The sequence below is a fragment of the Parabacteroides sp. AT13 genome (assembly GCF_002272965.1).
GTDB lineage: Bacteria > Bacteroidota > Bacteroidia > Bacteroidales > Tannerellaceae > Parabacteroides > Parabacteroides distasonis.
Genome location: NZ_NQMH01000001.1, coordinates 40,001 through 96,636 on the forward strand (window position 1 = coordinate 40,001; position 56,636 = coordinate 96,636).

Consider the following 56,636-nt stretch of genomic DNA (forward strand, 5'->3'; position numbering starts at 1 on the left):
AAGGGCCGTGCTGATTTGACGTCATCCCCGCCTTCCTCGCAGCTTACGCTGGCAGTCCCACCAGAGTCCTCAGCTTTACCTGTTAGTAACTAGTGGCAAGGGTTGCGCTCGTTATGGCACTTAAGCCGACACCTCACGGCACGAGCTGACGACAACCATGCAGCACCTCGCAAACGGCTATTGCTAGAAAAGGTGTTTCCACCTCGGTCCGAATGCGTTCAAACCCGGGTAAGGTTCCTCGCGTATCATCGAATTAAACCACATGTTCCTCCGCTTGTGCGGGCCCCCGTCAATTCCTTTGAGTTTCACCGTTGCCGGCGTACTCCCCAGGTGGATCACTTAACGCTTTCGCTGTGCCGCTTACAGTGTATCGCAAACAGCTAGTGATCATCGTTTACTGCGTGGACTACCAGGGTATCTAATCCTGTTTGATCCCCACGCTTTCGTGCATCAGCGTCAGTAATGGCTTGGCAGGCTGCCTTCGCAATCGGGGTTCTGCGTGATATCTATGCATTTCACCGCTACACCACGCATTCCGCCTGCCTCAAACATACTCAAGCCCCCCAGTTTCAACGGCAATTCTATGGTTGAGCCACAGACTTTCACCGCTGACTTAAAAGGCCGCCTACGCACCCTTTAAACCCAATAAATCCGGATAACGCTCGGATCCTCCGTATTACCGCGGCTGCTGGCACGGAGTTAGCCGATCCTTATTCATAAGGTACATACAAAACGGGACACGTCCCGCACTTTATTCCCTTATAAAAGAGGTTTACGATCCATAGAACCTTCATCCCTCACGCGACTTGGCTGGTTCAGGCTTACGCCCATTGACCAATATTCCTCACTGCTGCCTCCCGTAGGAGTTTGGTCCGTGTCTCAGTACCAATGTGGGGGACCTTCCTCTCAGAACCCCTATCCATCGTCGGTTTGGTGGGCCGTTACCCCGCCAACTGCCTAATGGAACGCATGCCTATCTATCAGCGATGAATCTTTAGCAAATATCCCCATGCGGGGCCCCTGCTTCATGCGGTATTAGTCCGACTTTCGCCGGGTTATCCCCCTCTGATAGGCAAGTTGCATACGCGTTACTCACCCGTGCGCCGGTCGCCGGCGGGTATCGCTACCCCCGCTGCCCCTCGACTTGCATGTGTTAAGCCTGTCGCTAGCGTTCATCCTGAGCCAGGATCAAACTCTTCGTTGTTTAAATTGTTTCTTAATATCCTCGCTCCGGAATCCGTTTATCGTAGTCCAAAGTCATACTTCTATTGACGGTATTAATCCGGAGAATCTCTTCTCCAATACTTGTACTACTTGTTGAATTATGTAAATCTATCAAAGAACTCTTTTGTCGCTTTCGTTTTGCGAACGTGGATGCAAAGATAAGTGTTTTTCTTTTAAACTTCCAAATTATTTCAGAACTTTTTTCAAGAAAAATTTGTTTCATTATTTCGGTATCGCCGTTCTCTCTCGAATGCGGGTGCAAAAGTAACGCTATAAAACATAACCTCCAAACATTTTCGGCATTATTTTTCAAGTTTTTTCTCATGGCTCAACAATCCTTACGTTTAATGTACGCACACGATAAAGGCACATATATTTATCTGTACTGATGTTGACAATATCTGGATGGGCATGGAAATAGGTTTCAAGTTTCAAGGTTTCACGAACCCCTTTTCCTCACACACGCACAAGTACATATAATACAGTTCCTCATGATCGCTCCGTCCGCCTCGGGTAAAAACATCATGTCGTGGCTACGCAAGTTCTTCGAGGCTATCCATCCCGCATAACAAACATAAAGGGATTTATTTGAAACCTATATAATGTACGTATCGTGTGTGTGAAGAAAAAGGTTTCATGAAACCTTGAAACTTGAAACCTGCCTATAGTCATTTTTTAATTCGATACACGCATAAGCAAAGAAGAGCCATACGATAGACTTAATTCCTTCAAGCCAATGACTTAAATCAAAGAACGCAAAGAGCTAAGTCATCAAGCGCAAAGACTCAACTTCTCATCCCCCAAGTTCCAAGTCCTTTATGCACCTTAATCCACAACTAATTAAAAAATCTGATAACAGAACACGAATGTCCGCTCTCATCAGTCCGACACATTGAAGCGTATTCCCACAGGATCATCATATTGTTTTTGCAGCTTATAAAGCTCGTCTCGCATGCGTTTCATCACTGCCTCGTAACTGGGCTTACCGTAAAGGTTATTCATCTCGTGGGGATCTTCTTGGAGGTCGTAAAGCTCCCATACGTCGATGTCGTTGTAGAAATGGATCAATTTATAACGATCGTCACGTACGCCGTAATGACGCTTCACGGAATGCTCGGCGGGATACTCGTAGTAATGATAGTAAAGGGAGTTACGCCAGTTCTCCGGCCGCTCGCCTTTCAGCAAGGGAAGCAAGGACTCGCCTTGGATGTCGGCTGGGATGGGGGCTCCGGCCAGTTCCAAAAAAGTGGGGGCGTAATCAATATTCTGCACGAGCTGCGGGATATCACCCTTCTTGCCACCCGGCAGACGCATCAGCAACGGGGTGCGGAAGGATTCCTCATACATGAAGCGCTTGTCGAACCAGCCATGCTCGCCCATGTAGAAGCCTTGGTCGGAGGTGTAGACGATCAACGTGTTATCCAGCAAATCGTTCTTCTCCAGATAATCGAGCACGATACCGATGTTCCGATCCACGGAATGGATCACCCGAAGGTAATCGTGCATATAACGCTGGTATTTCCACTCGGCCAGCTCCTTACCCGTGCGTTTCTTCGCCTTGAAGTCTTGGATGATCGGATCGTAATAGGCGTCCCAAGCGGCTTTCTGGTCCGGATTCATGCGGTTATAAAGCTCACGGCCGTACTTCTCCAGATCGGCGTTGGAGGAATGGATCTCGTTCTCCTTATCGGCCATTTTCAAGTCGTATACGATATCCATATCCTTGATGATGCTCATCTCCTGCTCCGAGGCGGCGATGCGGCCGGCGTAATCGTCGTAGAAGTTCTCGGGCAGCGGGAAGGTCACATCATCGTAAAGACGCAGGTCGCAGGTATCGGGCATCCAAGTACGGTGCGGGGCCTTATGGTGCAGCAGGAGGCAGAAAGGCTTGCTCTTGTCTCGTTTATTGTCCAGCCAATCAAGAGCCAGATCGGTCGTGATGTTCGTGGCGTACCCTTCGATCTGACGCTTCTCGCCGTTATCGATGAAGATGGGGTTATAGTAATCGCCTTGGCCTACGAGGATGTTCCAGTAATCGAAACCGGTGGGATCGGAGGTGAGGTGCCATTTACCGATCATGGCGGTTTGGTAGCCAGCTTTACGCAATAGCTTCGGGAAGGTCTGCTGCGAGCCGTCGAAGGTATGGGCGTTATCGATGAAGCCGTTCTTGTGGCTGTGCTTGCCGGTCAGCATGCAGGCACGGCTGGGGCCACTGATGGAGTTGGCTACGAAGCTATTGGTGAAACGTACGCCCTCGTTTGCGATGCGGTCGATGTTGGGGGTTTGGATGTATCGCTTGTCGTAGGCACTGATGGTTTGGAAGGAGTGATCGTCCGTCATGATATAAAGGATATTCATGGGCTTGGCGGGCTGCCCGGACGTATTCTCTTTTTGGCTACAGGAGGTGGAGGCTATCGCCGCCAGACCTGTCAGAATGAATAGTTTATTTGTTTTCATGTATTCCGCTTAGATTTATGTTGTTTTGATTGATTTTGCCTAAATACACTCAGCTACAGACTTGTAGAGACAGGGCATGTCCCGTCTCTACAATTGGTGATATTAACCTTGGTGGTATTAGCCGAGGAGGTCTTTCAGCTTGCCTTCGGATTGCAGCTTCACGATCAACTCGCCAAACAGAGTATTCGTCCAAGCGAACCACGAGCGGGTGTAATCGGAAGGATTGTCCTTATGGAAAGACTCGTGCATGAAGCCCGTGCCTCCGTCCGTATCACGAAGCGTCTCTATGCAATACCGGATCTCCTTCTCGTCGTTGGAAGTCGTAGCACGCATGATCAAGCTCATCGGCCAGATATAGTTGAAACCGATATGCGGACCGCCGATGCCCTCGCCGGCCTTTCCCTTGAAGAAGTAAGGATTGGAAGGACTCAGCACCAAGCGGCGGGTATTCTGGTAAACCGGGTCGTTCACGTCCACGCAACCCAAGAACGGCAAAGCCAGCAAACTCGGTACGTTAGCGTCGTCCATGAATACCTGTCCACCATAACCATCCACCTCGAAGGCGTATACCTTACCGAATTCCGGATGCTCCACGATAGCGTATTTCTTCACGGCCTCCTCTACCTCACCCGCCAACGCCTCGCAACGGCCGGCCAAGTCCGTGTTATTTCTTACGACACGAAGAATCTCAGCCACCTGACGAAGCGAGGTGATAGCGAACAAGTTCGATGGTACCAAGAAGCCGAACAGCGTAGCGTCGTCGGAAGGACGGAAAGAAGAGACGATTAGGCCCACCGGGTTCACTGGGCTACCCCAACCATCGTTCAAGAGGGTATCGCCTTGGCGGTCCGTCACACGGGAGAAACGGTACGGCCCGAGGCTATCCTTGCGCTGTTGCTCACGGAAGGTACGGTAAACGGCCTCCATTGCCTGCTCCCATTTGCTGTCGAATACGGAGGTATCGCCAATCTCTTTCCAATAATGATACGCCAAGCGGATCGGGTAGCAAAGCGAGTCGATCTCCCATTTACGCTCGTGAAGCTCTTTCTTCATCTCCGTGCGGTCGCTCTCCCACTCGCTCCCGGTAGGGCCTTCGTTGAAGCCGTTAGCGTAGGGATCGATCAGGATGCAGGCGGTCTGGCGATTGATAGCTCCGACCAGCATTTGCCGCAAGTCCTTATCCTTCTTCGCCAAGGTGACGAAGGGGTAAACCTGCGCCGAGGAGTCACGCAACCACATGGCGTGAATATCTCCGGTGATCACGAACGTATCCGGCTTGCCGTCTACCATCTTGAACTCACAGGTCGTGTCCAAGGTATTCGGGTAGCAGTTCTCGAACATCCAAGCCAGCTTCGGGTCCTTGATACGGGCCTTGGAAGCCTTCAGTTGCTCCTCTACCGCCTTGGAGGTAAACTTACGGGCCTCGGGAGCCGGGCGCTTGCTGGCGTAATCGCCGGTCACCTTAGAGGCGATCGTGCTAAAACTCTTTTTATTGTCGGGCGTACTCACGGCGGAGTATACCTTCTCGCCAACCAACAGGCCGGCCAAGGAAATAGATCCTGTTTTCAGGAAATTACGTCTTGTAGTCATTTATATAGTTTTTATGGTATTATATTCCAGTGGCAAAGTTAAGAAAAAAAATAAAGGCTCCCAATCCTTTTCGGACCGGAGCCTTCGCCAACTCAATAATTCCTTAAATTAGCCTAAATACGATTTTAGAAGCTTGCTACGAGTTCCTTGTCTTAATCTTCTGATTGCTTTTTCCTTGATCTGGCGGACACGCTCTCTAGTGAGGCCAAATTTGTCGCCAATCTCTTCCAATGTCATTTCCTGACAGCCAATACCGAAAAACATCTTGATTATCTCACATTCTCTTTCGGTCAGTGTAGCAAGCGCTCTATCAATTTCCTTAGCCAATGACTCGTTCATTAACGACCGGTCCGCAATAGGAGCGTCATCGTTCACAAGCACATCCAAAAGGCTGTTGTCTTCGCCTTCCACGAACGGGGCATCCACGGAAATATGACGTCCGGACACCTTCAAGGTATCGGAAATCTTATCCACCGGGATATCCAACTCATCAGCAAGTTCCTCTGGAGACGGTCTGCGCTCGTTTTCCTGCTCGAACTTGGAGAAGGCCTTGCTGATCTTGTTCAGCGAGCCTACTTGGTTCAACGGAAGACGCACGATTCTTGACTGCTCTGCCAAAGCTTGCAGAATAGATTGGCGAATCCACCATACAGCATAGGAAATAAACTTGAAACCTCTCGTCTCATCGAATTTCTCGGCAGCCTTGATCAAGCCTAAGTTACCCTCATTAATAAGGTCGGGCAAACTCAAACCTTGGTTCTGATATTGCTTAGCCACAGAAACGACGAAACGGAGATTCGCACGGGTCAATTTCTCTAACGCCCTACGGTCTCCTCTTTTGATAGCCTGTGCCAATTCCACTTCCTCTTCTACCGTGATAAGATCTTCTCGACCAATCTCTTGAAGATATTTATCCAGCGAAGCGCTTTCGCGGTTGGTAATGGACTTTGTGATCTTTAATTGTCTCATTCAATTTGTTTAATTGAGAATACGGGGTGCAAAGATAACCATTTTTGTTGAAAGAATTGGCTGGATGCACCCCACATCCAGCCAATTAAAAACCTTTAACAATCTTTTCACACCTATAAGACTACAGTCCTTGTTTATCTTATTCGGCAAGATCTATCGCATAGTACTTCGTACGTCCGTTCGGGTAGAAGCCTTTAATGAAGAGGCCTTGATCTTCCGTACGTCCTTGAAGTATGCTTTCCACAATCTTTTCCAAGTCTTCCGGAGCAGAGATCTTCTGGTTGTTTACAATCATGATAATGAAGCCTTTCTTTATACCGGCGTCTTTCAGTTTGCCGCTGGTCAGACCGGTGACCTCGATACCATAACTTACACCTAACTTACGTTTCTGCTCGTCGTTCAAAGCCTTGAACGCTGCGCCCATAACCTCTGCGCTGTCGCCACCCTTCACGACCTTGGTGCTACCTTGCGCATTACGGAGTTCTACCGTGAATTTCTTCGTGCTACCGTTGCGGTTGATCGTCAACTCTACCTTGTCGCCCGGACGGTATTTGCTGATCTGCTCTTGCAAAGCGCTAGACGATTTGATCTTCACGCCGTTCACAGCTACAATCACGTCACCCTTCTCGATTCCGGCTTCCTTAGCGGAGCTGCGCTCGGCGAAACCACCTACGTAAGCGCCCTCGAATACTTTCACTTTCTCTTTCTCAGCGTCGGGCACGTATTGCGGGTCTTGTATCAATACGCCTAATACAGCACGCTGCACGGTTCCAAATTGCTTCAAGTCGTTAGCCACCTTACCGGCGATGCTGATAGGCACGGCGAAAGAGTATCCGGCGAAGTTACCGGTCTCGGAGTAGATAGCGGTATTGATACCGACTAACTCGCCTTTCGTGTTCACTAGCGCCCCACCACTGTTACCCGGGTTCACGGCGGCGTCTGTCTGTATAAACGACTCGATCTTGCTACGATCCTTGCCACCGGCGCCGATGTTACCACGGCTCTTAGCGCTCACGATACCTGCCGTAACGGTAGAGGTCAAGTTAAACGGGTTACCTACCGCCAACACCCACTCACCTACTTTCAACTTCTCAGAATCACCAAAGGGGATCGTAGGTAAGTCGGTTGCCTCGATCTTGATCAAGGCGATATCTGTTGTCGGATCAGCCCCTATAATCTTTGCCGGGAATTTCCGGTTATCGTTCAAGGTAACCTCCAGCTCATCTGCTCCGTCGATCACGTGGTTGTTCGTGATGATATAACCATCCGTAGAGATAATGACACCCGAGCCGGCGCCCACACGAGGTTGCTGTTGCGGACGTTGGAACCCTCCACGGCCACCGAAGCCGAAGAAATACTCGAACGGGTCCATATACTGCTGACCGCCGTCCCCGTTAGAGGCTTGCGCATTAGCCGTGGCCTTGATATGGACAACCCCGTGGATGGCGCTCTCGGCGGCCGTAGTGAAATCGATATTCTCGGCGGCCACGGTTCCATAATTCGTCAATCGGTACGGTTGCTTGAAGGTATTCTCAACTCCGGAGGCCAACTCCGCCGGACGTTGATTCTTATTCATCAGGTAAGTACTCGTTCCGATCGCGGCACCAGAACTAATGGCTGCTATCAGAGCAACACCAAGCACATTCTTCCAGATATTTTTCATACTTTTCTTATTTAATTAAACACTTAAATTTAACAGTTTCTTTACGGCAAAGAAAACTCAAAAATTGTGCGGATATTCCATTTCCATCGTATTTTTTATCACTTTTAACGAGGCATCACAGAGGCTTAACCGCACTTAACAGTACTGTGTATTGCAAAGTACCTTTTTAACAATTAAACAGCAGACGAATTGACAGTTGACATGCGATAACTGACAGTCGACAATTGATAAATGACAGTCGGTTACTGGCAATCTAGAATCCCTGTTCGTATAAAAAAACACCTAGGAGACAGAATATGTTTACGGCTGAAAAAGAAAATGTTATCCTATCTCTCCGATGCGTCTCCAAAATAATTGTCAACCGCCGACCGTCAACTGTCAACTAAAATACCTATCTTTGTCCTATCGCAGTCTGCCGGTCTGTCGCTCACCTTCGGGTGTGAGGAAAGTCCGGGCAACACAGAGCACCATACTTCTTAACGGGAAGCTGTCCGTGAGGGTAGAGTAACGTAACAGAGAATAACCGCCGGACTCGTCCGGTAAGGGTGAAAAGGTGAGGTAAGAGCTCACCGGGTCCCGTAGCGATACGGGATGCCGTACGTCTTATGGGTTGTAAGGTCATGTATACCGGCGCATGTAGGATGGCTCGTCCGATGCCGGGGGGTAGACCGCTAAAGCTTACCGGCGACGGTAAGACAAGATAAATGGCAGGCGCCTCTTTCCAAAGAGGTACAGGACCCGGCTTATAGGCAGACTGCTTTTTTTATTTGCAATAAACAAACAGGCATATTAAAGATGAAAATAAAATCCAAATAAATACAACTAAATATGCTTTATATCAGTTCTTTATAGGGTAGTTATTTCTTTCAGTTGTTTTCACTATTTTCTGTTAATTGGTTCTTTTTGGGTACATTTTTGTTTCTTGTTTGTTTCTTGATTTCAGTTTTAATTCGTACATTTGCATACGAAAAATAACGAATGAAAGAATACGATTATGCCACGAATAAAGAAGCCTAAAAAAGTAAAAGAACCAATCCGTCTTCGGATGAAGGATTTGTCCGATGGCAGCAAAAGTCTGTATCTGGATATATACCGCAACGGCAAACGGACATACGAGTACCTGAAGCTGTATCTTATTCCGGGAACGGACAGCAATACCCGTCGGCAAAATGAAATAACAATGGCTGCCGCAAATGCCATCAAGTCGAAACGTATTATCGAGCTGACCAGTGGTGAAGCCGGTATCGTGAACCATACGGATAAGATTTATCTGCTGGACTGGATGCAAACCTATCTGGAGTACCAAGAGAAACGCGACAAGAAGGGCATCGGTCAAATCAAAGCCGTTACCCATATCCTGAAAGAATATGCAGGGGAAAGATTTATATTGGATCGGGTTGACCTCGCTTTTTGCCAAGGCTATATCGACTACATGCTGACAACCTTCCGCCCTAAAGGAAAGCCGATAGCAGCTTCTACACGCAACACCTATTATCAGATATTCAATGGCGCCCTGAATGCTGCCGTTCGGGCTAAACGGTTGTTGAGAAATCCGTTTAACGAGATGGAAAAGTCGGAGAAGCCCAAAATGCCGGAAAGCGTGCGGTCCTATATGACCATCGAAGAGGTACGGGCATTGATTGCCACTCCGATGCAGGAAGGGAGGGTAAAAAATGCCTATCTGTTCTCCTGCTTCTGCGGACTGCGTATCAGCGATATTGTCGGCCTGAAATGGAAGAATGTCTTTGTCGATAACGGCCAATACCGTCTGGCGGTAGCTATGCAGAAGACCAAAGAACCGATTTACCTGCCACTCTCCAACGAGGCGTTGAAATGGATGCCGGAGCGTGAGGACAAGGCTGCAGACGATCCTGTGTTCAACCTGCCTTCAAATATCAATCAGTATCTCAGACCGTGGGCCGAAGCGGCCGGAATCACCAAGCGTTTTACTTTTCACACCGCCCGGCATACATTCGCGACCATGATGCTGACGCTCGGTGCGGATCTCTATACCGTATCGAAGCTGCTTGGCCATACCTCCGTGAGAATGACACAGGTGTACGCCAAAATCATCAACCAGAAAAAAGACGAAGCAGTCAATTTGGTTAACGGCCTATTCGACTGATGTAGTCATACATGTCAAATTCAATTTAAGGTAAATATTTCCGGCTTTTCTCCGATATTTCAAATGGTCGAAGTAATGCCACTATTATAATAAGTATAAACCCATAAAAAACAATTCGACATGAAAGGACAAAACAACAGGTCCTCTCTTTTTTTGAAGGGAGACCACATCTGCACCACTTCGCTACGGAACAGGATGTAGCGGAAGAATTTTACGAGTTGCTCTCCGAAGCAAGGGAGCTTTATCTTCAAGACGTCATGACAGGCGGCAAACGATATGGCCGCTACGTGGATGACTTTATAAACAGCCACCGGTACATCGACTGCAACAGTGCGGTTTGCAGGAATTGCCATGAAATGAACATTCATATCATCAGAGGGCTGTTGCTCGATTGTACAAGTCTCGTCAAAAGCCTCTTTACCGCAGAAACATTTTCTTTCGAGGAGTGCATGGCCTTGAAACAAAAGTACGACATTGCCGGAGTATGGTTCGACTCTTCACGTATAGAAGATTCCAGAAACGCTCCACCTCTCTCCTTTGGTTGCAATTTTTCCCGTGAACAGATGACAGGTATTGTGGCTTGCGCCAACGCTTATCATCTGTTTTGCGTTTCCACTCTCCGCATCGAGGACATGGAAGCGCTTTTTGCCTGCAAGGAGAATTTCTGTATACGTGTGAACAATATCCGCCATGTGGCGGTTCTGTTCGATGCGTTGCTCGAAAACACCTTTATCCTACCTCACTGGCAGTCGGTTCTCGACAAGGGGCGGTTCCTGTTGTCCAAAGACGGCACAAGATATGTTACCGCTTCAAGCCTCTCGTCTGCCCTCTCTGCGGCGAGGAACAACATTACATCGGCAAACCTCGGCATACGAAAAGCCATCAGTCGGCTGAAAATATGACACGAAGTGCCAAAAAGCCAAGTATGTGAAAGATAAAACAGTGATAGTTGCCGTGATACGTGCATAGTATCATGCCGGAATTTCCGGCTGTCCGGTTCACATCACATAACTTTGACCTCCGTTAGCGCGCTGCATAACGGAGGTAACTCTCCATTGTCTAATTTTAACATGTATTTTATGCAAAACAGAACAACATTCATGGAGCGGTTAAGCGAACGGCTGACCGCCATAGAAGCGGTTCTCAAGAAGTTGGAACCGGTGGAAGGTCTGTTGGAGCGTGTGGCTTTACTGGAAAATACCATTTACACGACCAAGAAAGTCTTCACTTTTCAAGAGGCGTGCATGTATATCGGCGTGTCCGAAAGTATGTTGTACAAACTCACATCGAACAAGGAAATCCCGCACTACAAACCTCGCGGCAAGATGCTTTACTTCGCGAAGGAAGAGCTGGACGCATGGCTCTTGCAAAACTACGAACCTACGGTGGACGATGCCATGCGTATGGCGACGGAAGTATCCGCAACCCAACCGTTCTTTAACCAGAAGCGCTATGGAAAACGAAAAAAGAACTGACCGTAACTCGTGGGCGGAACTGGACGAGAATCGCCTGTCGGATATTCTCACGGCATCGCAGATAAAGGCCACGGACACCTACGTGACTCCGCCCCAGATTATATGGATCGACAACTCCACCATAGCGACGCTCGGCAATTTTAGCGCTTCGACGGGTAAGGCGAAGGCGAAAAAGACGTTTAATGTCTCTGCTATTGTCGCTGCGTCACTGGCGGGCCGGCAGGTTTTGAACTACCGGGCGCATCTGCCCGAAGGCAAGCGCAGGATCTTGTACGTGGACACCGAACAGAGCCGTTTCCATTGCCATAACGTGTTGGAACGTATTCTCCGCCTGGCGGGACTGCCCACCACAACCGACAACGAGAATCTCGATTTCATTTGCCTGCGGGAATACACGCCGGCCGTGCGTATTGAGGTCATCGACTACGCTCTGCGACAGAACAAAGGGTACGGGCTGGTCATCATTGACGGCATCCGCGACCTGATGCTCGACATCAACAGCACCAGCGAATCGGTGGAGGTTATCAACAAGATGATGGAATGGTCGTCGAAATACGACCTGCATATCCATTGTGTGCTGCACCTGAATAAAGGCGACAACAATGTGCGCGGGCATATCGGCACGGAAATGAGCAATAAGGCGGAAACGGTGCTGGTCATCACCAAGAGTGCGGAGAATCCCGTTATCAGTGAAGTTCATGCGCTGCATATCCGCGAGAAGGAGTTCAAACCGTTTGCTTTTTCCGTTGATGACGAAGGATTGCCGGTCATGGTGGATAACTATTCGTTTGATGGCAGCGTGAGACCGAAGGCCCGGAGCAGCTTCATGGATTTGTCCATCGAGCAGCACCGGGAGGCGCTTTCCGCCGCTTTCGGGGACAGGCCCATCAAAGGTTTCGAGAACGTACTGCAGGCTCTCATGGCCTCCTATGAGGCTATCGGGTTCAAACGGGGACGCAGCGTCATGATAAAACTGCTGCAGTACCTGACGGAAAACCTGAAGCTGATCGTCAAACGGGACAAGCTCTTTTATTACGATGTGACCCCGACCGAAGCCTTGCTTTTCGACGAAGAATGCGAGGACGCAGAAGGTGAAAAATAATTTAGTTTACTTTGGTCCGGGTATATATAGGAGAAAAACCAAAGTAAACCGTTTTTTGAAAACAAGTGAAAAGAAAATGACATGACCATAGCGGAAGCAAAACAACTGCGTATCGTGGACTATCTTGCCAGTCTCGGCTACCACCCCCAGAGTGTAACATCGAAACAATACTGGTATTTGTCGCCGCTACGCAATGAGCGTACCCCGTCGTTCAAGGTCAATGACCGGCTCAACGAATGGTATGACTTTGGCGCAGCGACGGGCGGAGACCTTGTGGAACTGGGCAAACACCTTTACCAGACGGACAGCGTGAGCGAAGTGCTTGCCTATATAGGGAAGCACGAGAACGCTATCCCGATACAAAGGGTGCGGATTCCGGGGACAACGCCCCGACCCGTCGAAGCCGACATGAAGGACGTGCTCGTCGTACCGTTGCAGCACCATGCGCTGCTCTCGTACCTTCATTCCCGTGGAATCGACGGAGACATCGGCCGCATGTTCTGCCGGGAGGTCCATTATGAATTGCGGCAACGGCGCTACTTCGCCCTTGCCTTCGGTAACGTGGCGGGCGGGTACGAGGTTCGCAATCCTTATTATAAGGGCTGTATCCGGTGTAAGGACATCTCTGTCATCAGGCATTCTCATAGTGAAGCACAGAACCGGGTTTGCGTGTTCGAAGGCTTCATGGATTTTCTCTCTTACCTGACGCTGAAACAGACGGGTGATGATACGGTCTGCATCGGCGCACCTTGCGATTACCTCGTGATGAACTCGGTGAACAACCTGAAAAAGGCTTTGGAACACTTGCAGGTGTACGAGGAAATACACTGTTATCTCGACAATGATCTCGCCGGACAGAAAACGGAAGAGACCATCGCCGGCATGTACGGCAAGCGGGTGCACAACGAAGCACTCCGTTATCACGAGTACAAGGACCTGAACGATTACCTGCGCGGAAAGAAACGGTAAGGCATTATCGTTACCCCTCCCTTGAAAGCTCTCCTCCCGGAGGGCTTTTTTTATGCCCGTTTTTCCCGGTACATTCGCCTTAAAGTATGAAATTAAAGTTCAATTTATATGTTTCATACTTATTTATACGTAATAAAATATTGTTTGATATAAAGAGTTTTCATTATATCAAATATAATACTTTTCTTTGCTTTTGTACTTTCAAAGTTCAATTAAAGTTTAATTTCATACTTAAAACAGATGAGTTCATACTTTATATTCGCCCTTGTACTGACGGTGCTGTACATCGTCTATTACGCGGTCAATATTACCCGTGACCTGTATGGAAAGAAGGGAACGGAGAAGACTGACGAAGAAGTTTTCGACCTCGGTCCGATGGATGCCACGGAAGAGAGTGTCGAGGTTTCGGAGAACGAGACCGGGTTTAGTATCGGAAATGAGACATGCGACACGGAAGCCGTAGCTGCCCCGCCTGCGGTACAAGACGGCGATACAGGGAAAAAGGAGGCAGCCGCGAAAGAGCGGCTTGAAAGGCTGAAGGCCAAGGCGGAGGCGCAGATGGAAGAGATCGCTCCCTACCTGTCCGACGGCTTTACCGACGAAGAGATGTATAAGGCGTTGATTTCCAAAGGACGCTTGGACAACCGTCCCTGCCTGAAATGGAGACCGGTCAAAGATAAGCTGTAAGATGTCGAAAACGAAAAAGATACTATGTGCGCTTTGTTCCATCATCCCCTGTTCAGCTCTGGCGAAAAGCGGCAGCGTGAATTACAGTTGGGGTGCGGATGCGCTGGCGACGATGCACGACTACGTGGTAACAATGATGTTTTACGTCCAAGCTCTCTGTTGTGCCATCGCCGGGATTTGTGTGATTGTGTCCGGATTCCAGATTTACGTAAAGATGAACACGGGCGAGGACGGCATTACCAAGTCCGTCGTAACGCTTGTGGGCGCGTGCCTGTTCCTGATCGGTGCGTTCCTCGTCTTTCCTGCCTTTTTCGGCTATCGCATATAGAAACGGGAGGCAGGAATCAAGTACCGCCATAACGATTCGAAAGAACTGCAATACTTACCCTAAAATAAATAATCATGTTTCAAAAAACAAAAAGACAAATGAAAAAAATGTTTTCTGCTAAAAAAGTACAGATGCTCACACTGATGTTGCTGTGTGGCACGACGGCCGTCATGGCCCAGAACTCCGCAGGCGATTATTCCGCCGGTACGACTGCACTGGCTACCGTGACGGAGGAAATCGCCAAGTACGTTCCCATCATGGTCAAACTGTGTTACGCCATTGCCGGTGTTGTGGCTATCGTAGGCGCTATCTCGGTGTACATCGCCATGAGTGCGTCCGTAATGGTTGCATGATAAATTCCTCTTTAGCAAGAGGATAGGTCAGGGTTCAAGTGATCTACTTCCACCCAAATAAGCCCGAGGGGAAACCTAAAGGTGAAAATAGCACTTTGGGAAAGCAATAAGTCAGTCAAAAGCCAGACTGCGACTGAATTGCGAGGGAGAAAGACAGATATGAGGATAAAGTCCATACTGATTGAACGATAGCCCAGCGGCAAAAGATGTAGCTGCGACGGAAGGCTTTTACAAACGTCGCATTGTGGCACTAAGACAACGTCATTGGTGTTATAGCAAAGAACCAGCCACAACGCAACCGCAGTAAGCGGAGAAAAGGGCGGAAGTCGTATCCGACAATCTGTCGTGCTAATAGTTATCATACAGCTAAACGGAGATTACCTAAGTTGGAAAGCCATGAAAGTGGCTATGGGCTTTGGCTCTGAATATCCAATATGGTAACGGAGTTCCCATAGTAGTCCGAGCAAGGTAATGCCTTGTACATGGCGAAGGGGAACAGTTAGTAATGTTTTAATACAAATTTTGAAAACGTGTAAGACGTATGGAAAAATCAGAAAGAGTATTAAAAGCTCTAAGTGACCACAGTCAAAGTTCGGATTATAAATACGAGCGACTGTATCGGTATCTGTTCAGTGAAGAGATGTTCGCTGTAGCCTACCAACGCATCTATGCGAAGCAAGGCAACATGACACCCGGAACTGACGGCAAGACCATCGATGAGATGAGTCTTGAAAGGATTGAAAGATTGATTGTGTCCTTAAAGGACGAAAGTTACCAACCCCACCCTGCACGCAGAGTGTACATACCGAAGAAGAACGGCAAGAAACGTCCGCTCGGTATTCCCTCATTCGAGGACAAATTGGTGCAGGAGGTAGTTAGACTGCTGCTTGAAGCTATTTATGAAGGTCATTTTGAAGGCACTTCACATGGTTTCCGACCGCATCGAAGCTGCCACACGGCATTGGGTATGATACAGAAGTCTTTTGCGGGAGCAAAGTGGTTTATCGAGGGAGACATCAAAGGCTTCTTTGACAACATAGACCACAACGTACTGATTAGCATTCTTCGTGAACGCATATCAGATGAACGCTTCCTCAGACTTATCCGTAAATTCCTCAATGCAGGGTATGTGGAGGACTGGAAGTACAACAAGACGTACTCAGGAACTCCGCAAGGTGGAATAATCAGCCCCATGCTGGCTAACATCTACCTTGACAAGTTCGACAAGTACATCAAGGAGTACGCAGCCAAATTCCGCAAAGGTGACAGACGCAGCATCAATCCCGAATACTGGCGTTTGAACAATAAGAAGAACTGGCTGAAAAAGAAGTTGCAGAAAACATCCGATGAGCAGATACGGAAAAGCTATCTGTATGAAATTGCCCAACTGAGCAAACAGATGCTGTCCACTCCTCACAAGGATGCAATGGATGCGGACTTTAGAAGAATGCAGTATGTAAGGTATGCGGACGATTTCCTTATATCGGTTATCGGAAGCAAGTCTGAATGCGAGACCATCAAAGCGGACATCACCCAATTCATGAGAGAACAACTCAAACTTGAATTGTCTGATGAGAAAACTTTGATAACACACGCACAAGACAAGGCGAAATTCCTTGGATATGAAATCTTCATCAGAAAGTCAGACGCAGTGAAAAGGAATAAGGACGGAGTTCTCAAAAGAGACTTCAACGGCGCAGTGGTGTTAACCCTTAACTCGGCTGTGATACAAAAGAAGCTCACTGAGTACAACGCGTTGGAGGTCAGAAACATTGATGGCAAAGACATTTGGTGGTCAAAGCCTCGCAGATATATGACTCCAATGAAGCCCGAAGATATTCTTGCCCAATACAATGCGGAAACCAGAGGACTTTACAACTACTATTCACTTGCTGCAAACGTGTCCAAAGAATGTGCATCTTTCGCCTTCATTATGAAGATGAGTATGTTCAAGACACTTGGCTGGAAACTGAACACTTCCGCAAGGAAAGTTCGCCAGAAGTATCAGAAGGACAAGGACTTTGTCATTCCGTACAACGATGCCAAGGGAAAGCAGAAATACAGAGTCTTCTACAATGAGGGTTTCAAAAAGAGAAATGCTCAGTTCGATGTTGACTATGACAAACTGCCACAGACCATGTACGTGCCATATCCGAGCCTTGTGGAAAGGTTGAAGGATGGCAGATGTGAACTATGTGGTAAGGAAGGAAAAGTAGTCATGCATCATGTGAGGACTCTCACCAAGCTGAAAGGCAATAATGAGTGGGAGAAACTGATGCTCAAAAGACATCGCAAGACACTGGTTGTCTGTGAGGACTGCAACTCTATGATTCAGAACTATGGTAAAGAGTAATGTTACTAATGGAAAGCCGTATACATGGAGACATGTAAGTACGGTTTGGGGGCGAGTACTCGGAAACCGCCCACCGCAAGGTGGGTATGGCGCTGGGTGCTTAGCCCACACAACGAGGAACAGGACGTGAAGAAGAAAATCATGATGGTCGTGGGCGCATGTATTTTCTTAATCGCTGCCGCACAAGCACTTCCGATGTTCTTCGGTATCGGCGCATAAACCTTCCGCACGATGAAAGGCAAGGACGAACGTTACCCTGACTACCCGCTGTTCAAAGGTCTTCAACGGCCTTTGGAGTTCATGGGCATCCAGGGACGCTATACCTACTGGGCGGCAGGCGTTGCCGGCGGAGCCATCGTCGGCTTTATCATCGCCTACTGTCTCGCAGGGTTCGTGGTCGGACTGGTCGTGCTGGTTGCGGTCGTCTCGACGGGTATCGCCCTTATCATGCTCAAACAGCGGAAAGGGCTGCATACCAAGAAAGACGGGCGCGGGGTGTATATCTACGCCCACTCGAAGAAGCTGTGAGAAGAAAAGAAAAACCATCACGGGCAACGTGTGGTCTTGTTGAATGTTGAACGCGGGCCGGCCGCCTGAAATCCGGGCGGCCCGGCCTTTTTTATCGTATTTTAAGATGACTTTGTACATCATTCTACTTTTTATCGCCTTGTGTGCCGGCATGGCCCTGTCGGTCTATGCGTTCGGTACCGGAGGCAAGCGCAAGCGTATCTTTCAGGACATCTATTTTTCCGTGGAAGAGACGAACGGCGTGGGCGTGCTCTATACCAAGACGGGCGAATATTCTGCTATCCTGAAAATAGAGAACCCCGTGCAAAAATACTGCGCGAACATTGACAGCTACTATGAGTTCACGCACCTTTTCACCGCCCTCGCACAGACGCTCGGCGAAGGATATGCCCTGCACAAACAGGACATCTTCGTCAGGAAACAGTTCGAGAACGAGACGGGCGACAAACACGAGTTCCTCTCGTCGGCCTACTTCCGTTACTTCAAGGGGCGCAACTACACGGACAGCGTGTGTTACCTGACTATCACACAGGAGGCGAAGAAGAGCCGACTGTTCTCGTTCGACAACAAGAAGTGGCGCGATTTTCTGGTCAAGATCCGCAAAGTGCATGACCAGCTGCACGATGCCGGGGTACAGGCCAAGTTCCTGAACAAAGCCGAGGCGAGCGAATACGTGGACCGCTATTTCGCCATGAACTTCAAGGACCGGATCGTGTCGATGACCAACTTCAAGGCAGACGACGAGACAGTCTCGATGGGCGACAAACGCTGCAAGGTATATAGTCTTGTCGATGTGGACTGCGCCGCACTGCCTTCACTGATAAGACCTTATACCAATATAGAGGTCAATAACACGGATATGCCCGTGGACCTGCTGGCTGCCATTGACAGCATTCCGAGTGCGGAGGCTGTCATCTATAACCAGATTGTCTTCCTGCCCAATCAGAAAAGGGAACTGGCCCTGCTGGACAAAAAGAAGAACCGGCACGCCAGTATTCCCAATCCGAGCAACCAGATGGCCGTGGAGGACATCAAGCGGGTACAGGAGGTCATCGCGCGGGAAAGCAAGCAGCTCGTGTACACTCATTTCAACCTGATTGTCGCCGTACCGACTGGTACGGACCTGCAAAAATGCACGAACCATTTGGAGAATGCTTTCGGACGTATGGGTATCCATATTTCCAAAAGGGCGTACAACCAGCTGGAACTGTTCGTAAACTCGTTTCCGGGTAACTGCTACGGCATGAACGAGGACTATGACCGCTTCCTGACGCTGGGTGACGCGGCGGTGTGCCTGATGTATAAGGAGCACATACAGCACAGCGAAGAAACACCGCTGAAAATTTACTACACGGACCGCCAAGGCGTGCCGGTAGCTATCGACATCACGGGAAAGGAAGGGAAAAACAAACTGACGGACAACTCGAATTTCTTTTGTTTAGGGCCTTCGGGCAGCGGCAAGAGCTTCCACATGAACTCTGTCGTGCGCCAGTTGTACGAGCAGGGCACAGACGTGGTGATGGTCGATACGGGTAACAGCTACGAGGGCCTTTGCGAATACCTCGGCGGCAAGTACATTTCCTATACCGAGGAAAGACCGATTACCATGAACCCGTTCCGCATCAACCGGGTTGAAATGAATGTGGAGAAAACGGGCTTCCTGAAAAACCTCGTACTGCTCATCTGGAAAGGCTCGCAGGGTACGGTCACGAAGACGGAGGACCGCCTGATAGAACAGGTCATCACGGAGTATTACGACACCTATTTCAACGGTTTCGACGGCTTCACGCCCCTGCAACGGGAGGATTTGCGTAAGGGGCTGCTCATCGACGACCGTAACCGTACCGAGAAGCGGGACGAGGACGAAGGAGAGCGGGCCGGGCGTATCGAGCGCATGATCGACGAGATGGAACGCCGCCGTAAGGAGCTAAAAGTGGAAGAGCTGTCGTTCAACTCGTTCTATGAGTTTTCCGTGCAGCGCATCCCCGACATCTGTACCGAGAACCACATTTCGGGCATCGACATCTCGACGTACCGTTACATGATGAAGGACTTCTACCGGGGAGGCAATCATGAAAAGACGCTGAACGAGAACATGGACAGTTCACTGTTTGATGAGACGTTCATCGTCTTCGAAATCGACAGTATAAAAGATGATCCTCTCCTGTTCCCTCTTGTCACGCTGATTATCATGGACGTATTCTTACAGAAGATGCGTATCAAGAAGAACCGCAAAGTCCTGGTCATAGAGGAAGCGTGGAAGGCGATTGCCAGCCCGCTCATGGCCGAATACATCAAGTTTATGTACAAGACGGCCCGTAAGTTCTGGGCTTCGGTCGGCGTGGTGACACAGGAGATACAGGACATCATCGGCAGCCCTATCGTCAAGGAAGCCATCATCAACAACTCGGACGTGGTGATGCTGCTCGACCAGAGCAAGTTCCGTGAGCGGTTCGATGAAATCAAGGCTATCCTCGGCCTTACTGACGTGGACTGCAAGAAGATATTCACCATCAACCGGCTGGAAAACAAGGAAGGGCGCAGTTTCTTCCGCGAGGTGTTCATCCGCCGGGGAACGACCAGCGGCGTGTACGGTGTAGAAGAACCAAGAGAATGTTACATGACCTACACCACGGAGCGGGCGGAGAAAGAAGCCTTGAAACTCTATAAACGGGAACTGCGGTGCAGTCATCAGGAAGCTATTGAGGCGTACTGCCGGGACTGGAACGCCAGCGGTATCGGGAAGTCCCTGCCGTTCGCCCAAAAGGTCAACGAGGCCGGGCAGGTATTGAACCTTCATGTAAAACAATAACAATCAAATCATTAATTACAAAAATGGAAAAGATAGACATTAGCCAAAGTGTAAAGACACTTGAGTTCGGGAGCAAATATGAAGCCCGTATCCAGCGGATATTCCGTGAGTTCGACATCAAGACCATCCGGGATTTGTGCCAATGGCCCGGAAAGGACTTGGTAAGGGTACGCGACATGGGAAGAAAAAGCATTGAGGAAATAGAGGATGTTCTGGAAAGATACAATCTCCGGTTGGGGATGCTCGGTAAGGAACTGGACGAATACGCCGGCATAGAAAATTCCGTACAGGACGAGGAAGAAGAGGCGAAGTGGGAACAACGCAGGTACGAGATCGCCAAGGAGGTATTCATACATCACCGTCTGGTGGCAAATTCCGCCGTATATGAGGCCGACGGACTGATACGTGCACTAAGAGGCATGACGCACCGTTGACGGATATCTGTTTTTAACCGGAGAGGAATCCATGATGAAACGGCTGTCACTTATCCTTATACTCCTGTCGCTCGCCGTTGTGCAGCAGGTCCACGCGCAGTATTACAGCGTGAACTACGACGCACGCACGGTGGCGGCAATGGCTACCGCTTTCGGTACGGAAGCCGTGGCGGAAAGCTATTACCGGGAGCAGGTCGATGACATTCTCAAGCACTACAATGCGGCGGAAGTGGCTACGGCGGGGATTTTTGCCTCCAAGTTCTTGGAGCATAAAGCCTTTTCCGACCTCGGTATCTGGAATAGCAGTACAGAAAATTACTACTACCGCCGCATTTACCGCATGGTCTCGGAGAAAATCATGCCGAAGATATGGGTGGTGGCGAAACTGATGCTCCGCTCGCCTCAAACGGCTATCTACTGGGGCAGCTACCTGATGAAAATCTGCGACGAGACGAAAAGTCTGTGTATGCAGTTCGAGAGTGTGGTGACGAACAGCACGCTGGGCTTTTCGGACATCGTGTTTCTGGAAATCAACCGAAACATCGCCCCTCTGCTGAAACTCTCGGAAGTGGGCGACATCGACTGGCAACGTATGTTGGACGATCTCGCCAGCGTGCCGGGTAACTTTACGAAAGAGAACCTGCAACACGACATCGACAACCTCTACAACATGGGTGTCGGTCTCGCCTCGGCTGGTATCGGAAATATCGGTGACGTCCTGCTGCAGACCAGTTCTTTCCATGATCTGATGGGCGGCAGGGTCAGCAAGGTCATCGACCTGTATGACCATTACGGTGCGCTCTTCGAGCAGGCGGAACATGACCTCGGAGGTCTGCTGATTGATATGGTGGGCGGAGAGGACAACGTGGCGGGACTGTTCGATTTCAGCAACTACGACCTTACCTCGTGGATGACAGATTATCTGGACAAGACAGCGGGAAACTACTACACGCAACGGTGGTATATCGCCCGTCGCGAGCAAGGGAGTATCGCCCTGTGCGATTACTACCCGCCGACGGACGACAACAGCATATTGAACGGCAGAGAGTGGACACGTTTCGAGACGACCGATCCCGGCTTCTATCCCAATGCCTCGCAACGGGAGCAGGTTCTCGCCAATTCGGAACGGTACGCCGGTTGGTCGAGAAGCCGGGTTCAGCTGCTCAACAGTCAGAACGACGGCTATACCTACACCATCGACTACTGGCAGAACGGTTACATCATCAGTCGGGGCGGCAAACAGACGAAGAAAGCCTATGCCTATGAAATCCATGTGAAGAAAAGCTGGAACCGGGAGGAAATCATTTACGAGGAGGTGTTCGATTCCTATTCGATGGACCTGAACACGTTCAAGGCGCAACTCAATGCCCGCCTCTTGGAGTTCAACGACAACGAGGAGGGTTATACTTACTATATCGCATCCGATGCGCGGAACTACTATCAGGCGACGGACGCTGCGAAGTTGCAGGGCTGCGAGAGCGTGACCATCAGCGTAACCTGCTCGGACGGGGCTACGCTTGGTCAGGGCACGACGCAGTACAAGTGCAGAAAGTGCGGCAAATCCCTGAACGCCCATTCAAAGGAGTGTGCCATGCAGACCACGGTTACGGAGAACGAATTGGACTTGTCCGAGTTGGACGCCATGCTGCAGGAGGCGGAGAACCAGGTGGCCGCCCTTCAGTCGCAAATCAATGCGTTGGAGAATGAGAATGCCGACCTGCTGAAAAAAATCGCCGAGGCGAGCGTGGAAGATGCGGCGGTGTACCGACAGCAGTACAATGCGAACAAAACACAGATAGACCGCCTGAAAAGCGAGCTGTCCGAATGGCAGAAGAAACAACGGGAATACACCGACGCAAAAGCCGAGGCGGCGGGCGATAACGATGTGGCAACGGACGACTATTACCGCATACCGGCCATCATGCAGGACTGTAAGACGGCTTACAGCCTGTCATGGCAGGACGGCGGGGCGTGGAACGGCTACACCTATGTCCGTAAGGCGACCATGCCGAACATCAACGGGGTCATCACGTTCAAGGCGACGGTCTCGATAGCCCGCAAACCGAAATATTTCCTCGGTATCAAGATACACCGTGCCATCGTGCAGATCAGTTGGGAACTGACCACGGAATATACCGACACGTATGTAGCCGACGTGCTGACACTCGACCCGAACCTGTCGGACGCGGAGAAAACGAAACTGGTGAACGACCGTATTGCGGAGATTGCACGGGAACACCCTTCGTGCAAGATCACGACGGAATACGCCCGTACCCCGCCATTGGAAGAGACTCCGACCGGGGAGGTGTACCATCTGCTGTGGTCGAGCGACCGGCTCGAAATCGCACGGGAAGTGGATTCCCGGATTACAAAAATATATGCAGACCTCGTGTCGCTGGAAAAGATGATGCACTATAAGCGGAGCATCATCGACGTGCTGAAGGATGTGCTGCCCGAACTGGACATGGACGAGGGACGCAGGCTGACGCTCGTGGAGGAATGCCACGAACGTTGGGTGGAGAATGCGCGAAACCTGCGGAACGGAAACGGCAAAGACAGCGGAAAGGAGGTGCGGCCATGAAACGTGCCCTGCTGATGACAGTCGTGCTGCTGGTTCTCCTGCCCGGCATCGCCAAGGCGCAATGGACCTTCGACATCGTGTCAGTGGAAGCCTACATCAACGACCACAAGAAACAGCGGAGCCTGCTGCTGGCCCGCAGTACGCTGGAATACAGCAACAAGCTGCTGCACGAATACAGCCGCAAGGAGATCGGCGAGTACAAGGAACTGAATGTGGACTTGGATCGCTACACCCGTGCCTTCGATGTCATCGACGTGATGTACCAGTCCTTGCGGACGGTACTGAACGTGAAAAGCACTTATACGGCGGTCAGCGACCGTATCGGCGATTACAAGAAACTGTTGGAGGACTTCAACGAGAGAATCGTGAAACGGGGACGCATCGACCCCGGCGATGCCGTGATACTGGCCATCAACGAAAAGGCAATACGGGACATCGCCAATGACGGGGAGCAGCTCTACAAGTCGGTGAGCGACCTTGTGCTGTATGCCACCGGGGCGGCGGCCTGCTCGACCTCCGACCTGCTGCTGGTACTGGAAGCGGTGAACACGTCGCTGGACGACATCGAGCGACACCTGAACCGGGCGTATATCGAGACATGGCGGTACATACAGGTGCGTATCGGTTACTGGAAAGCGAAGATTTACCGTCCCAAGGTCAAGGAGATTATCGACGGAGCTTTCGGACGATGGCGCAAAGCGGGACGGCTGGATTATTAATGAACGATGAAAGGGAAAGAAGACAGACTATCTACAGGTTGGAGTTTGACTTCCATGCCATCGACATCGGGAAATAAAAACAGAGAAAGAATTTTTAGTACGAACAAGCCTATTGGGATTATAACCAAGGGATAAAGAGACATTTAGATTGATGCAATGGAAAAGATTGTTTTTGCAAAAGACATTACGTTATATAAAGCCGACTGTCTTGAAGTAATGCCTTTTCTTCCGGAATCAAGTATCGACTTGGTTTTATGTGATCCCCCCTTTGGAATCACAGCTTCACAGTGGGATAAAATAATACCATTCCCGGAAATGTGGAAAGAGATCAGGAGAGTCAGGAAAGAAAATGCACCTACGGTCTTATTTGGCAGCGAACCGTTCAGCAGCCTTCTACGCTGCGGTAATTTAGAGGAATTTAAATATGACTGGGTTTGGGAAAAGTCAAAAGCAAGCAATTTTCTTCTCGCTAAAAAACAACCTCTAAAAGCACATGAGCTAATAAGTGTCTTTGGTAAAGGTAGAATCCCTTATTATCCCATCATGGAGGAAGGTGAGCCTTACGGGAATCGCACGAAGAGAGGAAGCAATTGGACAGGAATAAACAATGTCCCCAATCCTACATTCAGAAATGAAAACAAAGGGACAAGGTATCCACGAAGTGTGATATACTTCAAAACAGCGGAATCGGAAGGCAAAACGATTCATGTCAACCAAAAGCCGATTGCATTATTGCAGTATCTGATAAGAACATACACAAAGGAAGGAGATACTGTCCTTGATTTTGCATCGGGGAGCATGAGCACCGCAATTGCCTGTATCTATACGCATAGAAAATGTATTTGCATTGAAAAAGACGAGACGCATTTCTCGCAGGGAGAGAAACGAGTCAGGAATGAGTACCAATATTTACGGCTTTGAAGCAGGCCCTCAAAGTATGACTATACGATATAAATAACTGTAAAATAATGAATAACCGGAAATTAATATGAACAGAACTCTCTTACTCATGGCGGTTGCAGCAGTTGCAACGAGCGGTGTCAAGGCGCAGTCGGTTACTTACAACCATGACTCGCCGAAACAGAACCAGATTACGGTCATGGAAACCGGTACGGGCGCTCTGTCGCCCGAACTTTACTACACGCTGCTGCATAACAAGTACAAGAAGTCGGCGGCAAGCAAGAACAAACTGTCGTTCCGCACGCTGGCGGGTGTCAATCTCTACAATCAGACAGATGAAGCGGAAGCCATTGACTCGGCTCTGGTCAAACGTGCCGAAATCGAGGCGCTGAACGTGGCCGACCGGCAGATTGACCTCGCATGGCTGGCCGAGGGCGATAAGATAAACGCTCAAATGGAGCGGTTTCAGCGCAACATAGACCGGATTCTCCTTGCCGGGGGCACGACGGACGACAAGGAGCGGTGGACGGAATACTATCATGTGTACCAGTGTGCCATCGACGCAACGAAGGACGCTTATATGCCCAATGCGCAACGAAAGAAAGAATACCTGCGGATCTACGAAGACGTGGTACGGCAGAACGAGATTCTGGTCGGCTACCTTGCCCGAAGACAGAACGCCACGGCCACGGACGGATTGCTGAACGTAACCGCCGACCGAACCTTGGACAAAAGCAGCGTCGTCAGAAACGCCATGAGCCGCTGGAACGAATCGCGCCTTGCGGTGCGAGGTTCACAGTCGGACGGCGGCATTGGAACGGGTGACGGAGACGAGACGGTAAACAGAGGGAACTAAAAGCATATAACCTATGGCAGACGGAAATATTCTTTCGGATTTCGGTATCGACCTCTTGGAAGAGGAGATCGACGACGTGATTTTTCAGACCAACGAGTTCCTGACCGACGCGACCTTTACCGGCTCGCAAGGTCCATTTTGGTGGATATTGCAGATGTGCATGGCGCTGGCCGCCCTGTTCGCTATCGTCATGGCGGCAGGCATGGCGTACAAAATGATGGTCAAGCACGAGCCTTTGGACGTGATGAAGCTCTTCAGACCGCTGGCCGTGTCGCTCATTCTCTGCTGGTGGTATCCTCCGGCAGACACGGGCATGGCAAACAGCGGGAGCAACTGGTGCTTTTTAGATTTCCTCTCCTATATCCCGAACTGCGTCGGTTCGTACACACATGACCTGTACGAGGCCGAAGCCTCGCAAATCTCGGACAAGTTCGAGAAAGTGCAGGAGTTGATTTACGTGCGCGACACGATGTACACTGCCCTGCAGGCACAAGCCGATGTCGCCCACACGGGTACGTCCGATCCCAACCTTATCGAGGCAACGATGGAACAAACTGGCGTGGACGAGGTTACGAACATGGAGAAGGATGCAGCGAAGCTGTGGTTCACGTCGCTGACATCGGGTGTCATCGTGGGAATAGACAAAATCATCATACTTATCGCCTTGGTGGTGTTCCGTATCGGTTGGTGGGCGACGATTTACTGCCAGCAAATTCTTTTGGGAATGCTCACCATTTTCGGACCTATCCAGTGGGCGTTTTCGCTCCTGCCCAAATGGGAAGGCGCATGGGCGAAGTGGCTCACGAGGTATCTGACGGTGCATTTCTACGGGGCGATGCTCTACTTCGTGGGCTTCTACGTACTGCTGCTGTTCGACATCGTGCTCTGCATACAGGTGGAGAACCTGACGGCGATAACGACAAGCGAGCAGACGATGGCAGCTTACCTGCAAAACTCCTTCTTCTCGGCGGGCTATCTGATGGCGGCAAGCATCGTGGCCCTAAAATGCCTGAACCTCGTCCCCGACCTTGCGGCATGGATGATACCGGAGGGTGACACGGCGTTCTCAACCCGAAACTTCGGCGAGGGCGTGGCGCAGCAGGCTAAAATGACGGCAACAGGCGCAATGGGTACGGTAATGAGATAACAAAGTAACGATAAATATTCAAACAAAATGGTCATCAAGAATTTAGAGAACAAAATCAAACTGGTCGGAATTATTTGCACCGCCTTTCTTGTGGGCTGCGTCATCATCAGCGTGTCGAGTATCTGGACGGCCCGCACGATGGTTACGGACGCTCAAAAGAAAGTGTATGTGCTGGACGGCAACGTGCCCATACTGGTACGCCGCACGACAATGGAGGAAACGCTCGACGTGGAAGCCAAGAGCCATGTCGAAATGTTCCACCACTACTTCTTTACCCTTGCTCCCGACGACAAGTACATCCGCTACACGATGGAGAAAGCGATGTACTTAGTGGACGAAACGGGCTTGGCGCAGTACAATACGCTCAAGGAGAAAGGCTTCTATTCCAACATCTTGGGAACGAGTGCCGTCTTTTCGATTTTCTGCGACAGTATCACCTTCAACAAGGAGAAGATGGAGTTCACTTACTACGGGCGGCAGCGTATCGAACGGCGCAGCAATATCCTGATGCGCGAACTGGTTACGGCGGGACAGCTCAAGCGTGTACCCCGGACGGAGAACAACCCGCACGGGCTGCTCATCGTGAACTGGCGCACGCTGCTGAACAAGGACATCGAGCAAAAGACAAAAAGCAACTATTAACTCTACCAGCCCTATGAATATCAAAGGATTCAGACGTATGCTGTTCGGCGAGAAGATGCCGGACAAAAACGACCCGAAATACAAGGAGCGCTACGAACGCGACGTGGATGCCGGGCGACGCTTCGCCAAAGCGACACGTATCGACAAGGCAGTGGCCAAAGTACAGGGTTTCGCCAACGCCCACCGGACGCTGTTTCTCGTCATCGTATTCGGCTTCGCCATCTGCGGGCTGACATGGAATATTTACCGCCTGACGGTGGTGTACTGCCATCATCCAGTCCGCCGAACGGCCACGGAAATGCAGGATTCCGTGCTCCGGGAACGGCATAAGATGCTTTCCGTACCGCATGTACGAAGATTCGATACGAAGGAAAGCGGTACGGAAAGGCCGGAATAGAACGGCAGGCTTATGAATATGCCGTTTGAGAGAACTATAAGCAAGTATGTGCAACTCAATTAAAGGGAAACAATGAACAATATCTTCAAGAGAATCAATTTCAGGCAGCCGAAGTATATGCTTCCGGCTATCCTCTATATCCCCCTTCTCGGCACGTCGTACTTCATTTTCGACCTGTTCCATACCGAGAAGGCCGAGGTACAGGACAAGACACTCCAGACGACCGAGTTCCTGAATCCCGAATTGCCGGACGCCCAAATCAAGGGCGGCGACGGTATCGGCAGCAAGTATGAGAACATGGCCAAATCATGGGGCAAGATACAAGATTATTCCGCTGTGGACAACATCGAGCGGGACGAACCGGACGATAACCAAGAGGAATATGAATCGCAATACACCGAAGAGGATATCGCCCTGCTTGACCGGCAGGAAAAGGAGAAAGATCTGGCAGCGGAAGCGGCCGATGCCAAGAGGCGGGAGCAGGAAGCTCTCGCAGAACTGGAAAAAGCACTCGCCGAAGCGAGGTTGAGAGGACAACGGGAGGTCATGCCGTCCGCAACGGACAGCACCGCAACGGTGGCTCCGCCGGACACGATGACGCAGACCAAGGGAACCATCGACGAGGAAAGCCGTTCGGTCAAAGCTCCTGCGGAGACGGACAAGGCAAGCGAGGTGGTGAAGAAGGTAAAGACGACTTCGGACTACTTCAACACACTGGCGAAAGATGCACGGGAACCGAAACTCATCAAGGCGATCATCGACGAAAACATCAAGGCCGTGGACGGCTCGCGTGTGCGGCTGCGCCTGCTGGACGACATCGAAATCAACGAGAGCGTGGTCAGGCGTGGTACTTACCTGTATGCCACAGTCAGCGGTTTCTCTTCCGGACGTGTAAAAGGAAGCATCAACAGCATATTGGTGGAGGACGAACTGGTCAAGGTCAGCTTGTCAATCTACGATACGGACGGGCTGGAAGGACTTTACGTACCCATCAGCCAATTCCGCGAGACAAGCAAGGACGTGGCGAGCAGTGCCATGTCGGGCAGCATGAACATGAATACCAGCGGATACGGTAACAGCCTCGCCCAATGGGGTATGCAGGCGGTGAACAATGCCTACCAGAAAACGAGTAACGCCATCAGCAAGGCCATCAAGAAAAACAAGGTGAAGCTGAAATACGGGACGTTTGTGTATCTGGTGAACGGACGGGAAAACAGGAACTAAAAGGTCAGTGACAATGGAAACAGATATATCAAAACTTCATAAGGGAACGGACGGCTTCTATTACGAAGACTACATCGCTCCCGATAAGCCCGAAACATTCGTTGGGAAGCTCGTAAGTACCGAATGGTGGCACAAAGGGGTACGATTCGCCCTGATATGCAACTTTCAGGCAGTGGACGGGCGGAGGATTGCCTTATTCGCCTTCCAGAAGCATACCGGTTTTTACGGGCCGAGAGACGGTGCGGTCAATTTCAAACATGTGGAGAAGAATACCCTCTGGGAGTGTGAAATCCGGAAAACCCGGACGGAACGCTGTACCTGGATGAGCGCCCGGCAAATTGTAGAACCGAAAACAGACGCAATATGATAGAGACGGATCGCATTTACCTTATGGACTGCATGGAGGGCATGAAACAGATAGCGGATGGTAGCGTGGACGCCATAATCGCCGACCTACCTTACGGGGTGTTAAATCGCAGCAATCCGTCGGTGAACTGGGACCGCCAGATACCGTTAGCAGCCTTGTGGGAGCAATACCGGCGGATTACCAAGCCGGACAGCCCCATTATCCTGTTCGGGCAGGGGCTTTTCTCCGCATGGCTCATGCTGTCGCAACCCCGGCTATGGCGGTACAACCTCGTGTGGCAGAAAGATCGGGTGACGGGACATCTCAATGCCAAACGTATGCCGCTCCGGCAGCACGAGGATATTCTGGTATTCTATAAAAAACAGCCGGCCTATCATCCGCAGATGACACCGTGTCCTCCGGAACGGAGAAATCACGGGAGGCGTAAAACGGAGGGATTTACCAACCGTTGTTACGGAACGATGAAACTCTCACCGGTACGCATAGCCGATGACAAATATCCGACCTCGGTCATCTTCATGCCGAAGGAACACAAGAAAGGCGCGTTCTACCACCCGACACAAAAGCCCGTGGCGTTGATGGAGTACCTGATACGGACCTACACCGACGAAGGCGATGTTGTACTGGATAACTGTATCGGGTCAGGCACAACCGCCGTGGCCGCTATCCGCACGGGACGGCACTACATCGGATTTGAAATCGAACAGGCGTACTGCGAGATTGCCGAGCGGCAGATTCAGGAGGAACTGGAATGCAGGAACAAGGTACAAGAGGAAAAAGAGATAAGGGAAGAAAAACAAAATCAATAAATCAATGACATGGACAAAAAAGGAATCGTAACGGCATTTCTTCTGGCGGCAGGGCTGCTGGGAACGCCGAATGTACAGGCACAACGAACCTACGAGGAGATGGAACAACTTACGGTAAATGAACAGGTAACGACGGTCATCACGGCCTCGGAACCGGTACGCTTCGTGGACATCTCCACAGATAAGATTGTCGGCGACCAACCGATAGACAATATCGTCCGCCTGAAACCGAAAGAGGGCGGACACGAGGACGGCGAGGTGCTGGCCATCGTGACTATCGTAACGGAACGCTACCGCACGCAGTATGCGCTGCTCTACACCACACGGGTGCGGGAGGCGGTAACTGACAAGGAAATCCAGTTGCAGGAACGGAACGCCTATCACAACCCGGCGGTCTCGATGTCCACCGTGGATATGACACGCTTCGCCCGGCGTATCTGGAACTCGCCCGCGAAGATCCGCAACGTCGCCACCAAGGCACATCGCATGACCATGCGGCTGAACAACATCTACTCCGTGGGTGAGTATTTCTTCATCGACTTCTCGATAGAGAACCGGACGAACATCCGCTTCGACATCGACGAGATACGGGTGAAGCTGGCAGACAAGAAACTGACCAAGGCGACCAACGCACAGGTCATCGAACTGACCCCGGCACTGGTGCTGGAGGCGGGCAAGACGTTCCGGCACGGCTACCGGAATGTGGTCGTGGTCAAGAAAATGACGTTCCCGAACGACAAGGTGCTGACCATCGAGATGACGGAGAAACAAATCAGCGGGCGTAACATCAGCCTGAATATCGACTATGAGGACGTGCTGTCAGCCGATTCGTTCAGCGCGGCATTGCTGGAGGAGGAATGACGATGAAAAAGACGATTATCCTGACGATTGCCTGCATGTGCCTCGCCGTAGGAGCGTATGCACAGCGAGGCAGCGGCCGCCTCTCACTCGGTGCGGGGCTGCTGTACAAGAACGGGCTGGACGTGACGCTGGCCTACGAACACGAGATGAACTACCGCCATGCGTGGGAGTTCTTTGCCAACGGCTACCTGCAATGGGCAGAGTGCGAATCCTGCAAACATGTATGCCCGAAATCTTTCTGGCGGAACTACCGCACCTACAGCTTCGGCGTGGCTTACAAACCCTGCGTCACGAGGGGACGCAACCATTACGGAAGCCTCCGAATCGGGGCTTCGGGCGGAAGCGACACGAAGAAGTTCCTTGCAGGACTGCATTTCGGCTACGAGCACAACTATGTGTTGCGGGCGGGCTGGACGCTATACTGGCAAGTCAAGGGAGACGTAATGATAAAGGGGGCCGACGTGCTGCGTACAGGGGTTGCCCTCGGCATTAAACTACCTATAAAATAAGGGAAAGATGAAACAGAACATTATCAGAAAAACGTGCCAGGTAGTGCCGGTTCTCCTCATAACCGGGGCGTTGGCTGCCTGCGACGCACATATAGAAGAATCCGAAGAAACAAAATATCCCGTACACGTCCTCTGTGTGGACGGGACAGTAATACCGTACAGTGAGTACGAACAATCCAAGGAACAGGCGATTGCCGTCGTCTTCCATATCGGCTCCGACGGGGAAACGGAAGGAAACGGCTATGCCGTCTATCTGTGGGATATGACGCCGAAAGCTTTTGCCGACAGCCTTGGTGTCGAGCAGGGTACGTCAGCAGACATCACGGCATACGACGGGAATGAGAACACGTTCGCCTTGTATGAAACAGAAGAGACAGCCTCGCCGATGGCTGAAGCCGTTTTTGCCCTGTGGAAATACGGGCAGAGCGCCTATGTTCCCTCGGTGGCTCAGATGCGCCTGCTGTATGCGGCACGTGGCATTATCAATCCGGTCATCGAGAAATGCGGCGGAGACCCGCTTCCGACCGAAGCCGACGAGTGCTGGTACTGGACATCGACGGAGGTGGAAGGACAGCAGACGGTCAAAGCATGGCTCTACTCGACAGCCAGCGGAGCCATGCAGGAAACGCCCAAGACGCAGGCGCATAAAGTGCGTCCCATTATAACCATCAACAACTGAATTTATGATTATGAACGGAATTAAAGATTTCAATGCACCACAATATGTGGATATAGTACATCCGGACAAAGGATTTTTCGGGTATCTGTTGAGATGCAAATGTCCTAAGCAAGAGGACGTTTCCGGTAATTACATATTCCTCGATGATGGAATAGACTGCTACGAGAGGTTTCCTTCCGCAAAGAACCGCAGGGAAGAAATCCGGACGGAATGGAACGGCCGTATCAGCCGTTACCATGATATTTTCCAAGGGCAGCTCTACTATGTCAATGAAGAATTGATTGAAGGTTTCATTGATTTCATGACTTGTGGCTCTAACGATGCTGTCCGGATTTTCCTTGAGAAGTTTACAGCGGAAGTACGGGCTTCTGCAATATATGACGCTTTAAGGCTTAAACCTCTATATGCAGTTTCCCATGTCTGCCAGCTTACTGCTGATAACCGTATGCAATGGCCTCATATCCATGTTCTCTGGGGCATTAAAAAGAATTGACATAGCAATGGAAGAGAGCAAGGAATTACAGGGATTTTACCGGATATTCCGTGCGGTGGTATATGTCTCCGTACTGATGGAGTTTTTCGAGTATGCCATCGACCCGGCTATGCTGGACCACTGGGGCGGCATACTCTGCGACATTCACGGACGTATCAAGCAGTGGACCATCTATAACGACGGAAACCTCGTGTACAGTAAGGTCGCCACGGTGCTACTCATCTGCATTACATGTATAGGCACCAGAGCCAAGAAACATTTGGAGTTCAACGCCCGGCGGCAGGTCTTGTACCCACTCATAAGCGGTTTTGTTCTGTTAGTGCTGTCCGTATGGCTGTTCGGTTATCCGATGGAGGCACGACTTTATACGCTGCCGCTGAATATTATCTTCTATATGACAACTTCCCTCGTGGGGGTTATCCTCGTGCATGTCGCACTGGACAACATCTCCAAGTTCCTCAAGGAGGGACTGATGAAGGACCGCTTCAACTTCGAGAACGAGAGTTTCGAGCAGTGCGAGGAACTGATAGAGACCCCGTACAGCGTGAATATCCCTATGCGATATTACTACAAGGGCAAATTTCGTAAAGGCTGGACCAACATAACCAACTGTTTCCGTGGAACGTGGGTAGTCGGAACACCGGGGTCGGGTAAGACATTCAGTATCATCGAGCCGTTTATCCGGCAGCACTCGGCCAAGGGATTCGCAATGGTGGTCTATGACTATAAGTTCCCGACTCTGGCTACGAAGCTGTACTACCACTACAAGAAAAACCAGAAACTCGGCAAGCTGCCCCAAGGCTGCCAGTTCAACATGATTAATTTCGTGGACGTGGAGTACAGCCGCCGGGTAAATCCCATTCAGGCGAAATACATCAACAACCTCGCTGCGGCCAGCGAGACGGCGGAGACGCTGTTGGAGAGCCTGCAAAAAGGCAAGAAAGAGGGAGGCGGTGGCAGCGACCAGTTCTTCCAGACCTCGGCTGTGAACTTCCTCGCCGCCTGCATCTATTTCTTCGTGAACTACGAGCGCGAGCCTTATGATGTCAAAGGAAACAAACTGTACGCAGAGAAACGGCAAGACCCTGAAACGAAATTCTGGAAGCCAACGGGTGTGGTGCGGGACAAAGAGGGCGGAGAAATCGTTGAACCTGCCTACTGGCTGGGAAAATACTCGGACATGCCGCATATCCTGTCGTTCCTGAATGAGAGTTACCAAACCATTTTCGAGGTACTGGAGACCGACAACGAGGTAGCCCCATTGCTCGGTCCGTTCCAGACGGCTTTCAAAAACAAGGCAATGGAGCAGCTGGAAGGTATGATAGGTACGCTGCGTGTCTATACCTCGCGCTTGGCGACCAAAGAGAGTTACTGGATATTCCATCGTGACGGCGACGACTTCGACCTGAAGGTGAGCGACCCGAAGAATCCGAGTTACCTGCTGATAGCGAACGACCCGGAGATGGAGAGCATTATCGGGGCACTGAACGCCCTTATTTTGAACCGTCTCGTTACCCGCGTAAATACCGGGCAGGGCAAGAACATCCCCGTGAGCATTATCGTGGACGAGCTGCCGACACTTTATTTCCACAAGATAGACCGCCTGATCGGTACGGCACGAAGCAACAAGGTGAGCGTGACGCTCGGTTTCCAAGAGCTGCCGCAGCTCGAAGCGGATTACGGAAAGGTGGGTATGCAAAAAATCATCACGACGGTGGGCAATGTGGTGAGCGGTTCAGCCCGTGCCAAGGAGACGCTGGAATGGCTGTCAAGCGACATATTCGGCAAGGTGGTGCAAATCAAAAAGGGTGTCACGATAGACCGGGACAAAACTTCCATCAACCTGAATGAAAACATGGACAGCCTCGTACCCGCCTCGAAAATCTCGGATATGCCGACGGGCTGGATATGCGGTCAGACGGCACGGGACTTCATCCAAACAAAAACCGGTATAGGAGGTTCGATGAACGTACAGGAATCGGAGGAGTTCAAGACCTCGAAGTTCTTCTGCAAAACGGATTTCGACATGAAGGAAATCAAGAAGGAGGAAGCTGCGTATGTACCACTGCCGAAGTTCTACACGTTCAAGTCGAGGGAGGAACGGGAACGCATTCTTTACCGGAATTTCGTGAATGTGGGAATAGAGGTGAAAGAAATGATAAAGGACGTGCTGAACAAAAGGGGTGCGAAATAGAAAGTCGGCTTCCGTTATGGAAAGAAGCAAAACGCCTGCAATGATTCCGTGATTATTGCAGGCGTTTCGGTGTTTCCTATCTATTTTTCACACTTCCGAGGACTGTTCCCGACATTCGTCCATCAAGAACTGTTCTAATTGCTGACGGTTTGGCAACTGTAACTGGTATGTCGAAACAAAAAGATGATTATCCATACTGCCAAGGGCGTATTCCACCATCTTCTTTCCTTTGTGTGTACAAAGCAAAATACCGACCGGAGGATTGTCGCCCGGCTGCATTTCATTCTCGGCATAATAGCTGACATAGGCATTCAGCTGTCCTATGTGTTCATGGCGGAACTCGTCATTTTTTAATTCCACAATGACATTGCAATGAAGCAACCGGTTGTAGAAAACGAGATCCGCAAAATAATATTCTCCGTCTATGATGATGCGTTTCTGACGCGCCTCGAAACAGAAGCCTTTCCCAAGTTCCAGCAAGAACTCCTGCAAGTGTCCGAGCAGGGCTTCTTCAATATCGCTTTCCGTAACGACATCTTTGGCTTGGAGACCGAGAAACTCAAACGTATAGGGGTCGCGTATCTGCAAAAGCGGGGTGTGTCGCTCTGCCTTGCTGTCTGCAAGCATCATCGCTTTCATCTTATCCTCCGACAGTCCGATGCGAATGTGAAGGTTGGAAACAATCTGACGGCGTAATTCACGCACACTCCATGTTCCCCGAATACATTCCGTTTCATAGAAAAAACGTACCAACGGGTCTTCTATCGTAAGCAACTCCCTGATATGCGAAAAGGAAAGTGCAGAAACCAAATTCTCAGGGGGTGTATTGAACTGTTCAGAAAGCTTGCCTGCATTTTTCTTATTAACAGCGAAAGAGTCAATTTCCGGCAATTTGTGCGACACTGTCGCATAAATTTCTGATAACGGCAATTTATGCAACGCCGTCGCATGATTTGCGGAAACCAGTGTACCGATATGCGGATAATCTCTATAAAACAATCGTGAAAGTTGGAAAAGGGTGACATTCAGGCCCTTTTGCCCGATACGTTTTTCCAGACTTTTCAGCAGATTGTCCCCGTACTTGGCCCGGTCGCTGCCATTTTGTTCGTATTCAACAATATAACATCCGATTATCCAATTGCGTAACGTGGTTGCCTGATTGATGGTTTTAACCGCCACCCCACGCATTGAATCATCGACGGTTATAATCTTTTGAGCCAACTGCTCAAAGGATATGCTTTGTATTGAATTTGCTAATTGTTCCATATCTGACTGTAAATCGGAAACAAATATAGGAAAAATACAGGAGACACCGGTCGTTTGTTGCTGTTGAATTGATAATAACGGCATTAAAATGTATAGAGGGAGGGTGCACGAACCCGACGCTTGCACTCTGACCGATGGTGATTACCTGAAACGAGTCAAATCAAGTCATGGGATAATATTTGCCGCCTATCATAGACAGCAGCTGCTTGCGTTGTTTACCCTCCGAGTTCTTATACCCGATGTGCATCCACGACGGTACTCCCTGACTGTTTTCTTTCTCGGAAATCAACTGGTCAAACTCTCTTACTCTAAGAAAACCACGACAGAAACTCTTGAATTCCATCATATTGCCGTTTACGGGAATCAGGTCGAAGGCATAGCCGGAGTAATGCCCCCGTTATTACTTTGTGAACCTGCATCGCAAATATAAAGGGAGCAGGCAGTCACAGACAATCCGTTTTATGAACGACTGAAATCATTTACAAACGGCAGATTTTTATTCTTTTCTGCATTATATACAGAAAAGCCGTACCCTGTTCGTTTACCGACAAGGCACGGCTCTCGTCCCCCAAAAAGAGGAATCAGACAGTGACAACAGTTACATATAAATTCTGTCGCTCCTGTTCACAGAATTTATCATACTTGGCTTTGTCCGTACCGCTTTCGATAGCCCTGTCGATGACACCGCCCAGTTCATCGAAACAAACCTCGTTGTTCACACATTCCACGTCCATTCCCTTCACAAGATAAACCTTGTAATAGTCCGAACCATTGAGCACGACGATGACATATCCCGCGTGCAGTCGTCCGTTTACCTTGATTCGGAGTGCCGGCAAATCCCTGTATAGAGTGGCGGCAAATTCTTCGATACTCCATGACATGAGGACGGTCATGGGGGTTAACGCTACTAACTGTTCCTTAATGATCTGTGCAACCTGCATTACATATTCTTTTTCCATAACTCTAAGTTTGTAAGTTTATAAATTATTATTCCATGATTCACTCGAACCAGTCCGGGTTATCCTTTTTGAGTTCGGCTACCAGCTCGTTTTCGGGCAGTTGAAGGGTTCTCTCATCGGTAAAGAAGAAAACTTCGTCATAAATGCTTTCGGCTTCTTTACTGGCGAAACCTTCGTTTTCGTCATTGAAACTACCGGGCTGCAGAGCATCCAGCAGGGTGGTCGGGGCAATCAGCAGTTCTTCGCCATCGTTGGCTTCCACAATACGGCATACATAGCTCTTGCCGCCAAATTGAATTTCATTTGTTTTCATATTATCCTCCTTATTTTAATGGTATATTACGTCCGTGTTCATTGAGGTACTCCATGATGCGCTTCGCTTCCTCGTGCGAGGCTTGGTTTCGTTCGTCATAGTGCCGCGTTTCGTCCGCCATGACCTTGATACACGCCTTAATCAGGCGATACAGGCTTTGCTGAAGCGTGGGGTGCATGTCGGGGATTGCCGCTGCGAACCGTTCGGGGTTGAAACTGAAACTGTTTACCGCCATTTCCCAGTCTTTGGCGAGGCGATATTCTTTGCTTTCTTTAATGTCCATATTCTTGAATTTTAATAGTTCTCGTTGCATATTTTGTCAAGTTCCCTAATTATGGGTGTCACCTCTTTGCCTGTAAGCCTTTCTATGTCATACAGCAAATGCTCCAAGCGGTCATACGCCTTTTCTCCCGCTTTTGTAAATTCTCCGGTGCTGTCGAATGCGTTACCTTCACACCCCAGTTCTTGCAATAATTCTTCTAATGTCTTCATTTGTTGAATTTTTAATGATTGTTTTTCTTTCCCTCTGCTCGGCTTCCTTGTTACCGGAGCCGCTTCGGGTTTTATGGTGCTTTCCGGGGCTGGCGAAAAAGCCCTTTCCGACGTTTTTTCTTGCCAATTACGCTTCGTAGAAGGAAGAATTTGCAAGAAATGCAATTCAAAACGACGGAATCAGGCGCGACAGCCCATATTTGCACCGATAAAAACCGATGCGGTGACGGACAGGAAAGCCAGACGGAAGAGAATACGGAGACCTGAAAGTGGTAGAAAAGGACGGCTGGAAACTAAAAAAGAAAATTATATATCTATATATGGATAATTGTTGCTATATTTGCATATAAATAGTGATATATTGATATTATGGGAGCAACGAACTATACCACAAACAGCGATATGCTGACGCTTCTGGCGTTGCGTGTCAAGGAGTACCGTCTGGCAGCTCGCATGAGCCAGAAGGAGCTGGCCGAACAGTCGGGCGTGAGCCAGACGACAATCAGCCATTTTGAACAAGGGGTCAGCCGTAACCTAACCTTGGCCAATTTCATCTCCCTGCTGCGTGCGCTCGGTCAGGAACAGCGGCTCGCGGAAATCCTGCCGGAACTGCCCATGCCGCCGATGGCACTTCGGGAAATTGAGAAACTGATACCTAAACGAGTTAGGAGGGGCAAGAAATGATAGAAAGTCTCGATGTAATCCTATGGGATAAAAAGGTCGGCACGCTTGTCGCCAACCGGGAAGGACACCGCAGCAAAGCCTGTTTCTACTTCGACAGCGATTATGTCCGCAACGGCTATGATATCGCCCCGCTCCGTGCGCCGGTAAAAGGGGTTGCCGCACAGCGCGGCCTGCCGGTCTATCCCGATGAAGAGCGGCTTTTCGGCGGCCTGCCGTCGTTCATAGCCGATTCACTGCCCGACCATTGGGGAAACACCGTGTTCAACGAATGGGCCAAAGTGCATCATATCCGTATGAGGGACTTGTCCGCCCTCGACCGTCTCGCCTATATCGGACGGCGTGGCATGGGGGCATTGGAGTTCGTCCCGCCCACTGCCGAGGAACTGGAGACACCGTTCAAGGTCGAGATCGCCGATCTCTACCAACTGGCCCGGCAGGCTTTCGAGGAAGCCGGACGGTTCAACGTCCCGGTATCGGGCAACCTGATGGTCGAAAGCCTGTTCAAGGTGGGTACGTCCGCAGGAGGGCGACGGCCCAAGGCAGTGGTCAACGTCAATTTCGAGGAGGGACAATGTTACTCCGGACAGGTGGCGACCCCTTATCCGGGCTACACGCCGATGATCGTCAAGTTCGACGAACACCAGAAGATGCCGACGACACGGATAGAATACAGCTATTACCTGATGGCTGTGGATGCCGAGCTTCAGATGATGCCGAGCCGCCTGCTTGAAGGCGAGCAGACAGCGCACTTCCTGACCGAGCGTTTCGACCGCCAGAACGGCAAGAAGGTGCATATCCAGACATTGGCTGCCATGAACCCCTCGGCGGATTCTTACGAAGCACTGTTCGAGGCAGCTTGCCGTATCGGCGTGCCGCCGGGGGAACTCCGGCAACTGTTCCGCTCGATGGTGCTGAACGTTCTGGGCGGGAACGTCGATGACCATAACAAGAATTTCAGCTTCCTGATGGACGACGACGGGCATTGGCACGTTGCTCCGGCCTATGACTACACGTTCTCGGTCGATCCGGACGCACCGTATTACGTCAACCGCCACAGCATGACAGTCAACAACAAGACGGAGGGCATTACTGCGGAGGATTTGCTGGAAGTAGCCCGCCGGTATGGTATAAAGGCCGCAGAGCCGTTCATAGAAAAGGCCATAGGTATCGTCTCGCATTACCCGGAATACGGCCGGGAGGCCGGTGTCGGAGAGGAATGGATAGGAACGATAGAAAAGGAAATCGCCGCACGAATAGAGTGCGTGAGCGACAACCGGGCAGACCGATTAAAATAGAGCGTGGGATTTCATGTAGGGGAAATGAGGGGGTGTGTCAAAACTAAAATGTCCCCTCCGAAAAGTTATAGATTGTAACTATGACATTTTAAAACGGTCGTATTAAGCTCTGTATTGAGTAATGATACGACCCTTTTTTAGCCTTTGAGGGTACTCAAATTTCAAATTCTAAGTTCATAGCTTCAAAAATTGAGTTTTGACACACTCTCTTGTCATTGTCATTCCGCCCCTTTCTTGCTTAGGAGGGTCAACTGGTCGGGACGGTCGGGAAACCAATAGGCGTCGCTGTCAAGATACACACATCTGTCACCGTTCCAAGGCTTCCTGAAAGCTAATACCTCTTGGGGGCCGAATACTACTCCATAATCGTTTGTAAATGCCACTATGTCGCCTACAGCCAAATCGTCCTCCGTATCCATGACTTCGGAAAGGCGATTGTAAAACTCCATGCCTTCGGCTTCACGTTCCGCTTTCCAGCGCAAAAAATCCTCTTTGTGACTTCTGCCCGTACTTATCGGTGATAATTCCGAAGGCAAAACCTCCGCTTCCGAAGTACCGGACGAAATCAGAATAATGCTGTCGTCTTCCATGTTTTCCGGTGCAGAAATCACTCGGTAAGCCCCGTCGGACAAACCGTTGTCCGGGTCATGCCAATAAAGCAGATTCCCGGTCTTGATAAAATCGTATTTTCCCATTGTCTTGTGAGTTATTGATTATTTATTTTCCTTTTTTCGATTCCTTTCCTTCGGAATCGCTTCGAGGTTTTACAGATGCAATGCACGGTCGTCGGCACGGCTTCATACGACGGCTCTTCTTGCCAATTACGCTTCACTTGGGAAGGAAGAATTTGCAAGAAGTGCACTTCAAGCCGGCGAATCAAGCGCGACGTCCGACTTTCGCATCGGATAAAACCCGTGCGGTGAGGGCCGGAAAAGTCGGATGGGAAGAACAGGCGGTTCATACCGCTACAAAAGGGAAAGAATGCAATTATAAGAGGAAATGGGCGGTGGCGGGGTATCCGGGAGGCTGACTATAAAAGGACGAAGGCGGGCGATAAAGACAAAGGAGACAGCGCACTGACTGTATTATCGGTACGCTATCTTGTACATTCAATTTTCGGAACCCGATGCTTTTCTATTCGTGGAACAATCCTTTTTCAAAAACATTCTTCTCCGAATAGCTCGATGTTCGCTTTTTGGAAAATTTGCGGGTTATGCTGATAAAGAAGCGGCAGGTTCAACATAGCCATAGGGTATTCCACGAAGCCGCTCCTGCGCTTATACTCGGAATCGGTCGCCAGTCCGTTTTTCACCAAGAACTCCATTGCTTCGGGGTAATGATTGACGTCGATAAATGTACGGTCCGGCAGACCGAGTGCGTCCATTTCCTCCAAATTAACGGAAAGCACGATATATTCGTCTTCATCTTCCACCATTACCAAGGTGAGAGCCAACCAACCATTGCGGTAAAACTCTGGTACGAGGTAATACTGTTCGCCTCTGAACTCGTATTCTTTCTGCCTGAAAGAGCTGTCCGGCTCTACGATTTCAAATTCATCTTCACCTGCGGCAAAAGCAATCATAGGGTTACTGGCATCTACATACGCTTCACCTGCTTTGTAGCACAAATACTCTCTGTTTTCGGAACGCACGATAGCAAATTGAATTTCCATAAAATTTTAACATTAATCAGTTGAACAATCTGTTTATTTTTTCCCTCCTTTCGGAAGCCTTCAGGCTTCTCCCGTCGGGATTTGATTTTTACGTGCATCAAAGATTGCCTTTCAGGGAGAAACAGGCAAGGAATTTGGGCAGAATTTTATAGTTGCGGTATTGAGCGTCCGCGAAATATGGACGATTGAAAATCGGGAAAGCTGCTGAAAAATTGTGTTCAAATAGCGTAGCGGTACTTGAATGTTCCTCCAAGGCAATACCTTTGCACCGGAAAAAGCATGTCCCGACGGGCAGAGCCGTCGGCGAAGGGATTTCCATACAAAAGGAAAACGAAGGGGTAAAAAGGGAGATCTGCCGGCGGCAGTGCTAAAAAAGACAGCCACTCCTGCGGCTATCTCCCTGTAGCGTTGCGCTATTTTTTTCCGGCCTTGCTATCCGGCTTGTCTTTCCGTTTCTTCGGAGAAAACAATCCGTTGAAACAAACCGTCGTGGCAAAGGTACGTGCCTGTGTCGCATTGCACAATCCTGCTCCGGGCATTGTTGCACCGTTGTAATGTTTGCAGTCCTTACATTTCATCATTACCTCTTTTTAGAAACCAGCAGGGCGGATTTCTCCGTCCTGCTATTGAATTATGGTCAAGCAGCAACCTCTTCGGTTTGCGTATGTTCTTCGGGTTGTACCTCTGCCGTGGGTTGTGTATTTTCCGCCTCGGCGGTTTCTTCGGGCTTTGTCTGCCGTTCCTTTGCCAACAAGGCGGCTTTGCGTTCCTCGATACGTTTATGGCGTTTCTCATACACCTCATTATATCCACTTTCAATTTCGGCGAGCGTGTCGGGCATGTGCTTACGGGCAAAATCGAGCAAGAGGGTGGCAGTAGCGTTATTGCCGTATGCGCCTTTGAAGTTGTCTATCAAGAAATCCCTGCGGATAACGGCTTTCTGCTTGGCCGTTAGGTTGGCGATGATGTTCATCTTTTCTTCGTCCTCAAGGTGTTGGTAGGCTTTTTTCTCCCCGATACCGAATACCCCGAAGTGTTCCCTGCGGAGAGACGACAGCAGGAAGAAATATATCATCTTTTCCTCGTCCTGCGTGAATTTGCTTTCGGACATATCGACGTCCAAAATCTGTTTCTTAGCGTCTGCAACGGTTTTCTCGACGGCTATTTCCTTGTTACGTTTGTCCTGCTTCTCCAGTTTTTCCACCGGGGAGAGTTGTTTTTCGGTAGCCATGTCCGCATTGGCGGCAGCACTTGCCATATAACACAGCGTAATTTCTTTCTGTCCGATACTAATATAAAACGTGAGTTCGCCCGTGTCAATTCGTTCATGGATTGACTTGCATTTTTCCATATAGTTGCTGAAATCCTGCTCGTACTCCTTGTATGCCTCCTCGTATTCCTCGATAGTGTCGTATTCTTCCTTTTCGGGAGCTACCGGCGTTTCGGGGTATGGCGTGGCATAGGTATTTAGGTGCTCGACCTCGTACCCCATAGCGGTAAGGCGTTCCACCGCAATCATGTTGTTGTTGAAATCTTGGTAGCATAGCGATACGGAGGGGTATTGTTCCACGAACTGCACGGCTTTCTCCACGAGATAGGAAGCGTTCATTTCGGCCAGACAACTCCGGTTGGCGCAATTTCCGCAACCACCCTCGCAGAACAACATCATGTTGTTGGTATTGTGGGGGCATGAGGCGCACAAGGTCTTGTCGAATGCGTAACGGCTAAGGTCTGTCGTGAAATCCCGTTCGATAAACTTTGCCACCTCGGCGGCTTTCAGTCCTCGCCAACAGTCGTACAACATGCTGTCGCTGTCTTTCAAATGTTTGTAGTACACCTCTTTTTGAATATCCGTACCGTATCGGCAAATCTCACTCGCCACGCTGATTGTAATTTCGTCCTTTTCCAAAAGTTCGGCTATTTCGGGTATCAGTGAGACGAATTTCAGACGGGTACGGATATAGTTCTCGTTCTTGCCGAACTGCTCGGCCAATGACTGCACATCATAGCGACCGCTCTCCATAAGTTTTTGGTAGGCGTTGGCTTCCTCTATGGGGGTAACGTCCTTGCGCTGCAGATTCTCCGTCACGGCCATTTCGGCGGCGGTCTCGTCCGAAACATGCAAGATGACGGCTGAAATCTCGGTCAGTTCTGCCATAAGGGCGGCACGATACCTGCGCTCTCCGAAAACAATCTCGAAGCGGTCGGTGTCCGCAATGGGGCGCACGCCGATAGGTTGCAACACTCCCTGCTGACAAATACTCTCGGCCAGTTCGGCAAGGCTCACCTCGTCAAAGTGCTTGCGTGGGTTATAACTGCTCGGCTGAATATTCATCAATGCAACCGATACGATGTTGTTCTCTACTACTGATTGAATGTTTGCTGTTTCCATAATTCATAAATTTTAATTTGTTATTACATTAGATTGTTTGATTACTATTGTCTTTATTGTGCGGTGTCAAACTCGTACTCCTGCGGATTGTCGTACCCGTCGAACACTACCCGAAAAGTGTCAAAGTCCTTTCTGCCCGCCAGTCTGACGGTATCTCTTTTCCCGATGAAATAGGGTTCATTCATTGTCCGAAACGGTGCGCCGAGCGTTATCCTATCCACCAACGTACAAACTTTGTCGGGTTGTTCGGGCATGATATAACCCAGTGCGTACTCGTTATAAACTACCAATTTGATTTTATCCATATCGCTGTCAATTTTACGTTGTTTTTTCTTTCCCTCCTTTCGGTTCCTTTCTCTGCCTGAACCGCTTTGAGGTTTTACGGATGCGGTGCACGGCTGTCGGTACAGCTTCATACGACGGCTTTTCCTGCCAATTACTCTTTCGTAGAAAGGAAGAATTTGCAGGAAATGCACTTCAAGCCGCCGTATCAAGCGCGACAGCGGACCTTTGCATCTGATAAAACACAACGGTGACGGCAGAGAATGAAGCCGGGACAGCGGTAAAGGAATCGGTAAAAAAGGGATATGCCCGTCAGGGTTAGAATAGGGATAAAACGGGCAATGTGCCTGTACTTGCGGGCAGGTAAAAAGAAAAAGATGGTAAGACTATAAAGGTGGAATGCGCCCTATGGAAAACAGCGGGCGGATAAAAAAGGACGCATGGCTACCGTCTCCGGGGTGGGCAGATGCGGCAGCCATGCCTGTTTACTGTTCGTTCTTTTCCAGATATTCTTTCATTGCCTCGTTCACGATGTCTTTCAGCGACATGTTCTTCTTGATGGCGAGGAATTTCATACGGGTATGAATGCTTTTGTTGATGACGAAGTTGCAATGAACCGCCGTTTCTTTCTCCGTGGGGGCTGCTACCGGCTGTTTTCCGCCGGTAGATTTTTTCGTGGACGACAGCAACCCGTCCAGTCCGCCCTTCATACTGTCTTTCAGTAAATCGCTCTTGCTCATATCGGGGTTATTTTAATTTCAGTACCTCTTGCGCCAGAGCCATGTAGTCCTTAGCCCCGTTGCTGTTCTTGCTGTACTCGAAGATGTTCTTGCCCTTTATGGGCGCTTCGGCCAAAGATACATTGTCCCGTATAACGGTCTTGAACACCTTGTCGCAGAATGAATCCTTGACGAGTTCGGCCACGCTCTTGTTCAGCGTCTTGCGTTTGTCAAACTGCGTAATGACGATACCGCCAATGGCGAGTTTCGGGTTCAAGCGTTCCTGGACGGTGGCAATCACGTTCATGATTTTGGCCATGCCGCGCATGGCGAGGAACTGTGCCTGTACCGGGATAATCAGGTAGTCTGCCGCAGTAAGGGCGTTCAGTGTAAGCAATCCCAGCGAGGGTGGACAGTCGATAAGGATATAATCGAATTTCCGGTGATCGAGCGATTTGGCTATTAGCCCGCTCAATATCAGTTCCCGTCCCGGCTCGTTGATGAGTTCGGCCTCGGCAGCCGAGAGATCGAGACAGGACGGTACGACGGTAACACCTCCTGCCGTTTCAACTAACGGCAAGGGGTATTTGCCTTTCATCGCCCCGTACACGGTCTGTTCCTCCTCAATGGAGAGGCCGAAGGATTCCGTGAGATTTGCCTGACCATCCATGTCGATAGCCAGCACGCGCTTTTTCTTCTGCTGCAAGGCCGCAGCCAGATTGATGGTGGTGGTCGTCTTTCCGACCCCGCCTTTATGGTTTAGAACCGCAATTATTTTTGTCATAACATATTGCCTTTAAATTCAATACAAAGATAATACTATTTTTAGTAATTACTAATTTTAGTATATACTAATTTACTACAATATATAATTTTAGTATATTAGTATTATAGTATTTACTATTATACTAAATATAGTATATACTATACAGTAAGGCAGATTTGCTCTGTACTACAGTACTTTTTAAATGCAAGAATTAAGTGTATTCTTCAGAAAAAATCCTTCGAGTACACTTTACAGATGAGTACAAAAAAACAAGAGAATCCATAGCAATTATTGTAGCAATAGATTCTCTTGTCTAATAAGGCTTGGTTTATTTATCAGCAAATTTCAAATGAGAAAGGGTCAGAAAGTAAATCAATAGAGATTTTACAAATTTACCAATACTCGATGGTTCGTTTCTCTGTATATTCTTCTGGAGCAGTATATTCATCGCCGACATAGTTCCCATTGTCATCATACTTATCGTATTCGGTGGTGTAGCTTACCTTCCGCTCTATCCAATTCTTGTGCTTGTCGAACTTGGTATAGGTATAGCGATAAGTGGTGTTACCTTCTTCCGGGTGCTCCTGTATCATCGTGGCCGGGTATTTGCTGTCACCTTCATAGCTGTATTTCCAAGTGACGTATGCCATGTGCGAAGTAAACTGATGACTGATGATACGATTGCGCTTATCAAACATATAGGTCTGGTCAAGTTCCGTGTTGGTATCAGCATCCGGACAAATATCCGTCCGCATACCATCTTTTGATTCGATGTTCACCACATAATCTCCCCATCCTTCCACTTTGTAGGAAGTAGCTGTGACATATTGATAGGCCGCTTCGTCTCCGAACTTGTTCTGCATGGCAATCAGATTGCCCGCCTGGTCAAATTTGAGTGATTCCTCATTGCCGTTTACCGACTTGACTTTACCGGACAACCCATAAATATCCGTTCCTTTGTAGCGTAAACTACCCATTAGGACAGGTTGACCGTTTTCTTTTGCAGCTTTCATGGAAGCAATCGTTTCATCGTCCCAGTAATCAATGCTGCGGACAACTGTCAGGCTGGGAGTCTCACCCGCTTTGACAGCAGAAGAACGATCCCGATTCGATGTAAATCCGTCTCTGAAAGCCTTATAGTAGGTACGCAATGCAGGTATCTCATCGATGTTAGCCGGGAATGTAACGGTAGCTTGTGTCCAGTTTCCTTTTTCATCATATACATAATCGTAGGAGACGGTAAACGTCATGTCATCCACCCGCCAGTTGTTGCCTTTACTTTTATATACACCTCCGCTATACGTCCAAGTAGCCAAGTCTCCGTGTGAGTTATACGCAAAGCTGCTGGTACAAGTCAGTGTTTCGTTCCCCCCGTCAAATTCAACGGGAATCTTCTCTACGGCTTGTGTACACAGATGGCCTGTATAGACATAGGTTGTCACCGATTGTCCTGTCTTGTAACTGTCGATGTCTTTCAAGAACATGTTCGTGGTCTTCGGTGTTTCAAAAGACTTCAAGTGAGCGAGCGAGTCAAACTGCATCTCATGAAGCGTCACGCCCGATTCATTGACCGTGCCATTCTTTTTTTCGGGCAGGATGGATTGCAATACCCCATTACCGTGATAGGCATACAGAAAAGTGGTTGTGTCATAATGTCCCCGCCCGTTCTTGTCGCGACGTATCAACCGACCTGCACTGTCGTATGTGAAGCCGTCATCTTTTTTCCGGCGTTTGTAACGTCCGTCATCTACCGATTTGATTTGGGTCAGATTGGAATTGCCGTTATATTCATACGAAATGACATCAAATCCGGTTGCACCCACATTGAAAGAAGTGCGCCGCTGTTCGGATAAACGGCCGTTAGGCAAGAACTCGTATTGCGAGGTGCTTGTCACCCCCCATTGTGCATTGTGGTATTCGTAGGTGACCAGCTTCGGATAGTTGCGCAATCCCATCTTTGCCCAATCCGTAGGATAGTTTACGAAATAAGGCATCAGATGTTCCGCATTCATATCCACTCTTACCGGATCAAAATACACCTGAAGCGGTGTATAAGGCTGGTTGCTTTCTTCACTGCCACAGCTTGCTGCTCCTATCGACAGCAAGCAAGAAAGAGCGACAGCTTGTATGGTCTGTAATGCTTTCATGTTCCGTTATTTTTGATTTGTTGGATGATTTTCCTTGCAGGGGACCTGCTTGGTGACAGGATGATAAGAGATATTCCAGACGGGATAAGCTCCGACCTTATCTACACAGCACGAATGCAGATAACAGTTCCCGTGTATCGAGCTTTCCGAACCCAGCAATCCGGAGATGTATTTGCATCCTTTTCCCGACACAATGATTTTGCCTTCATTCACCACCTGATGGAAAGAGGAACCTCCGAAACTGCCGATTACTCCTCCGATGGCGGAAAATTCAGCCAGCAGGTCATGCTTGATTTCGATGTTGCCTGCATTGTACAGATCCAACGGATAGATTCGTTCGTAGTTGTGAGGTGTCAGTTCGCCACATACCCCTCCGATATTAAATGTAGCAGATGTATTCTGTGTGTCCAAGCGGATGTTTCCCCAATTATGGAGATGCTCTATATCAGTTTCATTGGTTTTGAAAAGTCCGACAACACCACCGATGTAGCTATGATCAGGTTGGGCATCGGCCTTCCACTGCACGGTCAAATCGCCTTTATTCTCGACGCAGACATTCTCTTTGATAAAGATTTTACCATAATTGGTGGCCCTCCCGATGACTCCACCTATGTAGGCATCACTGCACGGATTAACGGTGAGGTTGCCCTCATTGATTATCTTGCCACGCAAAGCCACTTCCACTTCGGAGCCGTAGCTATCCAGGTCTCCGACAAGTCCACCCAGACAGAGTGTACAGATACCCTTATTGTCAGCGAATGAGATATCCACCTTGCTGGTACAATTCTCGATACATCCATTCTTGAACTCTCCCGCCAGAGAACCGGCAAGCAGGCTATAACCGTCTTCTCTCTTTTGAGCGTCGATGGTCATGTCACCTGCCAATGTCAGATCCTTGACCACAGCTTCTTTTTCACCACCCATTTCTTCAAACAGACCGACATCAAATACTCCTTTGGAGCTCTCTTCAATGACCACCCGTATTCCGTCGAAGGTAATGGTATGTCCGTTGCCGTCGAACTCCCTAACCGGGAATTTAATCGGTGTCCATTCACCGCTGATTTCGATGTCCTTCACCAGTTTAATCCGCACTTCATCTGCTGGAATCTCCTTGCCTGCATCGGTGAGCAGCGTTTGTGCTTCCATGTTTTTATCCTTGATTTCGAACGTTTCGTTCAGGAAACGCAGTTCACTCTCTTTTCCGATTTCAAATACCTGTTCCGCCTCGTTGAAATGCAAGGCGGTGACTTTCTCTTCACACGATGTCAGCCAAAAAGGCAGGCAAGCGACAAGGTAAACCATTCTTTTCATGCTGCTGCTCTTTTTACATATCTGCTGCATAATTCTCGCCCTCCATGATAAACATTCCCGACTCTTTCCAGTAATACACCACATAAGGCTCTACTTTCGACATTTCATTGATGTCCTGCGTGGGCATTCCACTAAAATAGGTAAAGACCAGTGCGTTACCCTCTATTTTTCCGGCATACGACTCCACGCTTGACATAGGAATGCTTTCACCTTGTGGAGGATACATGGTCGTTTTGACCATAAAAACTTGTTCTCCTTTCTTTTCCAGTGTGAACGATGTCAGAGCATTGGCATAACTTTTTGAAAAAGCATGTTCTGGGATGGTGTTATCTTTCAAGTAAAAAGCATACTTCGGAGAAATATATCCGATACGTTTGTCTTGGGCAGAAAGCTCTACCTTGAACCATCCCTTTTCTTTCCCCAAGAATCTGAAGCTTTGTCCACGGTTGGCTTTCATTAAAGAACTACCCGATACAGGGGTGGAACGGACATTGATTTTATCTCCTCCACTGATGAATACGTAGTTACATTTATCTTTCTGCTTAAACACTACCGGCTCTGAACCGGGTGGCAAGAAGGACAGTTCCTTCGTGGTGGGATTGTACTTGAACTCCGCTTTTTGTTTTCCCATACTGCTTTCTACGGCAACCGAAGCCTCTGTATTATCAATGTGATAGACGTCTACAATACTATAGGTAAGCCCATAGCCTCCTTCAAACACATTGTAAGCACCGTAACTGCCATCTGTCGGTGTGTTGTAAAGGTCTATTTCCAACTGAATTTGGCTGTTGCCTTCCCAATATTCCCATTTGCCCACAAAGGGTTTTGTGTCATCTGCTTGTATAGACGCGTGTACACTCAAGAAGCCACAAACAAGGCTTATCAAACTTAGGCATATCAATTTTTTCATTATGCTGTTGCTTTATATGGTTAAAATTAAAGACTAAAAGTGACATATACGGCAGACTGTACCCGTACAGGCTGTCCGTCTTTGATTCCGGGTGTCCATTCCTTTAAGGACTTGACCACTCTTACGGCTTCGGTATTGAGATTGGCATGAACCTTTTTCACAGCCGTAACATCAGATACCGAACCGTCTTTCTCCACTATAAAGGAAACAAGCACATCGCCCTGAATCTTCTGCTGTTTGCAGATCATGGGATAACGTATGCTTCGGGCAATATCCGCCAGCAATGCTTGGTTTCCACCGGGGTATTCCGGCTCCTTATCCACCTCGCTGCCTTTGTACACCTTATTGGGGCTTACCTTGGATTGTGCCGGTTCTCGTCTATCTTCCTTCGGAGTGGTTGGCATACCAAATCTTCTTTCGGGAGTATCTTTGTCTGTTTCTTTTTGCTCTTCCAATTCCTGTTGTAATGTTCTTTGCAACACTTCACTGGAGATAAGAAAACCGTTGAACTTAGAAGGAGCGTACCCGGAGAATGCCGATACCACTTCGAAACTGAATGTTTTTCCCTCCTCGATACGTGGAAAATAATAAGTACCCGCTGTTTTTATCCGATTGCCCGGCATCAGGTAGAACAAGTCTATGGGCAAACTGCGGCTTGTCTTCTGTGCCACTCCCTTTATCTGAAATTTATAGCCGCCATTAGCGCGTCCCGTACAAGTAACGCTGGTAACATGCCAATAACGATCCACTCCGGCATCGCATTTGAACGGCACATTTACCGGATAACTCTTGGGAGGAATGGAAAAACTTGTTTGCGCAAAAGTCGCATGACTCATGAAGAATGCCCCTAAGACAATGAGGCATAGTAAAATAGAAAATCGCTTCATACGTATATCGTTTTATAGTTTTTAGATTCATCAGAGTTTAAACGTGATAGGCAGAGTGTATTCCACATTTACCGGTTTGCCATCCTGTGTACCGGGAATCCAACGAGGCATGGACTTCACTACGCGGACAGCTTCCTTATCCAAATAAGGATCTACAGACTTGGTAACACGAATATTTGAGATAGAGCCATCGCTCTTGACTGTAAATTTCACCAACACTTTGCCTTGTATTTTCTGTTCCTTGCAAACTGTCGGAAACTTTAGATTCTTTGATAAAAATTGTACCAATGCGGTGATACCACCGGGAAATTCCGGAGACACCTCTCTCTTGTTCTGGGAAACTTTTGCCATCGAAGGCAAATCATTGATAGTTCTTGCCTCATTTGCAGCCTGTGTATCCAAACAGTTGCCAATCAGCAGTGCGGATAGTAAACTGCTCAAAATAATTTGTTTTTTCATACAGTTTTATTGTTTAATTATCAATACGTTACATTATTCATTTATTTGCGATAAAATCCGGAACTGTCGCGTCCCCATTTGCCGCCAAATTGGTCGGTGTAATCACACTCGCTATAGGGAGAATCTTGTGTAAGATGATATAATGTTCCAGAATCAGTAAAACTTGCTGTTTTCAAACCACTTGAACTGCTTGATGATGAACCGCTCCAAGACTCCGTCGCTCCCTTATGCAAGTCTTTAAAACCGAGAATACCCATAATAAGACCTATCCCGTTGCCTATACTGAATCCCCATTGGGCCATATCCCACATGGTACCAGAGTCTATCCAACCCAGCCAATCAAGAATAAAACCTACTGCCAATCCAATCGCTCCAACAATCAAACCTACAACCAGCATCAATGCGAAGAATTGTAACACAATCTTAATAATGTAGATGGCTATGCCTAAAAACAGTATCCACTTTATCGCTGTGAACCAAGCCGATTCTCCTTCGGAATCAAACAACCAAGAGGTTAAGTCCCATGACTCTTCTTTGGTGGAAGTACCCGCTTCGTCTGTTTCTGTTACGGCTTCCAGATACGATGCGCTGACATAACCCTGCCAGCCATTATAATTGATATTAGCCCATCCGTTTTCTATAGATACAACATCAATCACGTTATCCTTAGACAATTGTCCTAATAGTTTTCCGTTTTTATTGGCTGAAGCTCGTACATTAAGACCGTTGGGAGCGGTCACTCGATAATGATCTGCAAAAGATTGCGTACATAGGGAAAAATTAAGGATTAGAAACAAAACCCATTTAATAATGTTTCTGCTAACGAACATATTCTTCAGCATACAAATACTTTGCTGGCTATATCTGTTCATCATAAATTAAGACTCTTGCAGTCCCGTAGAGTCTGCTTGATTAAACCACGAAGCGTGGAACTGCAAATGCCACGTTCTAAGTCGGAGGTCGTAGGAATAACCTTTATTCAGAGTATGGTAATAGCAGCCCACGCTATAGCGTGAGAAACCAATTACGCTTTTCCCTCTGAATAGTCTTGAATTTCCTACGTTCCCGACTTCGAGATAAGCATAACGCTTCTTTCTTTTCTAATATGTCTTGGAAAGAGTTTCCTCAATCCGGCACAAAGGTAGTGAAATTTCATGAAACAGGACCTTATATACCGTGATTTTCTTAAAGTTATGAGTGGATTTTAAGTCTATTGTTCTAAAACCAATATTAAATAAACTGCAAGAAAGACAAATCTATTAAATAATGGGCTAACATTTTCTGAAAAACTCTGTAAGGATAGAAAAAATGTTTGAGATGTATGAACTCTTAAGAAAGGACGAAACTAAAAAACAAAAATATAGTATCTACTAATTTTAACAAGAATAGGTTTACTAATTTCCTATTTTACTATGATTAGTAAATACTATATTTAGTATCTGCTTATTTTCAGATAGTTATTATCTTATCAGAAGGGCAAATCCTCCTTTTCGTCCTGCGGAAAATCGGCGGGAGGAACGGGTACGCTGTCTGCACCGTTTACATCGTTGTCCGCTCCGGCTGCCGCATCCTCGCGTTTTCCGGTATTGATAAAGGCAATGCTTTCTGCCGTGATGGAGAGCTGTATCTGGCTCTCGCCGTTCTTGTCTTTCCACAGGGAAGATGACAGTGTACCGTCAACGAGTATGAGTCTTCCTTTCGTCAGATATTCGGACAAATGGATATGGTTGTCCTTGTTGCTGCGTACCCTTATCCAAGTGGTAGTGTTTTGTCCTCTTGAATAATCGTCAACGGCTATGTCCATAGCCATGAATGAGCCGTGTACTCCTGAAATAACCTGGCAGTCTTTGCCGATGCGTCCGATAGTGTGAACATGTAACATAATAGAAAATTGTTTGTGGCAAGGTGGTTGGTCCTGCGTTACCTAAACTGTTTATTTTTTCCCTTCTTTCGGTTCCTTTCTCTGCCTGAACCGTTCCGGGATTTTATAGATGCGGTACATGGCTGCCGGTAGAGCTTCATGCGACGGCTTTTCTTGCCAATTACTCTTCGTAGAAGGAAGAATTTGCAAGAAATGCACTTCAAGCCGCCGGATCAAGCGCGGCAGCCGACCTTTGCATCTGAAAAACCGGACGGCGACGGCAGAGAGGAGACCGTAGAGATTATACCTATAACTGATATAAAAGGAAGAGGGCTTCGCCAAAGTATAAGAGCAGAGGGAAAGAGAGAGGTATAAAAGGAAGCCGACAACGGAGTTGCGGTATTTATAAACGGATATCGTGCCCTCCGCCAATGGTGTTGCCATAGGCACGATTCCCGTTTATAGCCAGTTTTGACCGGGCCGGTATCTTAAAGAGAGGAAGGCAGCAAATCCCCCATCCTCTGTTCCGGCATAGTGCAAAATCCACGAACGATAGTATCTTCGTTTACACCTTCAAGTCTGGCGAACATTTGCAACGCGTCAAATCCACAGTCGAACTGTTCCATGCTGACAGCGGGGGCAAAATGAACAATACCGTGGGGATAGCTTTTCGAGACACCTATCCACCCACGCAAATAATCATCGAAGCGTCCTTCCGCTTGTGACGCATGGAACTCTTGAGCATGGGAGCTGCAAATGCTTTTGCCGTACATTTCATCTCCTAAAATTAAAGTTCCCGTTTGCGGATTGTACATAAAACGCCGATTGGTTATCTGAAGAATATCTATGATTTCCCGTTTGACGTCGATAACCATCAGGATTTTTTCAACCTGCCGTTTTGTGCGTTTGCCTGTTTTACAGTTTTTCTTGTCCATCTCTTGTCTTTTATGTGAAACATCTGTTTTTTACCCTTTTTTCGGTTCTTTTCTCTGCCTGAACCGTTCCGGGATTTTACAGATGCGGTACACGACTGCCGGCAGGGCTTCATACGGCGGTTTTCCCGGCCAATTACTCTTTCGCAGAAAGGAAGAATTTGCAGGGAATGCACTTCAAGCCGCCGGATCAAGCGCGGCAGCCGACCTTTGCAGCTGGAAAACCGGACGGCGATGGCGGAGAGGAAACCGGAACAGGCCGGTAAATATGATGGTAAAAAGGGGGGTACGGCCTTGCCGGATATAAATGCAGGAGAAAATGAAATAGAAAAGAATGCGGCTTGGGCGGGTCAAGCAAGGGTCTGCCGGGGCAAACACGAACGGGATTCTCCTTATCCGCTCCACGCCTGAATTTCGACCGGGCGGAATGAAAGCGCGGGGCGGATAAGAAGTATCGCTGTTTGCCCTTGACGTGGCAGGTCACAAGGGAAAGATACGGAACAGGAGGCGGAAAGTCCGAAACCAGCGGCATAAAGACCGGTCGGGCTGTGGAATACCGTGTTGTTTCGACAGGTCGAAGCTCCGGCATGGAACGGCACGATCCGGGCTGCCGCCGGTTTGGAACGGCCTCCCGTCCCTTTCCTTGACGACTTGTTACGGCACAGACTTCCAACTGTTTACGGGGTTGGGAAAGCCGACGTATAACAGGGAAAACAGCCTGAAGGTAAAAAAGGAGATAATCGTGCTATAAAAGGTATCGGTTGCCCTGCAATCTGTCCGAAAGGCATTCGCCCTTCGGACAGACCACAGAGGTTACAGGCTTATAGTTTGGGCTTGTTCTTCGGGAGAATGGGACAAGAGAGTATTATTCTGTAAAATGACCCCAGCTCGGTCTTTACCGGGTCTTTCGATACCAAGAATGTCGCGCTCTCCTTGACTTTCGCTATATCCAAAATGGTCTTACAGATGTACTTATTCCTCAAGCGTGTTCCTCCCCTGTTGAACTGCAGCGGGAAACCTTGTTTGTCGGCGGTCTTGTGCAGAAACCATTCTTTGGGATTGTTCTCGTCATGGGCAAACTCCAGACGGTCATTCATCGTGATATTCATTTCTTTTGCCAGTTTGGTGGATAGACCCGCATTTCATGTTCAATAACTTCAGCATTCTGTCCGAACTGATAGTGGAAAACCGTACATTGGCGGAACGCTTCCTTGAGAATCTGTCGAGCGTTTACCGTTACGTCATCCAAAACTTGAAGCGCGACACCGTGCCGGTAAGCGAAGAGTTGGATTTCCTGCGTTCCTACCTCTACTTGATAGGGATGCGCTACGAGAATGCCATAAGCGTCGATGTGGATGAACAACTGGAGCGGACAGACGGCCGGATTCCCCCCGTCTGCCTCCAGCTGCTGGTAGAAAACGCCATCAAACACAACCGCTTGTCGGTACACCAACCGCTGCATATTCACGTCTTTCGGGAAGGAAACCACATTGTGGTGAAAAACGACCTTTGCCCCGTGTCGTCCGACCTGTCATCTACCGGTATCGGACAACGGAACATCATCGAGCGTTACTTCCTGTTGTGCGAGGAAAAGCCTGTCATCAAGAAAAGCGAACATTCATATATAGTCAAATTACCTATTATACCCGACGATTATGCACATCCTGATCATAGAAGATGAAAAACGGAACTTCAACCGGCTGAAAAGGCTGTTGGAAGAAATCGACGGCACATTCCGCATCGACGGGCCGTTGGCAAGCATTGTGGAGGCGGTGGAATGGCTACAGGCACATCCTGCCCCGGAGCTTATATTCGCTGACATCCGCCTGTCCGACGGCCTGA

61 protein-coding genes, 1 rRNA gene, 1 other RNA gene and 1 pseudogene (2 of these 64 running past the window's edge) are annotated in these 56,636 nt (G+C 49.0%); 35 read left to right on the forward strand and 29 right to left on the reverse strand.

The genetic code is table 11. The features are described from left to right. The 5 genes from CI959_RS00170 to CI959_RS00195 form a co-directional block, all read right to left on the reverse strand. Window positions 1-1,204: ribosomal RNA gene (locus tag CI959_RS00170) — 16S ribosomal RNA — on the reverse strand (it extends 321 nt beyond the left edge of the window). Window positions 1,205-2,103: 899 nt separating this feature from the next. Then, window positions 2,104-3,681: a sulfatase gene (locus tag CI959_RS00180; protein ID WP_005862019.1), complete on the reverse strand. Its 1,578-nt coding sequence runs from the start codon at window positions 3,679-3,681 to the stop codon at window positions 2,104-2,106. A 117-nt stretch (window positions 3,682-3,798) separates the two neighbouring features. Further along, on the reverse strand, window positions 3,799-5,271 hold the full coding sequence (locus CI959_RS00185) for a glycoside hydrolase family 125 protein (RefSeq protein ID WP_005862017.1): 1,473 nt from the start codon (window positions 5,269-5,271) through the stop codon (window positions 3,799-3,801). Window positions 5,272-5,379: 108 nt separating this feature from the next. Next, a complete protein-coding gene (locus tag CI959_RS00190; RefSeq protein ID WP_005641668.1) occupies window positions 5,380-6,240 on the reverse strand; it encodes an RNA polymerase sigma factor RpoD/SigA in 861 nt (286 codons plus the stop codon). A gap of 139 nt (window positions 6,241-6,379) precedes the next feature. Then, a complete protein-coding gene (locus tag CI959_RS00195; protein WP_005862015.1) occupies window positions 6,380-7,903 on the reverse strand; it encodes a Do family serine endopeptidase in 1,524 nt (507 codons plus the stop codon). A 407-nt stretch (window positions 7,904-8,310) separates the two neighbouring features. On the opposite strand from CI959_RS00195, the gene rnpB reads away from it, so the two are divergent. Together rnpB and CI959_RS00205 are read left to right on the forward strand one after the other, a co-directional pair. Next, window positions 8,311-8,665, forward strand: an RNA gene (rnpB, locus tag CI959_RS00200) — RNase P RNA component class A. A 232-nt stretch (window positions 8,666-8,897) separates the two neighbouring features. Beyond that, complete coding sequence (locus CI959_RS00205) at window positions 8,898-10,028, forward strand: site-specific integrase (RefSeq protein ID WP_004289313.1); 1,131 nt, start codon at window positions 8,898-8,900, stop codon at window positions 10,026-10,028. A 59-nt stretch (window positions 10,029-10,087) separates the two neighbouring features. Here the strand turns inward: CI959_RS00205 and CI959_RS21675 are convergent, their stop codons facing one another. Beyond that, window positions 10,088-10,381, reverse strand: coding sequence for a hypothetical protein (locus CI959_RS21675; protein WP_224200298.1), 294 nt, complete (start codon window positions 10,379-10,381; stop codon window positions 10,088-10,090). Between CI959_RS21675 and CI959_RS00215 the strand changes: the two genes are divergently transcribed. The 27 genes and pseudogenes from CI959_RS00215 (at window position 10,286) to CI959_RS00345 (ending at window position 35,447) form a co-directional block, all read left to right on the forward strand. Beyond that, complete coding sequence (locus CI959_RS00215; RefSeq protein ID WP_007478951.1) at window positions 10,286-10,930, forward strand: hypothetical protein; 645 nt, start codon at window positions 10,286-10,288, stop codon at window positions 10,928-10,930. The two genes, CI959_RS21675 and CI959_RS00215, sit on opposite strands and share 96 nt — an antisense overlap. A 198-nt stretch (window positions 10,931-11,128) precedes the next feature. Further along, window positions 11,129-11,503: a helix-turn-helix domain-containing protein gene (locus CI959_RS00220; protein WP_004294465.1), complete on the forward strand. Its 375-nt coding sequence runs from the start codon at window positions 11,129-11,131 to the stop codon at window positions 11,501-11,503. After that, on the forward strand, window positions 11,481-12,605 hold the full coding sequence (locus tag CI959_RS00225) for an AAA family ATPase (protein ID WP_004289317.1): 1,125 nt from the start codon (window positions 11,481-11,483) through the stop codon (window positions 12,603-12,605). Before CI959_RS00220 ends, CI959_RS00225 begins: the two co-directional genes overlap by 23 nt. Window positions 12,606-12,686: 81 nt before the next feature. After that, on the forward strand, window positions 12,687-13,574 hold the full coding sequence (locus tag CI959_RS00230; RefSeq protein ID WP_004289318.1) for a toprim domain-containing protein: 888 nt from the start codon (window positions 12,687-12,689) through the stop codon (window positions 13,572-13,574). A 240-nt stretch (window positions 13,575-13,814) separates the two neighbouring features. Beyond that, window positions 13,815-14,261: a hypothetical protein gene (locus CI959_RS00235; RefSeq protein ID WP_004289320.1), complete on the forward strand. Its 447-nt coding sequence runs from the start codon at window positions 13,815-13,817 to the stop codon at window positions 14,259-14,261. Between the two features lies 1 nt (window position 14,262). Further along, window positions 14,263-14,589, forward strand: a complete 327-nt coding sequence (locus CI959_RS00240) for a DUF4134 domain-containing protein (RefSeq protein ID WP_004289321.1) — start codon at window positions 14,263-14,265, stop codon at window positions 14,587-14,589. A 74-nt stretch (window positions 14,590-14,663) separates the two neighbouring features. Beyond that, window positions 14,664-14,921, forward strand: a pseudogene (locus tag CI959_RS00245) (DUF4134 family protein); the annotation flags it as partial. 562 nt (window positions 14,922-15,483) lie between these two features. After that, window positions 15,484-17,295 (forward strand): reverse transcriptase/maturase family protein, encoded by a 1,812-nt coding sequence (locus tag CI959_RS00250; protein ID WP_004289323.1) that lies wholly within the window; start codon window positions 15,484-15,486, stop codon window positions 17,293-17,295. A gap of 24 nt (window positions 17,296-17,319) precedes the next feature. Continuing rightward, window positions 17,320-17,514 (forward strand): DUF4134 family protein, encoded by a 195-nt coding sequence (locus CI959_RS00255; protein WP_004289324.1) that lies wholly within the window; start codon window positions 17,320-17,322, stop codon window positions 17,512-17,514. A gap of 12 nt (window positions 17,515-17,526) precedes the next feature. Beyond that, complete coding sequence (locus CI959_RS00260) at window positions 17,527-17,823, forward strand: DUF4133 domain-containing protein (RefSeq protein WP_032541330.1); 297 nt, start codon at window positions 17,527-17,529, stop codon at window positions 17,821-17,823. A gap of 106 nt (window positions 17,824-17,929) precedes the next feature. Continuing rightward, on the forward strand, window positions 17,930-20,635 hold the full coding sequence (locus CI959_RS00265) for a DUF87 domain-containing protein (RefSeq protein ID WP_080546218.1): 2,706 nt from the start codon (window positions 17,930-17,932) through the stop codon (window positions 20,633-20,635). 23 nt (window positions 20,636-20,658) lie between these two features. Beyond that, a complete protein-coding gene (locus tag CI959_RS00270; RefSeq protein ID WP_004289328.1) occupies window positions 20,659-21,069 on the forward strand; it encodes a DNA-directed RNA polymerase subunit alpha C-terminal domain-containing protein in 411 nt (136 codons plus the stop codon). Between the two features lie 34 nt (window positions 21,070-21,103). Beyond that, the gene (locus CI959_RS00275) at window positions 21,104-23,650 is read left to right on the forward strand and encodes a hypothetical protein (protein WP_176471226.1); all 2,547 of its coding nucleotides are present in this window, start codon (window positions 21,104-21,106) and stop codon (window positions 23,648-23,650) included. Continuing rightward, window positions 23,647-24,369 (forward strand): hypothetical protein, encoded by a 723-nt coding sequence (locus tag CI959_RS00280; RefSeq protein ID WP_004289331.1) that lies wholly within the window; start codon window positions 23,647-23,649, stop codon window positions 24,367-24,369. The genes CI959_RS00275 and CI959_RS00280 overlap by 4 nt, the downstream gene beginning before the upstream one ends. 156 nt (window positions 24,370-24,525) lie before the next feature. After that, entirely contained in the window at window positions 24,526-25,290 is a 765-nt protein-coding gene (locus CI959_RS00285; RefSeq protein ID WP_005776137.1) for a site-specific DNA-methyltransferase, read from the forward strand. Between the two features lie 67 nt (window positions 25,291-25,357). Beyond that, complete coding sequence (locus CI959_RS00290; protein ID WP_005776138.1) at window positions 25,358-26,125, forward strand: DUF5045 domain-containing protein; 768 nt, start codon at window positions 25,358-25,360, stop codon at window positions 26,123-26,125. 13 nt (window positions 26,126-26,138) lie between these two features. After that, entirely contained in the window at window positions 26,139-27,272 is a 1,134-nt protein-coding gene (locus CI959_RS00295) for a membrane protein (RefSeq protein WP_005776139.1), read from the forward strand. 27 nt (window positions 27,273-27,299) lie between these two features. Continuing rightward, window positions 27,300-27,914 carry a conjugative transposon protein TraK gene (gene traK, locus CI959_RS00300; RefSeq protein ID WP_004294450.1) on the forward strand — a complete coding sequence of 205 codons (615 nt, stop codon included), beginning with the start codon at window positions 27,300-27,302 and terminating at the stop codon, window positions 27,912-27,914. 13 nt (window positions 27,915-27,927) lie between these two features. After that, window positions 27,928-28,311 carry a hypothetical protein gene (locus tag CI959_RS00305; protein WP_004289337.1) on the forward strand — a complete coding sequence of 128 codons (384 nt, stop codon included), beginning with the start codon at window positions 27,928-27,930 and terminating at the stop codon, window positions 28,309-28,311. A gap of 72 nt (window positions 28,312-28,383) precedes the next feature. Beyond that, window positions 28,384-29,535 carry a conjugative transposon protein TraM gene (gene traM, locus CI959_RS00310; RefSeq protein WP_004289338.1) on the forward strand — a complete coding sequence of 384 codons (1,152 nt, stop codon included), beginning with the start codon at window positions 28,384-28,386 and terminating at the stop codon, window positions 29,533-29,535. 13 nt (window positions 29,536-29,548) lie between these two features. Beyond that, complete coding sequence (locus CI959_RS00315; protein ID WP_004289339.1) at window positions 29,549-29,902, forward strand: hypothetical protein; 354 nt, start codon at window positions 29,549-29,551, stop codon at window positions 29,900-29,902. Continuing rightward, window positions 29,899-30,711 carry a site-specific DNA-methyltransferase gene (locus tag CI959_RS00320; protein ID WP_032541331.1) on the forward strand — a complete coding sequence of 271 codons (813 nt, stop codon included), beginning with the start codon at window positions 29,899-29,901 and terminating at the stop codon, window positions 30,709-30,711. Before CI959_RS00315 ends, CI959_RS00320 begins: the two co-directional genes overlap by 4 nt. 9 nt (window positions 30,712-30,720) lie before the next feature. Further along, a complete protein-coding gene (gene traN, locus CI959_RS00325) occupies window positions 30,721-31,572 on the forward strand; it encodes a conjugative transposon protein TraN (RefSeq protein ID WP_005776144.1) in 852 nt (283 codons plus the stop codon). Next, window positions 31,569-32,081 (forward strand): hypothetical protein, encoded by a 513-nt coding sequence (locus tag CI959_RS00330; RefSeq protein ID WP_004289342.1) that lies wholly within the window; start codon window positions 31,569-31,571, stop codon window positions 32,079-32,081. The genes traN and CI959_RS00330 overlap by 4 nt, the downstream gene beginning before the upstream one ends. A 7-nt stretch (window positions 32,082-32,088) precedes the next feature. Then, window positions 32,089-32,760 (forward strand): hypothetical protein, encoded by a 672-nt coding sequence (locus CI959_RS00335; RefSeq protein ID WP_004289343.1) that lies wholly within the window; start codon window positions 32,089-32,091, stop codon window positions 32,758-32,760. A gap of 4 nt (window positions 32,761-32,764) precedes the next feature. Continuing rightward, window positions 32,765-33,253 carry a hypothetical protein gene (locus CI959_RS00340; RefSeq protein ID WP_004289344.1) on the forward strand — a complete coding sequence of 163 codons (489 nt, stop codon included), beginning with the start codon at window positions 32,765-32,767 and terminating at the stop codon, window positions 33,251-33,253. A gap of 7 nt (window positions 33,254-33,260) precedes the next feature. Further along, complete coding sequence (locus CI959_RS00345) at window positions 33,261-35,447, forward strand: type IV secretory system conjugative DNA transfer family protein (RefSeq protein WP_008666805.1); 2,187 nt, start codon at window positions 33,261-33,263, stop codon at window positions 35,445-35,447. Window positions 35,448-35,534: 87 nt separating this feature from the next. Here the strand turns inward: CI959_RS00345 and CI959_RS00350 are convergent, their stop codons facing one another. The 6 genes from CI959_RS00350 to CI959_RS00375 form a co-directional block, all read right to left on the reverse strand. Further along, the gene (locus CI959_RS00350) at window positions 35,535-36,713 is read right to left on the reverse strand and encodes a YhcG family protein (RefSeq protein WP_224200299.1); all 1,179 of its coding nucleotides are present in this window, start codon (window positions 36,711-36,713) and stop codon (window positions 35,535-35,537) included. A 160-nt stretch (window positions 36,714-36,873) separates the two neighbouring features. Beyond that, a complete protein-coding gene (locus tag CI959_RS21380) occupies window positions 36,874-37,059 on the reverse strand; it encodes a hypothetical protein (RefSeq protein ID WP_004289347.1) in 186 nt (61 codons plus the stop codon). A gap of 235 nt (window positions 37,060-37,294) precedes the next feature. Beyond that, window positions 37,295-37,672 carry a hypothetical protein gene (locus tag CI959_RS00360; RefSeq protein WP_095231389.1) on the reverse strand — a complete coding sequence of 126 codons (378 nt, stop codon included), beginning with the start codon at window positions 37,670-37,672 and terminating at the stop codon, window positions 37,295-37,297. A gap of 40 nt (window positions 37,673-37,712) precedes the next feature. Next, entirely contained in the window at window positions 37,713-37,985 is a 273-nt protein-coding gene (locus tag CI959_RS00365) for a hypothetical protein (protein ID WP_004289349.1), read from the reverse strand. Between the two features lie 10 nt (window positions 37,986-37,995). Then, window positions 37,996-38,268: a hypothetical protein gene (locus tag CI959_RS00370; protein WP_008666811.1), complete on the reverse strand. Its 273-nt coding sequence runs from the start codon at window positions 38,266-38,268 to the stop codon at window positions 37,996-37,998. Between the two features lie 11 nt (window positions 38,269-38,279). Next, entirely contained in the window at window positions 38,280-38,477 is a 198-nt protein-coding gene (locus CI959_RS00375) for a hypothetical protein (protein WP_005776149.1), read from the reverse strand. Window positions 38,478-38,846: 369 nt separating this feature from the next. Here CI959_RS00375 and CI959_RS00385 point away from each other — a divergent pair, with 369 nt between their 5' ends. Further along, complete coding sequence (locus tag CI959_RS00385) at window positions 38,847-39,161, forward strand: helix-turn-helix domain-containing protein (protein ID WP_004289352.1); 315 nt, start codon at window positions 38,847-38,849, stop codon at window positions 39,159-39,161. Beyond that, window positions 39,158-40,456 carry a type II toxin-antitoxin system HipA family toxin gene (locus CI959_RS00390; protein ID WP_005776150.1) on the forward strand — a complete coding sequence of 433 codons (1,299 nt, stop codon included), beginning with the start codon at window positions 39,158-39,160 and terminating at the stop codon, window positions 40,454-40,456. Before CI959_RS00385 ends, CI959_RS00390 begins: the two co-directional genes overlap by 4 nt. Window positions 40,457-40,674: 218 nt before the next feature. Here the strand turns inward: CI959_RS00390 and CI959_RS00395 are convergent, their stop codons facing one another. Continuing rightward, entirely contained in the window at window positions 40,675-41,151 is a 477-nt protein-coding gene (locus tag CI959_RS00395) for a hypothetical protein (RefSeq protein ID WP_004289354.1), read from the reverse strand. 137 nt (window positions 41,152-41,288) lie between these two features. On the opposite strand from CI959_RS00395, the gene CI959_RS21385 reads away from it, so the two are divergent. Continuing rightward, entirely contained in the window at window positions 41,289-41,486 is a 198-nt protein-coding gene (locus tag CI959_RS21385) for a hypothetical protein (RefSeq protein ID WP_153257584.1), read from the forward strand. A gap of 126 nt (window positions 41,487-41,612) precedes the next feature. Here CI959_RS21385 and CI959_RS00400 read toward each other — a convergent pair whose 3' ends face one another. The 15 genes from CI959_RS00400 to CI959_RS00465 all read right to left on the reverse strand — a co-directional run bounded on the left by CI959_RS00400 (window position 41,613) and on the right by CI959_RS00465 (window position 54,797). Beyond that, entirely contained in the window at window positions 41,613-42,128 is a 516-nt protein-coding gene (locus CI959_RS00400; protein ID WP_004289356.1) for a DUF4313 domain-containing protein, read from the reverse strand. Window positions 42,129-42,541: 413 nt separating this feature from the next. Continuing rightward, complete coding sequence (locus CI959_RS21390) at window positions 42,542-42,709, reverse strand: hypothetical protein (RefSeq protein ID WP_004289359.1); 168 nt, start codon at window positions 42,707-42,709, stop codon at window positions 42,542-42,544. A gap of 56 nt (window positions 42,710-42,765) precedes the next feature. After that, window positions 42,766-44,520, reverse strand: a complete 1,755-nt coding sequence (locus CI959_RS00405) for a ParB/RepB/Spo0J family partition protein (RefSeq protein ID WP_095231390.1) — start codon at window positions 44,518-44,520, stop codon at window positions 42,766-42,768. Window positions 44,521-44,573: 53 nt separating this feature from the next. After that, window positions 44,574-44,825, reverse strand: a complete 252-nt coding sequence (locus CI959_RS00410) for a hypothetical protein (RefSeq protein ID WP_007219414.1) — start codon at window positions 44,823-44,825, stop codon at window positions 44,574-44,576. A gap of 462 nt (window positions 44,826-45,287) precedes the next feature. Then, a complete protein-coding gene (locus tag CI959_RS00415; protein WP_004289363.1) occupies window positions 45,288-45,542 on the reverse strand; it encodes a plasmid partition protein ParG in 255 nt (84 codons plus the stop codon). A gap of 7 nt (window positions 45,543-45,549) precedes the next feature. Continuing rightward, window positions 45,550-46,305 carry a ParA family protein gene (locus CI959_RS00420; protein ID WP_004289364.1) on the reverse strand — a complete coding sequence of 252 codons (756 nt, stop codon included), beginning with the start codon at window positions 46,303-46,305 and terminating at the stop codon, window positions 45,550-45,552. 374 nt (window positions 46,306-46,679) lie between these two features. Next, a complete protein-coding gene (locus CI959_RS00425) occupies window positions 46,680-48,434 on the reverse strand; it encodes a hypothetical protein (RefSeq protein WP_005776158.1) in 1,755 nt (584 codons plus the stop codon). 6 nt (window positions 48,435-48,440) lie between these two features. Next, window positions 48,441-49,745, reverse strand: coding sequence for a hypothetical protein (locus tag CI959_RS00430; RefSeq protein ID WP_007478974.1), 1,305 nt, complete (start codon window positions 49,743-49,745; stop codon window positions 48,441-48,443). 13 nt (window positions 49,746-49,758) lie between these two features. Continuing rightward, window positions 49,759-50,655 (reverse strand): hypothetical protein, encoded by an 897-nt coding sequence (locus CI959_RS00435; RefSeq protein WP_004289367.1) that lies wholly within the window; start codon window positions 50,653-50,655, stop codon window positions 49,759-49,761. Between the two features lie 26 nt (window positions 50,656-50,681). Beyond that, a complete protein-coding gene (locus CI959_RS00440; RefSeq protein ID WP_095231391.1) occupies window positions 50,682-51,542 on the reverse strand; it encodes an energy transducer TonB in 861 nt (286 codons plus the stop codon). Between the two features lie 30 nt (window positions 51,543-51,572). Continuing rightward, entirely contained in the window at window positions 51,573-52,001 is a 429-nt protein-coding gene (locus CI959_RS00445; RefSeq protein ID WP_004289369.1) for an energy transducer TonB, read from the reverse strand. A gap of 41 nt (window positions 52,002-52,042) precedes the next feature. Continuing rightward, window positions 52,043-52,876 carry an SH3 domain-containing protein gene (locus CI959_RS00450; RefSeq protein WP_004289370.1) on the reverse strand — a complete coding sequence of 278 codons (834 nt, stop codon included), beginning with the start codon at window positions 52,874-52,876 and terminating at the stop codon, window positions 52,043-52,045. A 593-nt stretch (window positions 52,877-53,469) separates the two neighbouring features. Then, a complete protein-coding gene (locus CI959_RS00455; RefSeq protein WP_004289372.1) occupies window positions 53,470-53,883 on the reverse strand; it encodes a single-stranded DNA-binding protein in 414 nt (137 codons plus the stop codon). Between the two features lie 51 nt (window positions 53,884-53,934). Further along, complete coding sequence (locus CI959_RS21395; protein WP_007478980.1) at window positions 53,935-54,306, reverse strand: hypothetical protein; 372 nt, start codon at window positions 54,304-54,306, stop codon at window positions 53,935-53,937. A 44-nt stretch (window positions 54,307-54,350) separates the two neighbouring features. Then, window positions 54,351-54,797, reverse strand: a complete 447-nt coding sequence (locus CI959_RS00465; protein ID WP_004289374.1) for a hypothetical protein — start codon at window positions 54,795-54,797, stop codon at window positions 54,351-54,353. Window positions 54,798-55,028: 231 nt separating this feature from the next. Between CI959_RS00465 and CI959_RS21400 the strand changes: the two genes are divergently transcribed. Beyond that, complete coding sequence (locus CI959_RS21400) at window positions 55,029-55,205, forward strand: hypothetical protein (protein WP_004289376.1); 177 nt, start codon at window positions 55,029-55,031, stop codon at window positions 55,203-55,205. Window positions 55,206-55,615: 410 nt separating this feature from the next. Here CI959_RS21400 and CI959_RS00475 read toward each other — a convergent pair whose 3' ends face one another. Further along, the gene (locus CI959_RS00475; RefSeq protein WP_004289377.1) at window positions 55,616-55,903 is read right to left on the reverse strand and encodes a hypothetical protein; all 288 of its coding nucleotides are present in this window, start codon (window positions 55,901-55,903) and stop codon (window positions 55,616-55,618) included. Window positions 55,904-55,908: 5 nt separating this feature from the next. Between CI959_RS00475 and CI959_RS00480 the strand changes: the two genes are divergently transcribed. Together CI959_RS00480 and CI959_RS00485 are read left to right on the forward strand one after the other, a co-directional pair. Further along, window positions 55,909-56,475 carry a sensor histidine kinase gene (locus CI959_RS00480; protein WP_005776164.1) on the forward strand — a complete coding sequence of 189 codons (567 nt, stop codon included), beginning with the start codon at window positions 55,909-55,911 and terminating at the stop codon, window positions 56,473-56,475. Continuing rightward, on the forward strand, window positions 56,450-56,636 hold the 5' portion of the coding sequence (locus CI959_RS00485; RefSeq protein WP_004289379.1) for a LytTR family DNA-binding domain-containing protein. The gene runs 572 nt beyond the window's last position; the window shows 187 of its 759 coding nt (coding positions 1-187); its start codon is at window positions 56,450-56,452; the stop codon falls past the right edge of the window. Before CI959_RS00480 ends, CI959_RS00485 begins: the two co-directional genes overlap by 26 nt.

Bases quoted from the DNA above. Each gene is read 5' to 3' on its own strand.
- CI959_RS00360 (WP_095231389.1), bottom strand. From the start codon at position 37,672: ATGGAAAAAGAATATGTAATGCAGGTTGCACAGATCATTAAGGAACAG.
- CI959_RS00235 (WP_004289320.1), top strand. From the start codon at position 13,815: ATGAGTTCATACTTTATATTCGCCCTTGTACTGACGGTGCTGTACATC.
- CI959_RS00440 (WP_095231391.1), bottom strand. From the start codon at position 51,542: ATGAAGCGATTTTCTATTTTACTATGCCTCATTGTCTTAGGGGCATTC.
- CI959_RS00475 (WP_004289377.1), bottom strand. From the start codon at position 55,903: ATGAATATCACGATGAATGACCGTCTGGAGTTTGCCCATGACGAGAAC.
- CI959_RS00340 (WP_004289344.1), top strand. From the start codon at position 32,765: ATGATTATGAACGGAATTAAAGATTTCAATGCACCACAATATGTGGAT.
- CI959_RS21390 (WP_004289359.1), bottom strand. From the start codon at position 42,709: ATGATGAAATGTAAGGACTGCAAACATTACAACGGTGCAACAATGCCC.
- CI959_RS00205 (WP_004289313.1), top strand. From the start codon at position 8,898: ATGCCACGAATAAAGAAGCCTAAAAAAGTAAAAGAACCAATCCGTCTT.
- CI959_RS00195 (WP_005862015.1), bottom strand. From the start codon at position 7,903: ATGAAAAATATCTGGAAGAATGTGCTTGGTGTTGCTCTGATAGCAGCC.
- CI959_RS00285 (WP_005776137.1), top strand. From the start codon at position 24,526: ATGGAAAAGATTGTTTTTGCAAAAGACATTACGTTATATAAAGCCGAC.
- CI959_RS21395 (WP_007478980.1), bottom strand. From the start codon at position 54,306: ATGGCAACACCATTGGCGGAGGGCACGATATCCGTTTATAAATACCGC.
- CI959_RS00445 (WP_004289369.1), bottom strand. From the start codon at position 52,001: ATGAAAAAACAAATTATTTTGAGCAGTTTACTATCCGCACTGCTGATT.
- CI959_RS00280 (WP_004289331.1), top strand. From the start codon at position 23,647: ATGAAACGTGCCCTGCTGATGACAGTCGTGCTGCTGGTTCTCCTGCCC.
- CI959_RS00275 (WP_176471226.1), top strand. From the start codon at position 21,104: ATGAAACGGCTGTCACTTATCCTTATACTCCTGTCGCTCGCCGTTGTG.
- CI959_RS00465 (WP_004289374.1), bottom strand. From the start codon at position 54,797: ATGGACAAGAAAAACTGTAAAACAGGCAAACGCACAAAACGGCAGGTT.
- traM (WP_004289338.1), top strand. From the start codon at position 28,384: ATGAACAATATCTTCAAGAGAATCAATTTCAGGCAGCCGAAGTATATG.
- traK (WP_004294450.1), top strand. From the start codon at position 27,300: ATGGTCATCAAGAATTTAGAGAACAAAATCAAACTGGTCGGAATTATT.
- CI959_RS00415 (WP_004289363.1), bottom strand. From the start codon at position 45,542: ATGAGCAAGAGCGATTTACTGAAAGACAGTATGAAGGGCGGACTGGAC.
- CI959_RS00225 (WP_004289317.1), top strand. From the start codon at position 11,481: ATGGAAAACGAAAAAAGAACTGACCGTAACTCGTGGGCGGAACTGGAC.
- CI959_RS00255 (WP_004289324.1), top strand. From the start codon at position 17,320: ATGGAGACATGTAAGTACGGTTTGGGGGCGAGTACTCGGAAACCGCCC.
- CI959_RS00410 (WP_007219414.1), bottom strand. From the start codon at position 44,825: ATGGATAAAATCAAATTGGTAGTTTATAACGAGTACGCACTGGGTTAT.
- CI959_RS00365 (WP_004289349.1), bottom strand. From the start codon at position 37,985: ATGAAAACAAATGAAATTCAATTTGGCGGCAAGAGCTATGTATGCCGT.
- CI959_RS00455 (WP_004289372.1), bottom strand. From the start codon at position 53,883: ATGTTACATGTTCACACTATCGGACGCATCGGCAAAGACTGCCAGGTT.
- CI959_RS00450 (WP_004289370.1), bottom strand. From the start codon at position 52,876: ATGATGAACAGATATAGCCAGCAAAGTATTTGTATGCTGAAGAATATG.
- CI959_RS00375 (WP_005776149.1), bottom strand. From the start codon at position 38,477: ATGAAGACATTAGAAGAATTATTGCAAGAACTGGGGTGTGAAGGTAAC.
- CI959_RS00335 (WP_004289343.1), top strand. From the start codon at position 32,089: ATGAAACAGAACATTATCAGAAAAACGTGCCAGGTAGTGCCGGTTCTC.
- CI959_RS00295 (WP_005776139.1), top strand. From the start codon at position 26,139: ATGGCAGACGGAAATATTCTTTCGGATTTCGGTATCGACCTCTTGGAA.
- CI959_RS00435 (WP_004289367.1), bottom strand. From the start codon at position 50,655: ATGAAAAAATTGATATGCCTAAGTTTGATAAGCCTTGTTTGTGGCTTC.
- CI959_RS00305 (WP_004289337.1), top strand. From the start codon at position 27,928: ATGAATATCAAAGGATTCAGACGTATGCTGTTCGGCGAGAAGATGCCG.
- CI959_RS00215 (WP_007478951.1), top strand. From the start codon at position 10,286: ATGACAGGCGGCAAACGATATGGCCGCTACGTGGATGACTTTATAAAC.
- CI959_RS21380 (WP_004289347.1), bottom strand. From the start codon at position 37,059: ATGATGGAATTCAAGAGTTTCTGTCGTGGTTTTCTTAGAGTAAGAGAG.
- CI959_RS00180 (WP_005862019.1), bottom strand. From the start codon at position 3,681: ATGAAAACAAATAAACTATTCATTCTGACAGGTCTGGCGGCGATAGCC.
- CI959_RS00270 (WP_004289328.1), top strand. From the start codon at position 20,659: ATGGAAAAGATAGACATTAGCCAAAGTGTAAAGACACTTGAGTTCGGG.
- CI959_RS00250 (WP_004289323.1), top strand. From the start codon at position 15,484: ATGGAAAAATCAGAAAGAGTATTAAAAGCTCTAAGTGACCACAGTCAA.
- CI959_RS00230 (WP_004289318.1), top strand. From the start codon at position 12,687: ATGACCATAGCGGAAGCAAAACAACTGCGTATCGTGGACTATCTTGCC.
- CI959_RS00190 (WP_005641668.1), bottom strand. From the start codon at position 6,240: ATGAGACAATTAAAGATCACAAAGTCCATTACCAACCGCGAAAGCGCT.
- CI959_RS00315 (WP_004289339.1), top strand. From the start codon at position 29,549: ATGGAAACAGATATATCAAAACTTCATAAGGGAACGGACGGCTTCTAT.
- CI959_RS00405 (WP_095231390.1), bottom strand. From the start codon at position 44,520: ATGGAAACAGCAAACATTCAATCAGTAGTAGAGAACAACATCGTATCG.
- CI959_RS00290 (WP_005776138.1), top strand. From the start codon at position 25,358: ATGAACAGAACTCTCTTACTCATGGCGGTTGCAGCAGTTGCAACGAGC.
- CI959_RS00370 (WP_008666811.1), bottom strand. From the start codon at position 38,268: ATGGACATTAAAGAAAGCAAAGAATATCGCCTCGCCAAAGACTGGGAA.
- CI959_RS00395 (WP_004289354.1), bottom strand. From the start codon at position 41,151: ATGGGAAAATACGATTTTATCAAGACCGGGAATCTGCTTTATTGGCAT.
- CI959_RS00220 (WP_004294465.1), top strand. From the start codon at position 11,129: ATGGAGCGGTTAAGCGAACGGCTGACCGCCATAGAAGCGGTTCTCAAG.
- CI959_RS00350 (WP_224200299.1), bottom strand. From the start codon at position 36,713: ATGGAACAATTAGCAAATTCAATACAAAGCATATCCTTTGAGCAGTTG.
- CI959_RS00400 (WP_004289356.1), bottom strand. From the start codon at position 42,128: ATGGAAATTCAATTTGCTATCGTGCGTTCCGAAAACAGAGAGTATTTG.
- CI959_RS00320 (WP_032541331.1), top strand. From the start codon at position 29,899: ATGATAGAGACGGATCGCATTTACCTTATGGACTGCATGGAGGGCATG.
- CI959_RS00240 (WP_004289321.1), top strand. From the start codon at position 14,263: ATGTCGAAAACGAAAAAGATACTATGTGCGCTTTGTTCCATCATCCCC.
- CI959_RS00330 (WP_004289342.1), top strand. From the start codon at position 31,569: ATGACGATGAAAAAGACGATTATCCTGACGATTGCCTGCATGTGCCTC.
- CI959_RS00345 (WP_008666805.1), top strand. From the start codon at position 33,261: ATGGAAGAGAGCAAGGAATTACAGGGATTTTACCGGATATTCCGTGCG.
- CI959_RS00390 (WP_005776150.1), top strand. From the start codon at position 39,158: ATGATAGAAAGTCTCGATGTAATCCTATGGGATAAAAAGGTCGGCACG.
- CI959_RS00185 (WP_005862017.1), bottom strand. From the start codon at position 5,271: ATGACTACAAGACGTAATTTCCTGAAAACAGGATCTATTTCCTTGGCC.
- CI959_RS00260 (WP_032541330.1), top strand. From the start codon at position 17,527: ATGAAAGGCAAGGACGAACGTTACCCTGACTACCCGCTGTTCAAAGGT.
- CI959_RS00265 (WP_080546218.1), top strand. From the start codon at position 17,930: ATGACTTTGTACATCATTCTACTTTTTATCGCCTTGTGTGCCGGCATG.
- traN (WP_005776144.1), top strand. From the start codon at position 30,721: ATGGACAAAAAAGGAATCGTAACGGCATTTCTTCTGGCGGCAGGGCTG.
- CI959_RS00430 (WP_007478974.1), bottom strand. From the start codon at position 49,745: ATGAAAAGAATGGTTTACCTTGTCGCTTGCCTGCCTTTTTGGCTGACA.
- CI959_RS21400 (WP_004289376.1), top strand. From the start codon at position 55,029: ATGGCGGAGAGGAAACCGGAACAGGCCGGTAAATATGATGGTAAAAAG.
- CI959_RS21675 (WP_224200298.1), bottom strand. From the start codon at position 10,381: ATGGCAATTCCTGCAAACCGCACTGTTGCAGTCGATGTACCGGTGGCT.
- CI959_RS00420 (WP_004289364.1), bottom strand. From the start codon at position 46,305: ATGACAAAAATAATTGCGGTTCTAAACCATAAAGGCGGGGTCGGAAAG.
- CI959_RS00385 (WP_004289352.1), top strand. From the start codon at position 38,847: ATGGGAGCAACGAACTATACCACAAACAGCGATATGCTGACGCTTCTG.
- CI959_RS00425 (WP_005776158.1), bottom strand. From the start codon at position 48,434: ATGAAAGCATTACAGACCATACAAGCTGTCGCTCTTTCTTGCTTGCTG.